At 70.5% G+C, this 56577-nt stretch carries 50 protein-coding genes and 2 tRNA genes (2 of these 52 only partly in view); 33 read left to right on the forward strand and 19 right to left on the reverse strand.

The features are described from left to right. The 3 genes from OHT76_RS28445 to moeZ all read left to right on the forward strand — a co-directional run. Nucleotides 1-777, forward strand: the 3' portion of a protein-coding gene (locus tag OHT76_RS28445; RefSeq protein WP_328873706.1) for an NAD-dependent epimerase/dehydratase family protein. 183 nt of this gene lie to the left of the window's left edge; only the last 777 of its 960 coding nucleotides appear in the window; its start codon lies off the left edge, out of view; the stop codon is at nucleotides 775-777. Continuing rightward, nucleotides 765-1514, forward strand: coding sequence for a spherulation-specific family 4 protein (locus tag OHT76_RS28450; RefSeq protein ID WP_328873707.1), 750 nt, complete (start codon nucleotides 765-767; stop codon nucleotides 1512-1514). Before OHT76_RS28445 ends, OHT76_RS28450 begins: the two co-directional genes overlap by 13 nt. 63 nt (nucleotides 1515-1577) lie before the next feature. After that, on the forward strand, nucleotides 1578-2756 hold the full coding sequence (moeZ, locus tag OHT76_RS28455) for an adenylyltransferase/sulfurtransferase MoeZ (protein ID WP_328873708.1): 1179 nt from the start codon (nucleotides 1578-1580) through the stop codon (nucleotides 2754-2756). Between the two features lie 62 nt (nucleotides 2757-2818). On the opposite strand, the gene OHT76_RS28460 is transcribed toward moeZ, so the two are convergent. The 3 genes from OHT76_RS28460 to OHT76_RS28470 form a co-directional block, all read right to left on the reverse strand. Then, nucleotides 2819-4369 (reverse strand): alpha/beta hydrolase, encoded by a 1551-nt coding sequence (locus OHT76_RS28460; protein ID WP_328873709.1) that lies wholly within the window; start codon nucleotides 4367-4369, stop codon nucleotides 2819-2821. A 135-nt stretch (nucleotides 4370-4504) separates the two neighbouring features. After that, complete coding sequence (locus tag OHT76_RS28465; protein ID WP_328873710.1) at nucleotides 4505-6049, reverse strand: alpha/beta hydrolase; 1545 nt, start codon at nucleotides 6047-6049, stop codon at nucleotides 4505-4507. Nucleotides 6050-6122: 73 nt separating this feature from the next. After that, nucleotides 6123-8852 (reverse strand): lysylphosphatidylglycerol synthase transmembrane domain-containing protein, encoded by a 2730-nt coding sequence (locus OHT76_RS28470; RefSeq protein WP_328873711.1) that lies wholly within the window; start codon nucleotides 8850-8852, stop codon nucleotides 6123-6125. 186 nt (nucleotides 8853-9038) lie between these two features. On the opposite strand from OHT76_RS28470, the gene OHT76_RS28475 reads away from it, so the two are divergent. The 5 genes from OHT76_RS28475 to nudC all read left to right on the forward strand — a co-directional run bounded on the left by OHT76_RS28475 (nucleotide 9039) and on the right by nudC (nucleotide 19062). After that, nucleotides 9039-9425 (forward strand): MGMT family protein, encoded by a 387-nt coding sequence (locus OHT76_RS28475; protein WP_328873712.1) that lies wholly within the window; start codon nucleotides 9039-9041, stop codon nucleotides 9423-9425. A gap of 257 nt (nucleotides 9426-9682) precedes the next feature. Then, on the forward strand, nucleotides 9683-13006 hold the full coding sequence (locus OHT76_RS28480; protein ID WP_328873713.1) for an ATP-dependent helicase: 3324 nt from the start codon (nucleotides 9683-9685) through the stop codon (nucleotides 13004-13006). A gap of 91 nt (nucleotides 13007-13097) precedes the next feature. Then, nucleotides 13098-16547, forward strand: coding sequence for an ATP-dependent DNA helicase (locus OHT76_RS28485; RefSeq protein WP_328873714.1), 3450 nt, complete (start codon nucleotides 13098-13100; stop codon nucleotides 16545-16547). Between the two features lie 10 nt (nucleotides 16548-16557). Then, complete coding sequence (locus OHT76_RS28490) at nucleotides 16558-17961, forward strand: dipeptidase (RefSeq protein WP_328873715.1); 1404 nt, start codon at nucleotides 16558-16560, stop codon at nucleotides 17959-17961. A gap of 156 nt (nucleotides 17962-18117) precedes the next feature. Next, nucleotides 18118-19062 (forward strand): NAD(+) diphosphatase, encoded by a 945-nt coding sequence (gene nudC / locus OHT76_RS28495; protein WP_328873716.1) that lies wholly within the window; start codon nucleotides 18118-18120, stop codon nucleotides 19060-19062. Nucleotides 19063-19155: 93 nt separating this feature from the next. Here nudC and OHT76_RS28500 read toward each other — a convergent pair whose 3' ends face one another. Beyond that, a complete protein-coding gene (locus tag OHT76_RS28500) occupies nucleotides 19156-19398 on the reverse strand; it encodes a mycoredoxin (RefSeq protein ID WP_315883463.1) in 243 nt (80 codons plus the stop codon). Nucleotides 19399-19582: 184 nt separating this feature from the next. Between OHT76_RS28500 and OHT76_RS28505 the strand changes: the two genes are divergently transcribed. From OHT76_RS28505 to OHT76_RS28525, 5 genes are all read left to right on the forward strand, one after another. Then, entirely contained in the window at nucleotides 19583-21778 is a 2196-nt protein-coding gene (locus OHT76_RS28505; protein WP_443049845.1) for an ATP-dependent DNA helicase UvrD2, read from the forward strand. Between the two features lie 165 nt (nucleotides 21779-21943). Further along, on the forward strand, nucleotides 21944-22273 hold the full coding sequence (locus tag OHT76_RS28510; RefSeq protein WP_328873718.1) for a hypothetical protein: 330 nt from the start codon (nucleotides 21944-21946) through the stop codon (nucleotides 22271-22273). Between the two features lie 172 nt (nucleotides 22274-22445). After that, nucleotides 22446-22814 (forward strand): WhiB family transcriptional regulator, encoded by a 369-nt coding sequence (locus OHT76_RS28515; protein WP_005480495.1) that lies wholly within the window; start codon nucleotides 22446-22448, stop codon nucleotides 22812-22814. After that, nucleotides 22811-23134: a hypothetical protein gene (locus tag OHT76_RS28520; RefSeq protein WP_328873719.1), complete on the forward strand. Its 324-nt coding sequence runs from the start codon at nucleotides 22811-22813 to the stop codon at nucleotides 23132-23134. Before OHT76_RS28515 ends, OHT76_RS28520 begins: the two co-directional genes overlap by 4 nt. 134 nt (nucleotides 23135-23268) lie before the next feature. Continuing rightward, complete coding sequence (locus OHT76_RS28525; RefSeq protein WP_328876773.1) at nucleotides 23269-23478, forward strand: hypothetical protein; 210 nt, start codon at nucleotides 23269-23271, stop codon at nucleotides 23476-23478. 3 nt (nucleotides 23479-23481) lie between these two features. Here the strand turns inward: OHT76_RS28525 and OHT76_RS28530 are convergent, their stop codons facing one another. Next, complete coding sequence (locus tag OHT76_RS28530) at nucleotides 23482-24849, reverse strand: ABC1 kinase family protein (protein WP_328873720.1); 1368 nt, start codon at nucleotides 24847-24849, stop codon at nucleotides 23482-23484. Then, a complete protein-coding gene (locus OHT76_RS28535) occupies nucleotides 24842-26059 on the reverse strand; it encodes a TOMM precursor leader peptide-binding protein (protein WP_328873721.1) in 1218 nt (405 codons plus the stop codon). Before OHT76_RS28535 ends, OHT76_RS28530 begins: the two co-directional genes overlap by 8 nt. 234 nt (nucleotides 26060-26293) lie before the next feature. On the opposite strand from OHT76_RS28535, the gene OHT76_RS28540 reads away from it, so the two are divergent. From OHT76_RS28540 to OHT76_RS28555, 4 genes are all read left to right on the forward strand, one after another. Beyond that, nucleotides 26294-26890: a M48 metallopeptidase family protein gene (locus OHT76_RS28540; RefSeq protein WP_315883470.1), complete on the forward strand. Its 597-nt coding sequence runs from the start codon at nucleotides 26294-26296 to the stop codon at nucleotides 26888-26890. Nucleotides 26891-27022: 132 nt separating this feature from the next. Next, nucleotides 27023-28708: a TerD family protein gene (locus OHT76_RS28545; RefSeq protein ID WP_328873722.1), complete on the forward strand. Its 1686-nt coding sequence runs from the start codon at nucleotides 27023-27025 to the stop codon at nucleotides 28706-28708. An 11-nt stretch (nucleotides 28709-28719) separates the two neighbouring features. Further along, the gene (locus tag OHT76_RS28550) at nucleotides 28720-29400 is read left to right on the forward strand and encodes an AIM24 family protein (RefSeq protein ID WP_015657951.1); all 681 of its coding nucleotides are present in this window, start codon (nucleotides 28720-28722) and stop codon (nucleotides 29398-29400) included. A 16-nt stretch (nucleotides 29401-29416) separates the two neighbouring features. Then, complete coding sequence (locus OHT76_RS28555; protein ID WP_328873723.1) at nucleotides 29417-30172, forward strand: AIM24 family protein; 756 nt, start codon at nucleotides 29417-29419, stop codon at nucleotides 30170-30172. A gap of 44 nt (nucleotides 30173-30216) precedes the next feature. On the opposite strand, the gene OHT76_RS28560 is transcribed toward OHT76_RS28555, so the two are convergent. Together OHT76_RS28560 and OHT76_RS28565 are read right to left on the reverse strand one after the other, a co-directional pair. Continuing rightward, nucleotides 30217-30732, reverse strand: coding sequence for an NUDIX hydrolase (locus OHT76_RS28560; protein ID WP_328873724.1), 516 nt, complete (start codon nucleotides 30730-30732; stop codon nucleotides 30217-30219). Continuing rightward, nucleotides 30729-32147, reverse strand: coding sequence for a zinc-dependent metalloprotease (locus OHT76_RS28565; protein WP_328873725.1), 1419 nt, complete (start codon nucleotides 32145-32147; stop codon nucleotides 30729-30731). Before OHT76_RS28565 ends, OHT76_RS28560 begins: the two co-directional genes overlap by 4 nt. Nucleotides 32148-32340: 193 nt before the next feature. On the opposite strand from OHT76_RS28565, the gene OHT76_RS28570 reads away from it, so the two are divergent. The 4 genes from OHT76_RS28570 to OHT76_RS28585 all read left to right on the forward strand — a co-directional run bounded on the left by OHT76_RS28570 (nucleotide 32341) and on the right by OHT76_RS28585 (nucleotide 35457). Further along, nucleotides 32341-33453: an SDR family oxidoreductase gene (locus tag OHT76_RS28570; RefSeq protein WP_328873726.1), complete on the forward strand. Its 1113-nt coding sequence runs from the start codon at nucleotides 32341-32343 to the stop codon at nucleotides 33451-33453. Between the two features lie 123 nt (nucleotides 33454-33576). Further along, nucleotides 33577-34038 carry a molybdenum cofactor biosynthesis protein MoaE gene (locus OHT76_RS28575; RefSeq protein ID WP_328873727.1) on the forward strand — a complete coding sequence of 154 codons (462 nt, stop codon included), beginning with the start codon at nucleotides 33577-33579 and terminating at the stop codon, nucleotides 34036-34038. A gap of 129 nt (nucleotides 34039-34167) precedes the next feature. Continuing rightward, nucleotides 34168-34326: a hypothetical protein gene (locus OHT76_RS28580; protein WP_188292446.1), complete on the forward strand. Its 159-nt coding sequence runs from the start codon at nucleotides 34168-34170 to the stop codon at nucleotides 34324-34326. Nucleotides 34327-34362: 36 nt separating this feature from the next. After that, nucleotides 34363-35457: a YlbL family protein gene (locus OHT76_RS28585; protein WP_328873728.1), complete on the forward strand. Its 1095-nt coding sequence runs from the start codon at nucleotides 34363-34365 to the stop codon at nucleotides 35455-35457. 3 nt (nucleotides 35458-35460) lie between these two features. Here the strand turns inward: OHT76_RS28585 and OHT76_RS28590 are convergent, their stop codons facing one another. Beyond that, nucleotides 35461-36003, reverse strand: a complete 543-nt coding sequence (locus OHT76_RS28590) for a PPA1309 family protein (protein WP_328873729.1) — start codon at nucleotides 36001-36003, stop codon at nucleotides 35461-35463. A 143-nt stretch (nucleotides 36004-36146) separates the two neighbouring features. On the opposite strand from OHT76_RS28590, the gene OHT76_RS28595 reads away from it, so the two are divergent. The 4 genes from OHT76_RS28595 (at nucleotide 36147) to OHT76_RS28610 (ending at nucleotide 41366) form a co-directional block, all read left to right on the forward strand. Beyond that, nucleotides 36147-39095, forward strand: coding sequence for a UPF0182 family membrane protein (locus OHT76_RS28595; protein ID WP_443049846.1), 2949 nt, complete (start codon nucleotides 36147-36149; stop codon nucleotides 39093-39095). 44 nt (nucleotides 39096-39139) lie between these two features. Continuing rightward, nucleotides 39140-39213 (forward strand) — tRNA-Met (locus tag OHT76_RS28600). 205 nt (nucleotides 39214-39418) lie between these two features. Continuing rightward, nucleotides 39419-41236, forward strand: coding sequence for a tetratricopeptide repeat protein (locus tag OHT76_RS28605; protein WP_328873730.1), 1818 nt, complete (start codon nucleotides 39419-39421; stop codon nucleotides 41234-41236). A 56-nt stretch (nucleotides 41237-41292) separates the two neighbouring features. Further along, nucleotides 41293-41366 (forward strand) — tRNA-Met (locus OHT76_RS28610). A gap of 48 nt (nucleotides 41367-41414) precedes the next feature. On the opposite strand, the gene OHT76_RS28615 is transcribed toward OHT76_RS28610, so the two are convergent. The 4 genes from OHT76_RS28615 to OHT76_RS28630 all read right to left on the reverse strand — a co-directional run bounded on the left by OHT76_RS28615 (nucleotide 41415) and on the right by OHT76_RS28630 (nucleotide 44727). Further along, nucleotides 41415-42545, reverse strand: coding sequence for an ABC transporter substrate-binding protein (locus OHT76_RS28615; protein WP_328873731.1), 1131 nt, complete (start codon nucleotides 42543-42545; stop codon nucleotides 41415-41417). After that, a complete protein-coding gene (locus OHT76_RS28620; RefSeq protein ID WP_328873732.1) occupies nucleotides 42542-43288 on the reverse strand; it encodes an ABC transporter permease in 747 nt (248 codons plus the stop codon). The genes OHT76_RS28615 and OHT76_RS28620 overlap by 4 nt, the downstream gene beginning before the upstream one ends. Nucleotides 43289-43394: 106 nt before the next feature. Then, on the reverse strand, nucleotides 43395-44162 hold the full coding sequence (locus OHT76_RS28625) for an ABC transporter ATP-binding protein (protein ID WP_328873733.1): 768 nt from the start codon (nucleotides 44160-44162) through the stop codon (nucleotides 43395-43397). A gap of 145 nt (nucleotides 44163-44307) precedes the next feature. Then, nucleotides 44308-44727 carry a Fur family transcriptional regulator gene (locus tag OHT76_RS28630; RefSeq protein ID WP_328873734.1) on the reverse strand — a complete coding sequence of 140 codons (420 nt, stop codon included), beginning with the start codon at nucleotides 44725-44727 and terminating at the stop codon, nucleotides 44308-44310. Nucleotides 44728-44854: 127 nt separating this feature from the next. Here OHT76_RS28630 and OHT76_RS28635 point away from each other — a divergent pair, with 127 nt between their 5' ends. Continuing rightward, nucleotides 44855-46327: a catalase gene (locus tag OHT76_RS28635; RefSeq protein WP_328873735.1), complete on the forward strand. Its 1473-nt coding sequence runs from the start codon at nucleotides 44855-44857 to the stop codon at nucleotides 46325-46327. Between the two features lie 78 nt (nucleotides 46328-46405). Here the strand turns inward: OHT76_RS28635 and OHT76_RS28640 are convergent, their stop codons facing one another. Further along, nucleotides 46406-46798, reverse strand: a complete 393-nt coding sequence (locus OHT76_RS28640) for a CBS domain-containing protein (protein WP_328873736.1) — start codon at nucleotides 46796-46798, stop codon at nucleotides 46406-46408. A 117-nt stretch (nucleotides 46799-46915) separates the two neighbouring features. After that, nucleotides 46916-47716 (reverse strand): histidinol-phosphatase, encoded by an 801-nt coding sequence (gene hisN / locus OHT76_RS28645; protein WP_328873737.1) that lies wholly within the window; start codon nucleotides 47714-47716, stop codon nucleotides 46916-46918. Nucleotides 47717-47894: 178 nt separating this feature from the next. Here hisN and OHT76_RS28650 point away from each other — a divergent pair, with 178 nt between their 5' ends. After that, entirely contained in the window at nucleotides 47895-48503 is a 609-nt protein-coding gene (locus tag OHT76_RS28650) for a TetR/AcrR family transcriptional regulator (RefSeq protein WP_328873738.1), read from the forward strand. Nucleotides 48504-48509: 6 nt separating this feature from the next. Here the strand turns inward: OHT76_RS28650 and OHT76_RS28655 are convergent, their stop codons facing one another. The 4 genes from OHT76_RS28655 to OHT76_RS28670 all read right to left on the reverse strand — a co-directional run bounded on the left by OHT76_RS28655 (nucleotide 48510) and on the right by OHT76_RS28670 (nucleotide 52133). Continuing rightward, entirely contained in the window at nucleotides 48510-48833 is a 324-nt protein-coding gene (locus tag OHT76_RS28655) for a DMT family transporter (protein WP_328873739.1), read from the reverse strand. Nucleotides 48834-48953: 120 nt separating this feature from the next. After that, nucleotides 48954-49964, reverse strand: coding sequence for a ribosome small subunit-dependent GTPase A (gene rsgA / locus OHT76_RS28660; RefSeq protein WP_328873740.1), 1011 nt, complete (start codon nucleotides 49962-49964; stop codon nucleotides 48954-48956). Between the two features lie 16 nt (nucleotides 49965-49980). After that, a complete protein-coding gene (gene aroA / locus OHT76_RS28665; protein WP_328873741.1) occupies nucleotides 49981-51297 on the reverse strand; it encodes a 3-phosphoshikimate 1-carboxyvinyltransferase in 1317 nt (438 codons plus the stop codon). Between the two features lie 122 nt (nucleotides 51298-51419). Next, a complete protein-coding gene (locus tag OHT76_RS28670) occupies nucleotides 51420-52133 on the reverse strand; it encodes a M50 family metallopeptidase (RefSeq protein WP_328873742.1) in 714 nt (237 codons plus the stop codon). Nucleotides 52134-52183: 50 nt separating this feature from the next. Between OHT76_RS28670 and OHT76_RS28675 the strand changes: the two genes are divergently transcribed. The 6 genes from OHT76_RS28675 to OHT76_RS28700 form a co-directional block, all read left to right on the forward strand. Continuing rightward, nucleotides 52184-52999 (forward strand): SOS response-associated peptidase, encoded by an 816-nt coding sequence (locus OHT76_RS28675; RefSeq protein WP_328873743.1) that lies wholly within the window; start codon nucleotides 52184-52186, stop codon nucleotides 52997-52999. 10 nt (nucleotides 53000-53009) lie between these two features. Continuing rightward, on the forward strand, nucleotides 53010-53639 hold the full coding sequence (locus tag OHT76_RS28680) for an alpha/beta hydrolase family protein (protein ID WP_328876642.1): 630 nt from the start codon (nucleotides 53010-53012) through the stop codon (nucleotides 53637-53639). A gap of 256 nt (nucleotides 53640-53895) precedes the next feature. Continuing rightward, nucleotides 53896-54591, forward strand: coding sequence for a sigma-70 family RNA polymerase sigma factor (locus tag OHT76_RS28685; RefSeq protein WP_315883568.1), 696 nt, complete (start codon nucleotides 53896-53898; stop codon nucleotides 54589-54591). Further along, nucleotides 54588-54890 carry a mycothiol system anti-sigma-R factor gene (gene rsrA, locus OHT76_RS28690; RefSeq protein ID WP_328873744.1) on the forward strand — a complete coding sequence of 101 codons (303 nt, stop codon included), beginning with the start codon at nucleotides 54588-54590 and terminating at the stop codon, nucleotides 54888-54890. Before OHT76_RS28685 ends, rsrA begins: the two co-directional genes overlap by 4 nt. 125 nt (nucleotides 54891-55015) lie before the next feature. Beyond that, nucleotides 55016-56308, forward strand: a complete 1293-nt coding sequence (locus OHT76_RS28695) for an HD-GYP domain-containing protein (RefSeq protein ID WP_328873745.1) — start codon at nucleotides 55016-55018, stop codon at nucleotides 56306-56308. After that, nucleotides 56305-56577, forward strand: the beginning of a protein-coding gene (locus OHT76_RS28700; RefSeq protein WP_328873746.1) for an HD-GYP domain-containing protein. Its footprint extends 975 nt past the window's final position; 273 of the gene's 1248 nt are visible here — the first part of the coding sequence; it begins with the start codon at nucleotides 56305-56307; the stop codon falls past the right edge of the window. Before OHT76_RS28695 ends, OHT76_RS28700 begins: the two co-directional genes overlap by 4 nt.

Below are 56577 nucleotides of genomic sequence, written 5' to 3' on the forward strand. Positions count from 1 at the left end.
GTCGTCATCAACTGCGCCGGCGCCACCCGCGGCGGCGCCCGCGAACTCACCCGCCACAACACCGTCGCCGTCGCCACCGTCTGCGAGGCCCTGCGCCGCAGCGGCTGCGGCGCGCGTCTGGTGCAGATCGGCTGCGGTGCCGAATACGGCCCCAGCCAACCCGGCTCCTCCACCGCGGAGGACGCCGTGCCGCGCCCCGGCGGCCCGTACGGCGTGAGCAAACTCGCCGCCACCGAACTCGTCCTCGGCTCCGGCCTGGACGCCGTGGTGCTGCGCGTCTTCTCACCGGCGGGCCCCGGCACGCCCGCCGGATCGCCGCTCGGCCGGCTCGCCGAGGCCATGCGCCGCGCGATGCAGTCCGGCGACGGCGAGCTCAAGCTCGGCGGACTCGGCGCCCAGCGCGACTTCATCGACGTCCGCGATGTCGCCCGCGCCGTGCACGCGGCGTCCCTCTCCGCCGCGCAGGGCGTCATCAACATCGGCTCGGGCCGCGCCGTCCGCCTCCGCGACGCCGCCGCGATCCTCGCCCGCGTGGCCGGATACGGCGGCGCCCTCCACGAACTCGACGGCCCGCCAGGACCGCTGCGGGCCGCCATCGGCCACCCCCGCTCCGACCCGGACCACGCGGCCCCCGTCGCGTACCCGTACCCGGACGGCTGCGGCAGCTGGCAGCAGGCCGATGTGCGCACCGCACGCGACCGGCTCGGCTGGCGGCCCCGGATCAATCTCGAAGAGTCCCTCGCCGACATCTGGATGGAGGCGGCATGCCGCATCTGACCAGCACCAAACCGGGCACCGCGAGCACCGATCTGCGCACGGGGCTCGGCGTCCCCGGCTTCGCCCACCCCCTCGTCGCGCCCGCCGAGTGGGCCGAGCTCGTCCGCCCCGGCACGCCCCTCCACTGGGCCGCCCTCGATGTCGCCGACGGCCCCGGCAGCCGCCCCGACCCGCACTGCCTCGCCACGGCGAGCCGACTGCGGAGCGCCGGCGTCCGGGTCCTCGGGCGGCTGGACAGCACCTACGGCGCCCGCTCCTTCGGGGAGTTGATCTCCGAGGCCCACCGTTATCTCGACTGGTACCAGGTCGACGGCTTCCTGCTGGACCGCTGTCCCACAGAGCGGACAGCGCTCCCGGAGATCCGGCGCACGGTCACCACGCTGCGCGCGCTGCGTGACGACGCCCACATCGTCCTCGGCCACGGCACCCACCCGTACCCCGGCTACGCCGAGCACGCCGACCAACTGGTCACCTTCTCCGGGCCCTGGAGCGACTACCGCTGGTCGCAGGTGGCGGAGTGGACGGCGGACTATCCCCCCGACCACTTCTGCCACTTCGTCCACGGAGTGCCCCGCGGTCACCTGGGGGAGGCGCTGCGCATCGCCCGCTGGCAGGGCGCCGCCACGATCTGGTTCACCGACCGCACGGACGGCGGCGGGAGCATCGATCCCTGGGCGACCATGCCCGGCTACTGGGACGAAATCGTCTCGCGGATCGGAACAGGTGTCTCGGAATGAAAAAGGCCATGGCACTGTTACGGAGAGAACAACCGTAGTGATGAACCGACCAACGGAGCCCCCGTGTCGCTGCCACCCCTGGTCGAGCCAGCTCCTGAGCTCACCGTAGACGAGGTCCGCAGGTACTCCCGCCACCTGATCATCCCCGATGTGGGGATGGACGGGCAGAAGCGGCTGAAGAACGCCAAGGTGCTCTGTGTGGGCGCCGGCGGCCTCGGTTCGCCGGCGCTGATGTACCTGGCCGCCGCGGGCGTCGGCACCCTCGGCATCGTGGAGTTCGACGAGGTCGACGAGTCGAACCTGCAGCGCCAGATCATCCACAGCCAGGCGGACATCGGCCGCTCGAAGGCCGAGTCCGCGCGCGATTCCGTGCTGGGCATCAACCCGTACGTGAACGTGATCCTTCACGAGGAGCGGCTGGAAGCCGACAACGTGATGGACATCTTCAGCCAGTACGACCTGATCGTCGACGGCACGGACAACTTCGCGACCCGCTACCTGGTCAACGACGCGGCCGTGCTGCTGAACAAGCCGTACGTCTGGGGCTCGATCTACCGCTTCGACGGCCAGGCCTCCGTCTTCTGGGCCGAGCACGGCCCCTGCTACCGCTGCCTCTACCCGGAGCCCCCGCCCCCCGGCATGGTCCCCTCCTGCGCCGAGGGCGGCGTCCTGGGCGTGCTGTGCGCGTCCATCGGCTCCATCCAGGTCAACGAGGCCATCAAGCTCCTCGCGGGCATCGGCGAGCCGCTGGTCGGCCGACTGATGATCTACGACGCCCTGGAGATGCAGTACCGCCAGGTCAAGGTTCGCAAGGACCCGAACTGCGCCGTCTGCGGCGAGAACCCGACCGTCACCGAGCTCATCGACTACGAGGCCTTCTGCGGCGTCGTCTCCGAGGAGGCCCAGGAGGCGGCCGCCGGCTCGACGATCACTCCCAAGCAGCTCAAGGAGTGGATCGACGACGGCGAGAACCTCGAGATCATTGACGTCCGCGAGATCAACGAGTACGAGATCGTCTCCATCCCGGGCGCCAAGCTGATCCCGAAGAACGAGTTCCTCATGGGCACCGCCCTGGAGGGCCTCCCGCAGGACAAGAAGATCGTCCTGCACTGCAAGACGGGTGTCCGCAGTGCGGAAGTCCTCGCGGTCCTGAAGTCCGCGGGCTTCTCCGACGCCGTCCACGTCGGCGGCGGCGTGATCGGCTGGGTCAACCAGATCGAGCCGCACAAGCCGGTCTACTGACCTCAGGTCTCCCGTACGGCGGGGGCTCCGGACGCCAAGGGCGCCCGGAGCCCCCGCCGTCGTCATGAGCAGACCTTGCCGTCCTTTGGAACCGTGCCGGAGAGCAGGTAGTCGTCCACCGTGGAGTCGACGCAGTCGCTCCCGCTGCCGTAGGCACCGTGGCCCTCGCCCTTCCAGGTGAGCACCACACCGACGTCCTTCCCCAGCTCGTCCGCCATCTTCCGGGCGCCCTCGTACGGCGTCGCCGGGTCGCCGGTGTTGCCGACCACCAGGACGGGCTCCGCACCCGGCGCACTCACCTCGGGGGAGTCGTGCTGTCCCGGCACCGGCCAGTCGTGGCACCAGCCGGCCGTGTCCCAGCCCAGGAAGGTTCCGAACACCGGCGAGATCTTCTCGAACTCGGGCAGCAGCTTCTTCGTCTCCTCCACGGTGGGCCGCTGCTTGGCGTCCAAGCACGATATGACCCGTTGCGAGTGGGTCGTCGTGCCGTAGCTCCCCGTCGTGTCGCGCTCGTTGTAGCCGTCGGCGAGCGTCAGCAGCTCTGAGCCGTCCCCCGCCTCCGCGGCCTCCAGCGCGCTGGTGAGCGTGGGCCAGCTGGACTCGCTGTACAGCGGCAGCACGATGCCGGTGACGGCCAGCGTCTGCGTCAGCTTCCGCTCCGACGGCGTCGGCAGCGGGTTCGCGTCGATCCGCTCCAGCAGGTCCGCGATCTTCCGCGTACCCTCTTCCGGATCCTGCCCGGTGGACTTCAGGTAGTTGTTCAGCGCCCGCTGGAAGCCCCGGGCCTGGTTCTTGGCGTGGTCCACGGTGTCGGCGCTCGGGTCGACCACCGCGTCGAGGACCAGCCGCCCCACGTTCTCGGGGAACAAGTGGGCGTACACACCGCCCAGTTCCGTGCCGTACGAGATGCCGAAGTAGTGCATCTTCTTGTCGCCGAGGACCTGGCGCATCAGGTCCATGTCGCGGGCGGTGTCGGTGGTCGACACATGGGCCATCAGCTTCCCGGCCGACTTCGCACAGCCCTTGCCGAAGTCGCCGGCGTCCTTGAAGAACGCCGTCTCCTCGGCCGCGGTGTCCGGAGTGGCGTCCACCGTCTCGGCCGCCTGGATCTCCTTGTCGCCGCGGCAGCGCACACCCTCACTGGCGGCGACCCCGCGCGGGTCGAAGCTCACCAGGTCGTAGCGCTCGTGCAGCTTGGACGCGGTGGTGCTGTAGTACGGCATCATCGAGACGCCCGAGCCGCCGGGCCCGCCGAAGTTGAACAGCAGCGAGCCGATGCGGTCGTCCCCGGTCGCCTTGGCGCGGATCAGCGCGATCCCGATCGTCTCGCCCTCCGGCTCGGCCCAGTCCAGCGGCACCTTGAGCGTCGCGCACTGCCAGTCGCCCCCGGGCGCCGCCGAGTCCTCGGTGGCCTCGCAGCCGTCCCAGTCGAGCTTCTGGGAGGTCAGGGAAGCGGGCAGCGGCGCCCCGGAGTCGGTGGAACCGGCCGACGGTGTCCCGCTGCCGGTCTCCTCGCCCTTGCTGTCACTGCCTCCGTCGCTCCCCGAACTGCACCCCGTGACCAGGAGCGCGGTGGCGGCTGTCAGAGCCGCCCACCGTACGAAACGCGCCATGTGCACTACCCCCTCGCAGGCCGTCCGCACCGTGCAGCGGATGGCGGTCAGGCCATAGTAGGCGGAGCACGCGAGACCTGCTCCGGCCTGTGGATAACCTTCTGACCTGCGCCTTTATCGAGCCTGGGGGTGGTGTCAGGAGCAGACGGTGCCCGCCGCGGGCACCTTCCCGTCCAGCAGGTAGCCGTCCACCGCGTTCTGCACGCACTTGTTCTTGGAGTCGTAGGCGCCGTGCCCCTGACCCTTGTACGTCAGCTCGACACCCACGCCTTCGCCCAGCGCCTGCACCATCTTCCGTGCCCCCTCGTACGGCGTGGCCGGGTCGCCGGTGTTGCCCACCACGAGGATCGGCGCCGAGCCGGGCGCGCTCACGTCGGGGTGGTCGGCTGCGCCGGCCACCTCCCAGTCGGTGCAGGAGACCATGCCCCAGGCCAGGAAGTCACCGAACAGCTCGGAGGCCGCCCGGAACTCCGGCAGCTTCGACTGCACGTACTCGGCGGTGTAGCGCGGCTTGTCGTCGGCGCAGTTGATGGACACGTTGGCCGCGGTGATGTTGCTGTACTCGCCGTTCTCGCTGCGGCCGTTCATCGAGTCGGACAGCAGCATCAGGATCCGGCCGTCACCGTCGTACGCCTGCTGCAGGCCCTCGGTGAGGTACTCCCAGAAGTCCTGTGAGTACAGCGCCTGCGCGATGCCGTTGGTCGCGGCGGTCTGGGTCAGATCGCGCGGGAAGATGCCCGGCAGCGGCTTCTTGTCGAGGTCCGTCAGCAGCTCGGCGATGCGGTCCTTCACATCCTGTGCGCTGTCCCCGATCGGACAGTCCTCGACCTTCGAGGTGCAGTCCTCGGCGAAGTTGTCGAGCGCCAGCTGGAACCCCTCGGCCTGTCCGAGCGAGCCCTGTTCGGGGTTCTGTGTCGGGTCGACGACCGCGTCGAAGACGGCACGGCCGACGCGCTCGGGGAACAGGTGCGCGTACACACCGCCGAGTTCGGTGCCGTAGGAGATGCCGAAGTAGTGCAGCTTGTCGTCGCCGAGGACCTGGCGCATCAGGTCCATGTCGCGGGCCGCGTCCGTGGTGCGCACCTGCGGCAGCATCTTCTTGGAGTTCTTCTCGCAGGCCGCGTTGAACTCCTTGGTGTTGTCCACCAGCTCGGTGCGCTCGGTGGCGTCGTCCGGCGTCCCGTCCTGCTGGAAGTAGGCGTCGAGTTGCTGGTCGTTCTGGCACTCCACCGGGGCGCTGCGGCCGACCCCGCGCGGGTCGAAGCTGACCAGGTCGTATCGGGTGCGCAGTTTCGCGTAGTCCTCGCCGAAGGCGGGCAGCGTGGTGATGCCCGAGCCGCCGGGCCCGCCGAAGTTGAACAGCAGCGAGCCGATGCGCCGGCTCTCGTCGCCGCTGGTCTCGGCGCGAATCAACGCGAGGCCGATCGTGTCCCCCTTGGGCTCGTCCCAGTCCAGGGGCGCCTTCATCGTGGCGCACTGCCACTCGTCGCCGTTGGGCAGCGGCGAGGGGGCGGCACCTCCGCCCTCCGCCTGGGAGGGGGCCGGGCAGTCCTTCCAGCTCAGCTTCTGGGCCGTCAGATCCTCGTCCTGGGAGTCGTCACCGCACCCCGCCAGCAGCGAGGACAGCAGCACGGCGGAGGCGGTCAGGACGGCGGCGCGCAGGCGGGAGGGGTTCGGCATGATCCCATCCTGCGGTCGCGCACGACGGGACGCTCGGGGCACGGTCCGTACGAGGTACGGGGCTGTGCACGCCCTAGAGTGCGCCCTTGCGTGTGAGGTGGTTGAAGGCCAGCCAGCCCGGCAGCACGGGCAGCCACAGGGTGAGCAGTCGGAACAGCAGGACCGACGGAGCGGCGACCTCACTGGGCAGGCCGACGGCGATCAGACCGACCGTCAGGGTCGCCTCGACCGCGCCCACACCGCCCGGTGTCGGGGCGGCGGAGCCGAGCGCGTTGCCCGCGAGGAAGACCACGGCGACGCTGGCGAGGCTGATCGACGTCTGCTCGTCGCCGAACGCGCGGATCGACGCGTCCAGGCACATCACGAAGCACGCCGTCAGCAGCAGCATGCCGCCGATGCCCGTGATCAGCTTCTGGGGCCGCTGGAGCACATCGAGCATGCGCGGCACGACGCCCGCGAAGAGCGACCGCACGCGCGTGACGACGAATTTCCGCAGGAACGGCACCGAGGTCACCACGAGCACCAGCACCGCGACCGTCAGCAGACCCGCGATGACCGTCCGGGACGGCGACAGCGACGGTGTCTTCTCCGTACCGGTCAGATAGCCGAAGGACAGCAGCATCAGGATGTGGCAGCCGAGCCCGAACAACTGGGACGCGCCCACACTTGCCACCGCGAGCCCCGGTCGCACGCCCGAGCGTTGCAGGAACCGGGTGTTGAGGGCGACCCCGCCCACCGCGGCCGGCGCGACGATCTTCACAAAGGATCCGGCGACCTGCGCCCCCACCGTCCGCATGAACGGCACCCGCTCCGGCACGAATCCGAGCAGCGCCATCGCCGCCGCGAAGTAGCTGGCCGCGGAGAACAGCACGGCCGCGGCGACCCAGCCCCATTCGGCGTTGGAGACCAGCGGGCCGAACTCGATGTGGGTGAGCTGTGTCAGCAGGAAGTACGCGCCGATGGCACCGGCGATGAAGCTGATCAGCGTGCGCGGCCGCACCCGCTCCAGACGGGCCGGTTCGACCGGCGCCTGCGGCCTGATCCGCAGCACCTCGTGCCGGATCTGGGTGAGCAGATCCTCCTCGCGCGCTTCTTCGATGGCTTCGTCGATGGCCCGCTTCTCGGCCCGCTCCTGGGCCCGTACGGCTTTCTTGACGGCCTTTTCCAGGACGACGGGCCCGGTGTTGTCGGCGGCGGCCTCCACGCGCGCGTGCTTGGCCTGCCGGGACGCCTCCAGGACCGCCTCGCGCTCGCGCTCCGCCCGCTCCCGGGCGAGCCTGCGCAGCGTCGCGCGCGTGGAGCGCGTCAGCGCGATGGGCTGGAGCATCGGCAGACAGTCGGCCACGGCGTCGGGGCCGAGTACGCCGACCGCCGAGGCGACGGCGCGTTCGGCGCCCACCCGGAGCCCGAGCGTCGTCACCAGCTGGGCGATGTCCATGCGCAGCAGCAGCTCGCCGGCCGCGATCTCGCCACCGCGCAGATCGGTGAGGATCACCGTGCCGGAACGATCCACCAAAATCGCGTCACCGGCGAGCCTGCGGTGCGCGATGCGCCGGGACTGCAAAGCCCGCACCTGATGCCAGGTGTTGCGCAGCAGCTCGTCGGTGATCTCCTCGTCGGCGAGTGAGTCCAGCGTGCGTCCACCGCTGTGCTCGTAGATCAGCATGACCGCGTCGGGGCCGAGCTCGGAGGTCGCGATGAGTTTGGGCGCGTTCGCCCCGGCCGCGATGGCCGCGTAGGCGAGCAGCGCCTCCTGCTCCAGCGCCTGGCGCAGCGACTGGAGGCTGCGGCGGGTGGCGATGCCGCGCAGCGTCAGATTGCGCCATACCCGGTAGAAGAAGCCCTGTGCCTGCTGCTCACGGTCGACCACCGTGACGTCCAGTGGTGGGCCGTCCTCCAGGGTGACGAAATAGCGTCGGCCGCGGTCGCCGCTGTCGCCGTGGTCCGGGGTCTCGTCCCGGGCCGCGCTCACCGGGCGGAAGCCGACGGTCCGCAGGCCCGCCATCAGCGTCCGGCCGGTGGGACGGACATTGGGGGAGCCGACCGCGTACAGCGTGCCGTAGGCCACGGTCCAGCCGATCAGCACCGTGAGGATGATCGAGAACGGAGTGGTGTACCCGGTGACGAGCATCGAGAAGGCGTCGAGCAGCAGCACGATCCACAGCACGGCGCGCCATCTCGGCCGGCGGGACATGCCGACGGCGGTCATGTACGCGATGACCGGGGCCAGATAGCCGTGCACCGGGTCGGTGAGGGCGTTGATGTCGCCCGGGGAGGGCTGGGTGAGCGCCTCCTGGATCGAGTCGGGGGCGGCCTTGGCGACCCAGAGATCGGTGGCGAGTGTCACACCGTGTGCGAGGACGGCGGCGAGCACACCGTCGGCGATACGCAGCCCGTCACGTTTGATCAGCCGTTCGATCGCGAACGCGACCGGCACCAGCAGGATCGCGATGCTGGAGGCCAGTCCCGCGATCTTGATGAGCAGGTCGGGCGCCTGTCCGGTGCCCTTGTTGATGTCCTGTTCGAGGCCCGAGGTGGTGCCGTGCGCGAAGGCGGCGATGGCGATCAGCACGGCCACCGCGAGGACGCCCACCAGCAGCCGCATGAGGTCGGAGGGACGGTGCACGCGCGCGGGGAGCAGCGGTTCGTCGCCCTCCACCTCGTCGGTGCGCGGCTCGTCGTACTCCGCGGGCTTGTCGGCGTCGTTCGTGGCCGCGCCCTTCCTGTCGTCAGCGGCGTCCGGGCGCGACGAAGCCTCAGAGGTGCTCTCCGCATCCTCGGGGTGCACACCCTGCTGCTTCATCTGCTCTTCTTGATCTCGTATCAACGGTCACCGCCCGCACGATGGTGGCATGCCCCACCGACACACGGGGGCGTCAGGGTGCAGATGCGGGGGCGCACAGTCTGCCGGAAGCGCCGCCCGGGGGCGAGGGCCACGCACCGTCGCGGGCCCGTCACATTGTCGGTGGGGTGGTGCAGGATGGGGCGGATGAGCGAGGAGAGCCTTCCGGAGGACGCCCACCCGGAGTACGCGGACGCGCTGCCCGAGTACGCCGAGCGGGTCCTCGAGGTCGCCGAACTGATCCCGCCGGGGCGTGTCATGACGTACGGGGACGTCGCCGAGTGGCTCCAGGAGGGCGGCCCGAGACAGGTCGGCCGGGTGATGGCCCTGTACGGCGGAGCCGTTCCGTGGTGGCGTGTCGTCCGCGCGGACGGCGTCCTGCTCCCGGGGCACGAGCTGCGGGCGCTCGGCCACTATCGCACCGAGGGCACGCCCCTGAAGCAGGCCGGCCGAACCACCGAGGGGCACCTGCCGCGCCTCGACATGAAGCGGGCGCGATGGGACGGCGGCGAACGCGCGGAAGGTCACACCTGACAGCTTCCGCCATTCGACGGGCCGCGGTGTGACCCGTGATCCGTATGGGGGAACAGGGGCACGTCCGTGGCATGACGTACGTTCGTGAGTCGAGGGACGCATGTGACGCGAGCGCCCCGAGGGATGAATCGGAAGCCCTGCTTCCGCCGGATCCGTCGGCGTAGCGTCGGCTGCACGCGTCCCCCTCATCCCGCCGCCACCGCTCTCCACGCGCGGTGGCCGGCCAACCAGCAAACCCACCAGGACCGGCGAACCACGTGAGCTCCTCTTCCTCCACCAGGCGCCTGCCGCACCCCCAGGTGCGGCAGGGGAGTCGTGGCGCTTACCGACTGGTGCGTACCCCGCCGGCCAGGGTGGACCCCCCTCGTCTGGACGCCGCCCAGCGCTCCGTGGTTGACCACGGCACCGGCCCACTGCTGGTTCTCGCAGGTCCGGGCACCGGGAAGACCACGACGCTGGTCGAGTCCGTGGCGCAGCGGATCGCCCGGGGCGGCGATCCCGCGCGCATGCTCGTGCTGACGTTCAGCCGCAAGGCGGCCGTGGAGCTGCGTGACCGTATGGCGCTGCGCACCGGTGCCGCGCGAGCGCCCCAGGCGACCACCTTCCACTCGTTCTGCTACGCCCTGGTCCGCGCCCACCAGGACAGCGAGCTGTTCGTGGAGCCGCTGCGGCTGCTGTCGGGCCCCGAGCAGGACGTGGCCGTACGCGAACTGCTCGCGGGTCAGCCGGACCTGGAGCGGCTTGGCCTCGCCCATGTGCGCTGGCCGGACGAACTGCGCGCGTGTCTGACCACCCGGGGCTTCGCCGACGAGGTCCGGGCCGTCCTCGCCCGCAGCCGCGAACTGGGCCTCGGCCCCGACGCCCTGGACGCCTTCGCCCGCCGTATAGGCCGCCCCGACTGGCGAGCCGCGGCCGCCTTCCTCGCCGAGTACCTCGACGTCCTCGACCTCCAGGGCGTGCTCGACTACGCCGAACTGGTCCACCGCGCGGTGCTCCTCGCCCAGCGCCCCGAGGTCGGCCGACAGCTCGCCGACCGGTACGACGCCGTCTTCGTCGACGAGTACCAGGACACCGACCCGGCCCAGGTACGGCTGCTGCACGCACTCGCCGGCGGGGGCCGCACCCTGGTCGCCTTCGGCGATCCGGACCAGTCGATCTACGCGTTCCGCGGCGCCGATGTGAACGGCATCCTGGAGTTCCCGCACGCCTTCCCGCGCGCGGACGGCCGCCCGGCGCCCGTCGCGGTCCTGCGCACCTCCCGCCGCTCCGGGGGCGCGCTGCTGGCGGCGACCCGGCTGCTGACCCAGCGAATGCCGCTGACCCGCCTTCCCGCCGAGAAGGTCCGCGCCCACCGTGAGCTCGCGCCCGTGCGAGACGGGGGGCGGGTCGAGGTGTACACGTACCCGACGCCCGGCACGGAACTGGACAACATCGCCGACATCCTGCGCAGGGCGCATCTGGAGGACGGCGTCCCGTGGCGCGAGATGGCCGTCCTGGTGCGTGCCGGCTCCCGCACGATCCCGACGGTCCGCCGCGCCCTCACCTCCGCGGGCGTCCCCCTGGACATCGACGGCGACGACCTCGCCCTTCGCCACGAACCGGCGGTGGCGCCCCTGTTGACGGCGTTGCGGGCGGTGGCGGAGGCGGAGGCTCGGGGGAGTGACGGGGAGGCGGACGAGGATTCCGCCGAGGAGGACTCGGGCCCCTGCTGGCTCGACACCGAGACCGCTCTGACCCTCCTCGCCTCACCGCTCGCCGGCATGGACGCGGCCGACCTGCGCCGCCTCGGCCGTGCCCTGCGGGACGAGGAGCGCGCCGCCGGGGTCGCCCTGCCGCCGCCCTCGGACGAACTGCTGGCGCGGGCGCTGGCCGAGCCGGAGCGGCTGGTCGCGCACGACCCCGTGTACGCGCGTGGCGCGCAGCGGCTCGGCGCGCTGCTGCGCAAGGCCCGTGAACGCCTCGCGGGCGGCGGTACGGCCGAGGAGGCGCTCTGGGACCTGTGGGAGGGCACCCCATGGCCCGGGCGCCTGGAGCGGGCGGCCCGGCGCGGGGGAGCCGCGGGGCGCAACGCCGACCGTGACCTGGACGCCGTATGCGCGCTGTTCGCGACCGCGGCCCGCTCCGAGGAGCGCACCGGAGGCCGCGGCGCGCTGAACTTCCTGGAGGAGATCGAGGCCGAGGACATCGCCGCCGACACCCTCACCCGGCGCGCCCTGCGCCCCGACGCCGTCCGCCTGATGACCGCCCACCGCTCCAAGGGCCTGGAATGGCGGCTGGTTGTCGTCGCCGGTGTCCAGGAGGGCCTGTGGCCCGACCTGCGCCGCCGTGGCTCCCTGTTGGAGGCCGACCGGATCGGCCGCGACGGACTCGCCGAACCGCTCACCCCGGGAGCGCTGCTCGCCGAGGAGCGCCGCCTGTTCTACGTGGCTGCCACGCGCGCGCGTGAGCGCCTCGTCGTCACCGCGGTGAAGGCACCCGCGGACGACGGCGACCAGCCCTCCCGCTTTCTGACCGAACTCGGCGTCGAACCCAAGGACGTCACCGGACGCCCGCGACGCCCCCTGTCGGTCGCGGCGCTGGTCGCCGAACTGCGGGCCACAACCGTGGACCCGCGCGTGTCCGACGCTCTCCGGGAAGCCGCCGCCCGCCGACTTGCCCGGCTCGCCGCGCTCGCCGACGAGGACGGCCGCCCGCTGGTCCCCTCGGCGCACCCGTACCGCTGGTGGGGCATGTTCGAGCCGACCGAGAGCAAGGTGCCGCTGCGCGACCGCGACCAGCCCGTGGTGCTCTCCGGCAGCGCCCTCGACCAACTCGCCAACACCTGCTCCCTGCAGTGGTTCCTGGGCCGCGAGGTGAAGGCCGACGCGCCCGCCACGGTCGCCCAGGGCTTCGGCAACGTCGTACACGTCCTCGCCGACGAGGTCGCCTCCGGGCACACCCCGGCCGATCTCGCCGTCCTCATGGAGCGCCTGGACTCCGTGTGGAACGCGCTCGCCTTCGACGCGCCGTGGAAGTCGGCGCAGGAGAAGGAGAACGCGCGCGTGGCGCTCGAACGCTTCCTGAAGTGGCACGTCACGGACCGCACCGGCCGTACTCCGGTCACCAGCGAGCACGACTTCGACGTCACCCTCGAAGCGGGCGACTACGAGGTCCGTATCCGCGGCCAGATGGACCGCGTCGAGGCCGACGGCGAAGGCCGCGCCTATGTCGTCGACTTCAAGACCGGTAAGCAGGCGCCGAGCTCGGCCGAGGTGGCCCGGCACCCGCAGCTCGCGGTCTATCAGCTCGCCGTCCGCGAGGGCGCCGTGGACGAGGCATTCGACGGGACGCGCCCCGAGCCGGGCGGCGCCGAACTCGTCCACCTGCGTCAGGGCGCCGCCCAGCGGGACGGCGGCGAGACGTTGCCCAAGGTGCAGGCCCAGGAACCCCTCAAAGGAGAGTGGGTGGGCGAGCTGCTGGCCACCGCCGCCGGCAAGGTCCTCGACGAGCGGTTCACGCCGACGGCAGGACAGCACTGCACGCACTGCGCGTTCCGGGCGTCGTGCAGCGCGCGCCCCGAGGGGCGGCACGTGGTCGAGTGACGGACCGCACCCCACGTGCTGACCTGCGCTTCTTCCCTCTCGGTAGCCGATTCGGCATCGACTGTCAGTGAGCGCCGCTAGCCTCTCTGAGGTGCCGCCACGTATCACCGATCCCGATCAGCTCAAGGAGCTCCTCGGCATCCCGTTCACCCCGGAGCAGATGGCCTGCATCACCGCGCCGCCCGCCCCGCAGGTGATCGTGGCCGGAGCCGGGTCGGGCAAGACCACGGTGATGGCCGCGCGTGTGGTGTGGCTCGTCGGCACCGGCCAGGTCGCCCCCGAGCAGGTCCTCGGCCTGACCTTCACCAACAAGGCCGCCGGTGAACTCGCCGAGCGTGTCCGCAAGGCCCTGATCAAGGCGGGCGTCACCGACCCGGACGTCATCGACCCCGACAACCCGCCGGGCGAGCCGGTGATCTCGACGTACCACGCCTTCGCCGGGCGCCTCCTGACCGACCACGGCCTGCGCATCGGACTCGAACCGACGTCCCGCCTGCTCGCCGACGCCACCCGCTTCCAGCTGGCCGCGCGGGTGCTGCGCGAGGCGCCGGGCCCGTATCCGGCGCTGACCCGCTCCTTCGCGGATCTCGTCAGCGACCTCCTCGCGCTCGACGCCGAACTCGCCGAGCACCTCGTACGCCCCGAGTCCCTGCGCGCCCATGACGCACAGCTGCTGCTCACCCTGCACGGCGTCAAGCTCACCAACGCCGATCTGCGCAAGGTTCCCGAGACGGCCGCCGCCCGCCGCGAACTGGCCGACCTGGTGGTCCGTTACCGGGCCGCCAAGCGCGAACGTGATCTGCTCGACTTCGGCGACCAGATCGCCCTGTCCGCGCAGCTCGCGCAGATCCCCGAAGTGGGCCGGATCCTGCGCGACGAGTTCCGCGTGGTCCTCCTCGACGAGTACCAGGACACCTCCGTCGCCCAACGCATCCTGCTGGCAGGCCTGTTCGGCGGCGGCACCGGCCACCCGGTGACCGCCGTGGGCGACCCCTGCCAGGCGATCTACGGCTGGCGCGGTGCCTCCGTCGCCAACCTGGACGACTTCCCCGAGCACTTCGCGCTCGCCGACGGCCGCCCTGCCGCCCGCCAGGCACTCAGCGAGAACCGCCGCAGCGGCGGCCGCCTCCTGGACCTCGCCAACGGGCTTGCCGAGCCCCTGCGCGCCATGCACGCGGGCGTGGAGGCCCTCCGCCCGGCCCCGGGCGCCGAACGCGACGGCACGGTCCGCTGCGCCCTGTTGCGCACCCACGCCGAGGAGATCGACTGGATCGCCGACTCCGTCGCCCACCTCGTGAACACCGGCAAGGCGCCCGGCGAGATCGCCGTCCTGTGCCGTACGGCCACCGACTTCGCCGAGATCCAGGGCGCACTGGTGGGCCGGGACGTCCCGGTCGAGGTGGTCGGCCTGTCCGGGCTGCTGCATCTGCCCGAGATCGCCGACCTGGTCGCCGTCTGCGAGGTGCTTCAGGACCCTGGCGCCAACGCCTCCCTGGTGCGCGTGCTGACCGGCCCCCGCTGGCGCATCGGCCCCCGCGACCTCGCCCTCCTGGGGCGCCGCGCCCGACGTCTGGTGTCCCACGCACGCGTGGACGGCGACGACGACCCGGACCGCCGGCTCGCCGAGGCCGTCGAGGGGGTCGACCCCGCCGAGGTGATATCGCTCGCGGACGCCCTCGACACGTTCCTGGAGACACCCCTCGACGGCGCCGGGGACGACGACGGGCTGCCCTTCTCGCCGGACGCGCGCGTGCGCTTCGCGCGCCTGGCCACCGAACTGCGCGACCTGCGCCGCTCGCTGTCCGACCCGCTGATGGACGTCCTGCACCGGGTCCTCGCCGTCACCGGCCTGGAGGTCGAGCTGTCGGCGTCCCCGCACGCCCTGGCCGCCCGCCGCCGCGAGACCCTGTCGAACTTCCTGGACATCGCCGCCTCCTTCGCCGCGGGCGACGGCGAGGCCTCCCTGCTCGCCTTCCTCGGCTTCCTGCGCACGGCCGCCCAGTACGAGAAGGGCCTCGACAATGCCCTCCCGGGCGGCGAGAACACCGTCAAGGTGCTCACCGCGCACAAGTCCAAGGGCCTCGAATGGGACGTCGTCGCCGTCCCGGGTCTGGTCACCGGCACCTTCCCGAGCACCCAGGGCCGCGAGAAATGGACTTCCCAGGGCAAGGTGCTGCCCCACGCCCTGCGCGGCGACGCCGACACCCTGCCCGACGTCGATTCCTGGGACTCACGCGGCCTGAAGGCCTTCCACGAGGCCATGAAGGAGCACCAGCACACCGAGGAACTCCGCCTCGGCTACGTCACCTTCACCCGCCCCCGCTCCCTGCTGCTCGGCTCCGGCCACTGGTGGGGCCCCAGCCAGAAGAAGCCCCGCGGACCCTCCGACTTCCTCCGGGACCTCCACGACCACTGCGCGGCCGGGTACGGCGAGATCGAGGCCTGGGCGGACGAGCCCGCCGAGGACGAGGAGAACCCGGCGCTCCACGCGCGGGACGTCGATCAGGTGTGGCCCCTTCCCCTGGACGACACGGCGCTGGCCCGGCGCAGGGCGGCCGCCGAGACGGTCCTCGCCCACCTGGAGGACCTCGCCTCCCACGAGGACGGCCACCCCGCCGCCGCGCACGACCCGGACACCTACGACGACCCGGACTGGCCCCCGCCGCCGGACGACGAAGCCCTCGACACCGCCCCCGACGAGGACCCGCTCTTCGACGACGACCCGGCCGACTGGGACTCCTGGACCGCCGACCGCCCGACCGTCCCCCACCAGGCGGCGCCCCCCGAGCCGGAGCCGACCCACACCCGCCTCACCCCGGAAGAGGCCCGCACCATCGCCTCCTGGGACCGGGACCTCGACGCCCTCACCGGAGAGCTCCTCCGCGCGCGGGACAGCGTCACCGACGTACCCCTGCCGGCCTCCCTGACCGCCTCCCAGGTGCTGCGCCTGGCCGCGGACCCGGACGGACTGGCTCAGGAGCTGGCCCGCCCCGTGCCCCGCCCTCCGCAGCCCGCGGCACGGCGCGGCACCCGCTTCCACGCGTGGGTCGAGGCCCGCTTCGAAGAGCTGACCCTGCCCATGCTGGAGCCGGAGGAGCTGCCCGGCGGCGAGGCCGAGATCGCCGACGAGCGGGACCTGGAGGCGCTCAAGGAGGCCTTCGAGCGCACCCCCTACGCACACCGCACCCCTTACCGAGTCGAGGCTCCCTTCCAGCTCGCCCTCGCCGGCCGCGTCGTCCGGGGCCGTATCGACGCCGTCTACAAGGAGGGCGACGGCGAGCGGGCGACGTACGAGATCGTCGACTGGAAGACCAACCGCGCGCGTGACGCCGACCCGCTCCAGCTCGCCGTGTACCGGGTCGCGTGGGCGGAGCAGCAGGGGGTGCCGCTGGAGTCGGTCACCGCCGCGTTCCTGTACGTGCGCGGCGGCGAGGTCGTCCGTCCGGAGGACCTTCCGGACCGGGCCGCGCTGGAGCGGCTGCTGACCGGGGAGCCGTCGTGTGACGAACCGCCCAGCAAGGATGTCGGTGCGGGCCGATAGGCTCGTGACCATGAGCCAGACCCCGGACAAAGCCGTCCGTACGTACATCGAGCAGCACCGCGCCGCCTTCCTCGACGACCTCGCCGCATGGCTGCGCATCCCCTCCGTGTCGGCCCAGCCCGACCACGCGCCCGATGTACGGCGCAGCGCCGACTGGCTCGCCGCCAAGCTCACCGAGACCGGCTTCCCGACCGTCGAGATCTGGCAGACGCCCGGCGCCCCGGCCGTCTTCGCCGAGTGGCCCTCCGAGGACCCCCAGGCCCCGACGGTCCTCGTCTACGGCCATCACGACGTACAGCCCGCAGCCCGCGAGGACGGCTGGGACAGCGACCCCTTCGAGCCCGTCGTCCGGGGAAACCGCCTCTACGCGCGCGGGGCGGCCGACGACAAGGGCCAGGTGTTCTTCCACACCCTCGGCGTCCGCGCCCACCTAGCCGCGACCGGCCGCACCACCCCGGCCGTCAGCCTGAAGCTGCTGATCGAGGGTGAGGAGGAGTCCGGCTCGCCGCACTTCGAGGCCCTCGTCGAGGAGCACGCGGACCGGCTAGCCGCCGACGCGGTGATCGTCTCCGACACCGGTATGTGGTCCGAGGACACCCCCACCGTGTGCACCGGTATGCGCGGTCTCACCGAGTGCGAGATCCGGCTGTACGGACCCGACCAGGACATCCACTCCGGCTCCTTCGGCGGCGCCGTGCCCAACCCGGCCACCGCCGCCGCCCGCCTGGTCGCCGCCCTGCACGACGAGCACGGGCGCGTGGCGATCCCCGGTTTCTACGACGGCGTCATCGAGCTCACCGACCGCGAGCGGGAGCTCTTCGCCGCGCTGCCCTTCGACGAGCAGCGGTGGCTGCGCACCGCCAAGTCCTACGCCACCCACGGCGAGGCCGGGTACACCACGCTGGAGCGCATCTGGGCCCGCCCCACCGCCGAGGTCAACGGCATCGGCGGCGGCTACCAAGGCCCCGGCAGCAAAACCATCGTCCCGTCCGGCGCGATGATGAAGCTCTCCTTCCGGATGGTGGCGGGCCAGGAGCCCGAGCACATCGAGAAGGTCGTCCGCGCGTGGGCCGCCGAGCAGGTGCCCGCCGGAATCCGCTGCGAGGTCGTCTTCGGCCCGGCCACGCGCCCGTGTCTGACGCCGCTGGACCACCCCGCCCTGCAGTCCGTGGCCCGCGCCATGGGCCGCGCCTTCGAGAAGCCCGTGGGCTACACCCGCGAGGGTGGCTCGGGACCGGCCGCCGCCCTCCAGGAAGTGCTCGGCGCCCCCGTGCTCTTCCTCGGCATCTCCGTTCCCTCCGACGGCTGGCACGCGCCGAACGAGAAGGTCGAGCTGGACCTGCTGCTCAAGGGTGTCGAGACCACCGCGTACCTGTGGGGCGACCTCGCGGAGAACTGGCGCCATGCGCCCTGAGCGCCCGGCACCGTCCGGAGCGACACCGCGCGCGGGGCACACTGGTAGAACCGCCCCGTACCGCACCGGCTTGCCGGACCCGGTCCCCTCCCGTCCCACGTCCCGCTGAACCGCCCGCCGTAATCAACCGTTCCACCGGGGGAGTTGGAAGCACCCGTGACCACCTGGACCGACCACACCGCCGACCGCCCCATCTCGCTCACCGCCCCGAGCGGCATCGACCGCGCCGCCCACCACCGCCTCGACGAGGCCTGGCTGGCGGCGGCATGGAGCCACCCCACGACCCGCTGCTTCGTGGTCTCCGGCGGCCAGGTCCTGATCGACGAGACGGCCGACGGCCGTACCGAGCTCGTCATGACCCCCTCCTTCGAGGCCCCCCTCACCGAGGCGCACCGCTACTTCCTCGGCATCGACGAGGAAGGCGTCAGCTACTTCGCGCTCCAGAAGGACGCACTGCCCGGCCGTATCGACCAGTCCGCGCGCCCTGCCGGACTGCGCGAGGCGGGCCTGCTGCTGTCCGCGCGCGACATCGGCCTGATGGTGCACGCGGTCGGCCTGGAGAACTGGCAGCGCACCCACCGCTTCTGCTCCCGCTGCGGTGAGCGCACGGTGATCGCCGCCGCCGGTCACATCCGCCGCTGCCAGGCCTGCGGCGCCGAGCACTACCCCCGCACCGACCCGGCCGTGATCATGGCCGTCACCGACGAGGACGACCGCATCCTGCTGGGCCGCCAGGTCCACTGGCCCGAGGGCCGCTTCTCCACGCTGGCCGGCTTCGTCGAGCCCGGCGAGTCCATCGAGCAGACGGTGCGCCGCGAGGTCTTCGAGGAGGCCGGCATCACCGTCGGGCAGGTCGAGTACGTCGCCAGCCAGCCCTGGCCCTTCCCGTCCAGCCTGATGCTGGGCTTCATGGCCCGCGCCACCTCCACCGAGGTCGACGTCGACGGCGACGAGATCCACGAGGCCCGCTGGTTCTCCCGCGACGAACTGGGCGCCGCCTTCGAATCGGGCGAGGTGCTGCCGCCCTACGGCATCTCGATCGCGGCCCGCCTGATCGAGCTCTGGTACGGCAAGCCGCTGCCGACGCGCAGTTTCATCTGACACTGCTTCATCCGGCACAGCTTCATCACAGCCGAAAGGCGGTTCCCAGATCTCCTGGGAACCGCCTTTCGGGTAGCGCCGGACAGCGAGCCGTCAGACCCCGACCTTCTGCTTGACCTGAGCCAGCGACGGGTTGGTGAGCGTCGAGCCGTCCGCGAAGAGAACGGTCGGGACCGTCTGGTTTCCGCCATTGGCCTTCTCGACGAATGCCGCGGAATCCGGGTCCTGCTCGATGTTGATCTCGGTGTACGCGATGCCCTCGCGGTCCAGCTGCTTCTTCAGCCGCTGGCAGTAGCCGCACCAGGTGGTGCTGTACATCGTCACAGTGCCCTGCATGTCTCGCGCGCTCCTTCGATGGCTCGGGGACCAGGTCGTCCGATGAGGGAACGTACGCGACCGGGCCGCCATTCCCGCCGGGGGTATGCCCCGCGACGTGACGCCTGCCGCATTAGTACGACTGCGAGGCCCTGCCTGTGGACAACCTGCTCACCCGTCTCCGGCGACCTGGCAGCATGGCGGTGTGACAGCAGCAACGCACTCCCCGCTCTTCCCGCAGGTACCGGACTCGGCCGACGCGGTGCTCCAGGGGCTCGACCCCGAGCAGCGCGACGTGGCCACCGCCCTGCACGGACCGGTGTGCGTGCTGGCCGGGGCCGGGACGGGCAAGACACGGGCGATCACCCACCGCATCGCCTACGGAGTGCGCGCCGGGATCCTCCAGCCGTCCAGTGTGCTGGCGGTCACCTTCACCAACCGCGCCGCCGGAGAGATGCGCGGCCGGCTGCGGCAGCTCGGCGCCGGGGGCGTTCAGGCCCGGACGTTCCACTCGGCCGCCCTGCGACAGCTCCAGTACTTCTGGCCGAAAGCGATCGGTGGCTCCATGCCCCGGCTCGTCGACCGCAAGATCCAGCTCGTCGCGGACGCGGCCGCCGCCTGTCGTATCCGCCTGGACCGGGGCGAGCTGCGGGACACCACCGGCGAGATCGAATGGTCCAAGGTCACCCAGACCGTCCCCGCCGACTACGCCCTCGCCGCCGCCAAGGCCGGCCGCGAGACCCCCCGCGACCCGGCCGAGATCGCCCAGCTCTACTCCGCCTACGAGGACCTCAAGCGCGAGCGCGGCGTCATCGACTTCGAGGACGTGCTGCTGCTGACCGTGGCGATCCTCCAGGACCGCCATGACATCGCCGAACAGGTCCGCTCCCAGTACCAGCACTTCGTGGTCGACGAGTACCAGGACGTCAGCCCCCTCCAGCAGCGCCTGCTCGAACTGTGGCTCGGCGACCGCGACAACCTGTGCGTGGTCGGCGACGCCAGCCAGACGATCTACTCGTTCACGGGAGCAACCCCCGACCATCTGCTCGACTTCCGCACCCGCCACCCCGGTGCCACCGTCGTCAAGCTGGTCCGCGACTACCGCTCCACCCCCCAGGTCGTGCACCTCGCCAACGGCCTGCTCGCCCAGGCCCGGGGCCGCGCCGCCGACCACCGCCTGGAGCTGATCTCCCAGCGCGAGGCGGGCCCCGAGCCCGGCTACGCCGAGTACACCGACGAGCCCGCCGAGGCCGAGGGCGCCGCCCGACGCATCCGCGAGCTCCTCGACTCCGGAGTCCCGGCCAGCGAGATCGCCGTCCTGTTCCGTACGAACTCCCAGTCCGAGACCTACGAACAGGCCCTCGCCGACGCCGGCATCCCCTACCAGCTGCGCGGCGCGGAGCGCTTCTTCGACCGCCCCGAGGTGCGCAAGGCCGGTATCGCCCTGCGCGGAGCGGCCCGCTTCGGCGGCAACGACTCCCTTCTCGATGACGCCGTCGACCTGCCCTCCCAGGTGCGCGCCGTGCTCTCCGGGGAGGGCTGGACCTCCCAGCCGCCCGCCGGATCCGGCGCGGTCAGAGAGCGTTGGGAGTCCCTGGCGGCCCTGGTCAACCTTGCCCAGGACTTCGCCGCCGCCAGACCCGGCGCCACCCTCGGTGACCTCGTCGGCGAACTCGACGAACGGGCGAACGCCCAACACGCCCCCACCGTCCAGGGCGTCACCCTCGCCTCCCTGCACTCGGCCAAGGGCCTGGAGTGGGACGTCGTGTTCCTCGTCGGTGTCGCCGAGGGCATGATGCCGATCACCTACGCAAAGACCGACGAGCAGATCGAAGAGGAACGCCGTCTCCTCTATGTCGGTGTCACCCGTGCCCGGGAGCACCTCCATGTCTCCTGGTCCCTCGCCCGCTCACCCGGCGGCCGCGCCAACCGTCGCCCCAGCCGCTTCCTAGACGGGCTGCGCCCGGGTTCCACCGCCACCGCGGGCCGCACCGGCGCGGGGCGCTCCGGGGGTGTGGAGCGCGGCTTCACCAGCAGACCGGACGCCGCCCCGCGCCGCACCCAGCGCACCGTCGCCCGCTGCCGGGTCTGCGGACGCACCCTCACCGACGCGGGCGAGATGAAACTGATGCGCTGCGAGGACTGCCCCTCGGACATGGACGAGGGACTGTACGAGCGGCTCCGGGAGTGGCGCGCGGACCAGGCGCAGCGCAGCGGGCAGCCCGCCTTCTGCGTCTTCACCGACAAGACGCTGATGGCGATCGCCGAGTCCAGCCCCGACGAGGAGGGCGACCTCGCGCAGATCCCCGGCGTCGGCGTGCGCAAGCTCAACCGCTACGGAGCCGATGTTCTGGCCATCTGCGCAGGCCGGCAGCCCGGGGGAGAGGAAGACGGGGACTGATACGAACTCGTCGAAAAAATAGTTTGCGCATGCCCCAGCAATCCCCATAGGTTCTTAGGCATTGGAACGGAGGCCTTCCTGGAGGCCCCAATTCCGTGTTGTACTTGCATACCCGTCGGACTGGCTCACCCCAGTCCCCCTAGACGCCGAGAGGAGGCGAGTCCAGTGATCAGCATCTACGCCAGCTCCACCATCAGCACCGTGAAAATGACCGATCGCTCGGTCGTCGCCTCCCTGTGCATGCTCGGCGCCTCGAACCCGGGCACCGGTCTGTCCGGCATCCGTGCCGTGCGTCCGGCCGCCTCCCTGTCCCTCGCGGGTCTTCCCATCCGTGAGCGCAATGAGCGACCGACCAAGGCACTGGAAGCGGCAGTAGTGGCACAGGCGCAGGCCTATGCCTTTACGGCAACCGGTGCCGGATTCCGGAAGCAGACGACGCAGCACCACCAGATGTGGGCCTTCCGTGGGCCAGAACCCTGGAGTGATCCAGCCTGATCGACTCAGGCCGGCGCCTTCAGGGCCGCGGAACCCCATCCGGGATCCGCGGCCCTTCTGTTTGTCCCGAACGGGATGACAGAGCGAAGGGGCCTCGGGACAAGAAAAGAACCCGGTACCAGCCGCCACCCGGTCCAACCCGACCGGAACGACCAGACGAGGAATACCAACCGTGCAACTCGAAGCGCACGCCCCGTCCGTACCGCCTTCCGAAACGATCCCCCCGCCCGGCCTCACGGAGGACTCCACCTTGACCCCGCTGACTGCGCTCACCGCGCTCGACGACGCCATCGAGAACCTCGGCGTACCCGTCCCCTGCCGTTCCTACGACCCGGAGGTCTTCTTCGCCGAGTCGCCGGCGGACGTCGAGTACGCCAAGTCCCTGTGCCGCACCTGCCCGCTGATGGAGGCCTGCCTCGCCGGCGCCAAGGAGCGGCGTGAGCCCTGGGGCGTCTGGGGTGGCGAGCTGTTCGTCCAGGGTGTCGTTGTTGCCCGGAAGCGGCCGCGTGGTCGCCCGCGCAAGAACCCGGTCACGGCATGAACACCGCAGGAACGATCGACCGCCCCCTCACGCACGACCCCAAGAAGCAGGCCCCGATGAAGCCGTCCACTGCCGAGCTCGCAGGCACCAAGCCTGAAGACTTCACCACCACCGGCGCGATCGACTCGCGTCAGAACAGGACCCGCGAAATGCAACTCATCCCAGAAGCCCTGGCCCGTGCGCATATGCACGAGCGCCTGTATGAGGCGGAGCGGGAACGCCGGGCGTTGCGCCTGGTGACCGCGCGCCGTATGCAGCGCCGCGCCGAGCGTGCCTCGCTGCGCGCCCGCCGCGCGATCGCCATGGCGGTCATGCAGTAATCGACCCGACTGAAGCAGTCGCCTCCCGGCGTGGGAGGAAGTCGCTCCCCGCGGGGGCCGGTCCGTCCGAACGGACCGGCCCCCGCGGTGCGTTGTGCGCGGCGGGGCGACGACGGCGGCGATATCGTCGCGGGGTGACGAGTCTTCCCGGAGGCAGTGACGACGCCGACTCCGCCACGGTGCGGCAAGCACTGGTGTGTGCTGGCTGTGGCGTCAAGGCCGAGAGCCCCCAGCCCACCTGGACCTTCTCCGTGGAGAACGGCGAACGTCGCTACTTCTGCGACGCCTGCTCCCGGGAGAACCTCAGGGCGATCGAGGGACGGCTGGACTCGGCCTGGTGGTAGGACTCAGGCCTCCGCGACCGATTCCTCCGGAGCCTCCTCCTCCAGTACGAAGCCGGGCAGCCATTCCTCCAGCTCCTCGCGCAGCCGGACCGTGGCTCCCAGCTGGCACAGGACGCCGATCGTGCTCAGTGTCACCCGGTGTATCAGCAGGTAGGAGGGCGGCAGATTGAGCTGCTTGCCCAACTGGTAGGCGGGTGAGCGGGGGTCGGCGACGCGGCCTGCCTGGCTGCGCATCCAGCCCCGGGTGAAGGTGAACGCGTCGACCTGGGCCGGTTCGATGATCGGCAGAAGGTAGTCCAGGACGGCGTCCGGGTCCAGCTCTATCGACTCCTTGACGAAGCCCTCCCGGCACAGCAGTTCGTAGACGGCCTCCGCATCGCTGTCCAGGGTCATACGCAACGAATCGCCGATCGGGGTCGGCAGACCTCCGGGGAGACGGTCGACCGTGCCGAAGTCCAGCACGCCGAGGCGCCATTCCTCCTCGTCGTCCGGGCCGCCGGGCAGGAGCCGGAAGTTGCCGGGGTGCGGGTCGGCGTGCAGCAGACCGGTGCGGGCCGGGCCGGAGAAGAGGAAGCGGGCCAGCAGTTGGCCGGCGCGGTCGCGCTGCTCCTCGGTGCCGTCGGAGATGATCTCCGACAGCGGGATGCCGTCGATCCACTCGGTGATCAGAACCTGGTCGCACTGATGGACCACGTCGGGCACCAGGACGTCCGGGTCGTGCGCGAACTCCTCCGCGTGGACCCGCTGCGCCTGGGCCTCAAGACCGTAGTCCAGTTCCTCGGAGACCCGGTCCTTGAGTTCCGTGATGAGCGGCTTGATGTCCATGCCGGGGACCAGCGGGCCCAACAGACGGGCGAACCGGCTCAGTTGGGTGAGGTCGGAGAGCAGGGCCTCCCCCGCGCCCGGGTACTGGACCTTGACCGCCACCGCACGGCCGTCCTGCCACACCGCCCGGTGCACCTGGCCGATGGAGGCCGCCGCGGAGGGCTTGTCGTCGAACTCGACGAACAGCTCGCGCCAGTCCTCACCGAGCCGCTCGGCGAGCACCGCGTGCACCGTACGCGTCGGCATCGGCGGCGCCGCCTCCTGGAGCTTCGTCAGCGCCGCACGGTAGGGACCGGCGACCTCCTCGGGCAGCGCCGACTCGAAGACCGACAGGGCCTGTCCGAACTTCATCGCACCGCCCTTGAGCTCACCGAGCACCTTGAACATCTGCTCGGCGGTGCGCTGCTGCAGCTCTCTGCCGACGAGCTCCGCGGACTCGCCCACGATTCGCTTGCCCAGTCCCCAGGTCGCCCGTCCGGCGAAGCCGAGCGGGAGCGCGGCGAGCTTGGCGGTCCGGGTGACCGCCTTCCGGGGAAGATCAGACATGCGCCCTCCAGGTCCCAGCCGACCGTGCGTCCGCCTGACGGCGTGACGTTCTCGACGGCCGTTGCTCCGCCATTGTCTCGTGCGCCTCCCCATCCTTGGGGGTGTGTCCTTGCTTACCTTTCTCCGCGGCCCCGCACGGGCATGCCGGATGTGCCCAGACCGGTCGCGCATGCCAGGTCAGCCCCGGCAGCGAAACCTCCCAGCGGGCGCCCGCGCTGGACGGGACTCCGCCGTCGAGGAACGCAAGGGCGTGTGCCGCCGCCAGTCCCGCGACCGTCGTCGCCAGCGTCAGATCGCAGGCCGGCACCGGGCGGGCCTTCCCCGCACCCGAACGCCACTGGGCGACCAGCCGGGGCCAGACCGGGTCCCGGTCGGTGCGCCCCTCGTGCAGACAGCCCGCGCAGCTTGTCTCGCCCGGCAGGACGAGCGGACCGACGACGCCGGTTCCCTCGACCACTCCGGCGTAGAGGTGCGGCGTACCGGAGGTGATCAGCGGATCGGCGGTGGACGGGACGGGCGCGTGCACCGCGACCTCGTCCCGTGGGGCGAGGATCACCAGGGAGAGGCCCGGATCGGCGTCATCGGGCGGTGACTGAGGGCCACGGCGGGGCGGGCGGGCCGGGGCCGCTCGGCGTACCGCCCGACGGGCGGCCTCTTCCCTGCGCTCGCCGATCGTCTCGGCGGGCAGTCCGCCCGGTGCCACGTCCCACGGTTCGACCCGGCCGCCGTCGCGCACATCGACCTCGCCGATACCCGCCCCCGACAACAGCGAGGCCAGCACAGCGCCCACCCGCCCGGCGCCGCGCACCTGCACGCGCAGGGAGCGGCGGGCGGTCAGCCGGTGCATGGCCTCACCCGGCTCGGACGCGGTCAGGGAGAGCGAGGCCAGATCGGGGCGGAGACGGTCCAGGACCTCCTTCTTCCCCCGTAGTTCGGCACCGCGCGTACCGCCCCCGCGCGCGTCGTCGAGCAGCCCGGCCCGCGTCAGCCGCTTCACAAGACCGTCGACATGGCCGTCGGGCAGGTGCATCCGGCGCCCCTCCGCGCGCAGCAGCTCCAGCCCTCGGGTGCCGTTGAGCAGGTCGAGGAAGCTGCCCGTGGCCGTGTCCATCGGGCCGAGCGTCATCGCGTGCGCCGGAGTCATCCCGAACTGCACGGTGTTGAGGTCGCGCCAGCCGCGCCTGAGCGCCGGCTTCACCATCGGATGCATGACAGGCCCCCGTAAGTCCTGGTTCGTCCCGTATGCCGGAGTCATCGGTCGCCCGCAAACGGAGTCGCTCGCGGCTGCCCCGGCAGAGCCAGCATGCCCGGATGCGCGGTCGGGCGCCGAAAGTTGTCCACAGGCCCAGGGATTCTTCGTACAAATCAAACGCATGGTGGGGTCTCGGCGCCGAACCGTACCGGAGTCGGGACTTCCCCCGTGTGCAGCGGGTAACGTCGGGGCGTGTCCGTCGACCCACTGCACCGCGCCGGAACGCCACAGCGCCGCACGACGAGCCCGCCGCCGAACGGTTCGGGGGCGAGCGCGATCGAGGTGCGCAGAAGTCCTCGGCGACGCAGGACGGTCTCCGCGTATCGCGAGGGTGACCGCACCGTGGTGCTCATCCCCGCCCGGATGTCCGAGGCGGAGGAACAGCGCTGGGTGAGCGTCATGCTCGACAAGCTCGCCGCCCAGGAGAGCAAGCGGGTCCTCGGCGACACCGAGCTCGCCGAGCGCGCGGAGCGGCTCTCTGCCCAGTACTTCGACGGCCGCGCCCGGCCCAGCTCGGTCCGCTGGGTCACCAACCAGAACACGCGCTGGGGCTCGTGCACCCCGTCCGAGGGCAGCATCCGTCTGTCGCACCGGCTGCAGGGCATGCCCGAGTACGTCGTCGACTACGTCCTGCTGCACGAGCTCGCACATCTGCTCGTGCCCGGACACGGGCCCCGGTTCTGGCGGCTGCTGGAGGCATACCCGCGGACCGAGCGGGCCCGGGGTTACCTCGAAGGAGTGGTGGCCGCCGATCGGCTGCCGCATCTGCCCGGCGCACGCGGAGAGTGACCGCCCCCGGACCTTCAGGTACCGCGGGGCGCTGGTTCTGTACCGGCTCTGTACCGACTTCGTCCGGTGTCCGAGTTTGCCGTTAGCCTGACGCGACGCACTCATATTCGGGATGGGGGACGGTCGTTACGCATGGCCAGGGAATTCCAACGCGGCCACAAGGCCAGGATCAGTGACCTCACCGCGGGCACGGATCTGTACGTAGGTGTGCAGATCTCCGGTCCCGGTCTGACCTTCGACATCAGCTGCTTCGGCCTCGACGCCGATGAACGGCTTTCGGACGACCGTTACTTCGTCTTCTTCAACCAGCCGAAGTCCCCCGAGGAGTCCGTTCAGCTCCTGGGTGCCCAGGCCGGCGACACTGAGTCCTTCCGGGTCACGCTGGACCGGATCCCGCCGCAGATCCACAAGCTGGCGTTCACCGCGACGATCGACGGCGCCGGGCAGATGTCGCAGATCAGCCCCGGATACATCCGCATCGTGGCCGGTGGCGAGGAAGTCGCCCGGTACGCGTTCAACGGCTCGGAGTTCAGCACCGAACGCGCCGTCATGCTGGGCGACTTCTACCTGAAGGACGTCTGGCGGTTCGCCGCGGTCGGACAGGGCTTCGACGGCGGTCTGGACGCCCTGTTGAAGAACTTCGGCGGCGAGGTCATGGAGGAGGAGACTCCCGCCCCGGCCCCGCAGCAGCCGCAGTCCGGCGCGACCCCCGGCTTCGCGCCCCCGGCATTCGGCGCCCCGGCAGCCCCAACGCCCGCTCCGGCACCGGCTCCGGCACCGGCTCCGGCACCGGCTCCGGCCCCCGCGCCGCAGCCCGCCGCCCAGGGCTTCGCGCCTCCGCCGCCCCCGGCACCGGCCCCCGCACCGTCGGTGCACGCCCAGCCGACGATCATCGCCCCCATGACGCCGCCCGGCGGAACTCAGGTACCGCCGCCGGCGCCCGCCCCCTACGGCCAGCCCGCCCAGCCGCAGCAGCCGTACGGCCAGCCCCCGAGCGCACCGCTGCCCCCGGGCTACGGCCAGCCCCAGGCCCCGCAGGCACCGCAGGGTTACGGCCAGCCGACGCCGCCCCCCGGCTACGGTCAGCAGCCGGCCTACGGACAGGTTCCGGGCCAGCAGGCCGCCCCTTATGGCGCGCCGCAGGGTTCCGGCCAGGCGCCCGGTGTGGCCGCCGCGCTGGAGCAGTTCAGGGAGACGCCCACCGGGCAGCGCTGGACGCAGCAGAACAAGAAAATGGTCCGCGTCGACCTCGGCATCGGCGGTCAGCCGGTGCTGGCCCGGCAGGGCAGCATGGTGCTCTACCAGGGCAAGGTCGACTTCAGCTACAAGGGCGCCGGGTTCGCGGGCCGTATCGCGGGCAACGCGACCGGCCAGGAGATGCAGCTGATGCGCTGCACCGGCCAGGGCCAGGTGTTCCTCGCCGAGAACTCCACGATGCTGCACCCCATCGAGCTCCAGGGCGACGGGGTCTGCGTCTCCGCCGAGAACGTCCTCGCCTTCGACGAGAGCCTCCAGTACGAGGTCCGCCGTATCGAGGGCCATGGCATCCCCGGCGGTGCGCTGTTCACGATGCAGTTCACCGGCACCGGCACGATCGTCGTCAAGACGCACGGCACGCCCGTCGTCCTGCCGGTCACGCCGACCACGTTCGCCGACTGCAACGCCGTGGTCGCCTGGTCGTCGGCCGCCCAGGTGGTCGTCTCCAGCCAGGTCCGCATGCGTCGCAACGCCTACCCCGGCGACACCGGAGAGAGCGTCAACCTCCAGTTCCGGGCCGCTCCCGGCAACTTCATCGTCGTCCAGCCGTACGAGATCTGAGGGAGCCCGTCATGAACCAGCCACTCGCGGGCTACGCCCCCGCACCGGTCACCGCCCGCATGGAGAACCACGGCAACCACATGCTGAAGGTCGCCATGCAGACCGGGAACGACCTCCTCGCGCGCGTGGGGTCGATGGTCGCCTATGAAGGCTTCGTCCAGTACGAGCCCAACCCGCCGGCCGTGCGCCAGATCGCCAAGGACTGGATGACCGGCGAGGGCGCACCCCTGATGAAGTGCTCCGGCGACGGACTGCTCTACCTCGCCGACTACGGCGCGAACGTCGTCGTGATCAACCTCAACGGCGACGGCATCTCCGTCAACGCCACCAACCTGCTCGCCTTCGACGCGCATCTGACATGGGGCGTCGAGCGGGTGAAGGGCCTGGCGAAGTTCGCCGGACAGGGTCTGTGGAACACCAAGATCTCCGGGCAGGGCTGGGTCGCGCTGACCTCCCGGGGCAAGCCGATCGTCGTCGACTGCGGCGGCGGCGAGAACGAGACGTACGTCGACCCGGACGCGCTTGTCGCCTGGTCCCCGAACCTCAAGGTGAAGGGCAAGCGCAGCTTCAAGGCACAGTCGCTGATCGGCCGGGGCAGCGGCGAGGCCTACCAGATGGCCTTCTCCGGCCAGGGCATCGTCGTCGTCCAGCCCAGCGAGGACAGCACCGACCGCCTCCGAGTCCGGGGCTGAGGGGGAGCACCACACCATGCAGAGCCCGCTTTTCGCCTACAACGACCAGCAGTCCCAGGAGCGTTGGAGCCTGCAGAGCAAGCAGATGCTCCGGCTCACCCTGGAGGGCCACGACGACATCCTCGCCCGCAAGGGCACGATGGTCGCCTACCAGGGGCTCGTCGAGTTCGACGCCGAGTACCAGGGCAGCGGACAGTCACGCGCGCGTGCCCACACCGGGGAGGGCCTGGACCTCATGCGCTGCCACGGGCAGGGCACGGTCTACCTCGCCAACCTCAAGCAGCACATCCACATGGTGGATGTGGAGCAGGACGGGCTGACCGTCGACAGCAGCTATGTGCTGGCCATGGACTCCTCGCTGCACCACGAGGTCATCGCCGTGGACAGCCTGTACGGCATCTCCGGCTCCGGTAAGTACCAGCTCAACATCACCGGCCGCGGCAAGGTCGCCCTGATGACCTCCGGCATGCCGCTGATGATGCAGGTCACCCCGGACAAGTACGTCAACTGCGACGCCGACGCGATCGTCGCCTGGTCCACCAGCCTGCGCGTCCAGATGCAGGCCCAGACGCACTCCTCCGGGGTGTGGCGGCGCCGCGGCAACACCGGTGAGGGCTGGGAGCTCAGCTTCATGGGCAGCGGCTACGCGCTCGTGCAGCCCAGCGAACTGCTGCCACCGCAGAACGCCCAGGTCGGCTCGGGCCTCGCCGCGCAGTACGGCATGGGCCAGCAGGGCGCCCGCGGCCAGAACCAGGGCAACGTCTGGAGCTGAGTTCAGGTAAGGGGTGACGGCACGGGCGGTCACCCCTTACCGCTTCAGAGCCTGGCGCGGGTTGCTTCAAGCAGCCGTACGACAGAGTCGTCCGCTACGTCCGCCACCTCGTCGTAGGCGAACCACCGTAGGTCGAGCGACTCGTCGCTGATTGCCTCCACCGCTCCACGCGGGGCTATGGCGGCATACTGCACGTCCAGGTGCCAAGCGCAGGGCGTCCGGTGCCGGTCCAGGCGGACCGGGGTGCTCCGCAACAGGCGCAGCGAGGGGATCCCCGACTCTTCCGTTGCTTCGCGGAGCGCGGCGCCCGCGAGCGTGGTGTCGCTGCGTTCGCAGTGCCCGCCCATCTGGAGCCACATACGCAGCTTCTTGTGGAGCGTGAGCAGGACACGATCACGCTCCGGGTCGATCACCAGCGCGCTTGCCGTGATGTGCCCGTCCGTGCAGTCCTTCCACATTCCGTCGGGATGACCGTCCAGATGGTCCAGGTAGACCTGACGGAGGTCCTGCTGGTCCTCGTAGGTCTTCAGCACCTGGACCGCGTCGCCGTACAGAGTCACTCGGAGTCGTCGTCCTTTTCCCGCTTCTCGGCGGAGCCATCCGCCGCCTCGCCGAGCATCTTGTCCAGCTCGGAGAAGTCCAGCTGCTCACGGTGCACGAAGCCGTCGGGGTCGTCCAGGTCGGTCGCCGTCGGCAGCATGTCCGGGTGGGCCCACAGCGCGTCACGGCCGTCGACTCCGCGCGCGTCCGTCAGCGACGCCCACAGACGCGAGGCGTCACGCAGCCGACGCGGGCGCAGCTCCAGACCGATCAGCGTGGCGAACGTCTGCTCGGCCGGGCCGCCCGAGGCGCGGCGGCGGCGCAGGGTCTCGCGCAGCGCGTCCGCGGACGACAGACGCGGCTTCGCGGCCGCGTGCACGACTGCGTCCACCCAGCCCTCGACCAGCGCCAGAGCCGTCTCCAGACGGGCCAGGGCGGCCTTCTGCTCGGGCGTGTCCTCCGGCTGGAACATGCCCTGCTGAAGGGCGTCCTGCAGCTGCTCGGGGTTCTGCGGGTCGAACTGGCCGACCACGTCCTCGAGCTTGGCGGTGTCGACCTTGATCCCGCGCGCGTAGCCGTCGACCGCGCCGAACAGATGCGAGCGCAGCCACGGGACGTGCGCGAACAGGCGCTGGTGGGCGGCCTCGCGCAGGGCGAGATACAGCCGCACCTCCTCCTTGGGCACGCCCAGGTCCTTGCCGAACGACTCGATGTTCACCGGCAGCAGGGCGGCCTTGCCGGCCGGGCCGAGCGGTAGGCCGATGTCGGTCGAGCCGACGACCTCGCCCGCGAGCACGCCGACGGCCTGCCCGATCTGGGTGCCGAACATGGCGCCGCCCATGGAGCGCATCATGCCGATCAGCGGGCCGGCCATGGCCTGCATCTCCTCCGGCAGGACATCGCCCATGGCGGTGCCGACGCGCTCGGCGACCGGGTCCACGAGCTCCTTCCAGGCCGGCAGCGTCGCCTCGACCCACTCCGCGCGCGACCAGGCCACCGCGGAGCCGGCCCCGGACGGCAGCGACGTCGCATCGTCGAGCCACAGGTCGGCCAGGCGGACGGCCTCCTCGACGGCGGTGCGCTCGGCGGGGCCGACGCTCGCGTCCTTGGTGCCGTCCGACGTGCCCTGGGAGACCGTCTGGCGGGCGATCTGCTTGGCCATGTCCCAGTTCACCGGGCCGCCCTCGTACGAGAGCATCTGGCCGAGCTGCTGGAATGCGGCGCCCAGGTCGGTGGGGTTCAGCGAACCGAACATGGCAGCGAACGGATTGTCCGCACCGGGGCCGCCAAAGCCCCCGGCGCCGGGCAGGCCGCCGTAACCGAACGGGTTGGCAGGTCCCTGACCACCACCGCTCTCCTGGTCCTTCTTCTTGCCCTCGTCGCCGTCGTCCGGCTCCTCCGGCGGAAGGCCGAATCCGAATGGGGTGTCACTCACGGGATTCCTCGGCTGGTAAGGCCGCCGGTTCTGCCCCGACGGCGCGACTGCCCGATAACACCACCCAGCGTAGACACCACAGGCCGTTAGGGCCTCGGTGCTTCGCCGACTCTCGGCCTGCGGCAGGATGGATGCCACCTGGTACGTACGCGTCACTCGCGTATCTACTGAAGACAACCGCTGGAGACGCCCGGTGAGTTCCCCTGATCCGCAGGTTCGCGCAGCGCGAAACCAGTCAACCAGTCCCGCCGCGCGCGGGCCCGTCGTGGCGGTCACCGGTGCCGCGTCCGGCGTCGGAGCGCTGCTCACCGAGCGGCTGGCCGCGTCCGAGGAGATCAAGCAGGTCATCGCCATCGACGAGCGGCGTGGCGAGTGCGCGGGTGCGCAGTGGCACATCCTGGATGTGCGGGATCCGGCGATCGCGGACAAGCTCCGGGGCGCCGATGTGGTCGTGCATCTCGCGCTCGATCTGGATCTGGAGACCGACGCTGCCGCCCGGACGGCGTACAACGTCCGGGGGACACAGACCGTGCTGACCGCTGCCGCGGCGGCCGGGGTGCACCGGGCCGTCCTGTGTACGTCCTCGATGGTCTACGGCGCGCTTCCCGACAACGAGCTGCCGCTGTCGGAGGACGCGGAGCTGCGGGCGACCGCTGAGGCGACCGGGGTCGGGGATCTGCTGGAGATCGAGCGGCTCGCCCGGCGGGCGCCTCGGGCGCATCCCGGGCTGAATGTGACCGTGGTGCGGCCCGCGGTCCTCGTGGGAGGTACCGACACCGCGCTGACCAGGTATTTCGAGTCGCCGCGGCTGTTGGTCGTCGCCGGGTCGCGGCCTGCCTGGCAGTTCTGTCACGTCGAGGACCTGTGCAGTGCTCTGGAGTACGCCGTCCTGGAGAAGGTCGAGGGGGAGCTTGCCGTCGGGTGTGACGGGTGGCTGGAGCAGGAGGAGGCCGAGGAGCTCAGTGGGATCCGGCGGATGGAGTTGCCGTCCGCGGTCGCCCTGGGGGCGGCGGCTCGGCTGCACCGGATCGGGCTGACGCCATCGCCGGCCGGGGATCTTGCTTACACGATGTATCCCTGGGTGGTGAGCGGGAGCCGGCTGCATGACGCGGGGTGGCGGCCGCAGTGGACGAACGAGGAGGTGCTGGCCGAGCTGCTGGAGGAGGTGGCCGGGCGGCATACGGTTGCGGGGCGGCGGCTGGGGCGCAAGGACGCTACGGCTGCGGGGGCCGCGGGCGCGACGGTGGCGCTGTTGGGTGCGGCCGCGGTGGTGCGGCGGGCGCGGAAGGCTCGACGGCGGATCTGAGGCGCACGGCTGCCCGCAGCCACGTCGGCACTGCTCCCCTGTAGGAGGCTCCAAAACGGCACGCGTGTGTGCCGGGTGATTTCGGTATTCCGTGGGTTCCTTCGGGTGGGGCACGATGGGGGCATGGCACCCATGAACGACCATCCCGGTGAGCAGGCCGGGCAGGATCCCATCAAGTTGATCTCTGTTCGGGAGACCGCGCTCTCGCTCGACGAGGTTTTCCGGGCTGTCGGGGACGACGCCGCCGGGGGGACCGCGCTGTTCGTCGGGACCGTGCGGAATCATGACGGGGGTGCCGATGTCGATGAGCTCGGGTACTCCTGCCATCCCAGTGCCGAGAGCGAGATGCGGCGGATCGCCGAGAAGGTGGTCGGTGAGTATCCGGTGCGGGCTCTCGCCGCCGTGCATCGGATCGGGGATCTCCAGGTCGGGGATCTCGCCGTCGTCGTCGCCGTCTCCTGTCCGCATCGCGGTGAGGCCTTCGAGGCCTGCCGGAAGCTGATCGACGATCTCAAGCACGAAGTGCCCATCTGGAAGCACCAGAAGTTCTCCGACGGCACCGAGGAGTGGGTCGGCGCCTGTTGAGCCACCGCCAACCGGCCCCACCCAGCCCTCCGGTTGCGTAACCGCACCCCTGCCCCGAGCGTTGTCAGTGCGGATGGTTAATCTGCTGATCAGTCAGTTGCGGTCGCTCATTGGGGTTGGGAGGACGGGATGGCGGCGCTCGCCTGGTTGCTGATTCCGCTTGTCGCTGCGATCGGCGCCGGTCTGTGGGGCAGTTGGGCCAACCGGACCCGCAAGGTCCGTAGCGACGGTCCTGAGCTGGACGGATATGCCCGGTTCCGCGCGGCCATGGAGAAGACGCGGCCCTGACGGGACGCTGACAGGGCCGTCCCGTACTGTCGAGGCATGCCACGCCGCACCGCGACGATGCTCGCCTCCACCCTGATGCTGATCGCGCTTCTGTGCGCGGGAGTGTTCATCCCCGTGCCGTATTCGGAGATGTCCCCGGGGCCGACGGTGAACACGCTCGGGGACCACGGCGGCGAGCCGGTGCTGCAGATCTCGGGGCGCAAGACGTACGCCGCCGAGGGGCATCTGAACATGACCACGGTCCGGGTCACCAGCGCCGACTACAAGATGAACCTCGTCGAAGCCGTCTACGGCTGGCTCGCGCACGACAACAAGGTCGTACCGCACGAGACCCTCTACCCGGACGGCAAGACGGAGGAGGAGTCCACCCAGGAGAACGCCGAGGAGTTCAGCCAGTCCCAGGAGAGCGCGAAGGTCGCCGCCCTGGAGGCGCTGGACATCCCGGTGCAGTCCTGGGTGATCGTCTCCACGGTCGTCAAGGACTCCCCGGCCGAGGGCAAGCTGCACGCCGGCGATGTGATCAAGGCGGTCGACGGCAAGGCCGTGAAGGAGCCGGCCGACGTCGCCGAACTGGTGACCGAGCACAAGCCCGGCGAGGACGTCGACTTCACGATCGTGCCCGCCAAGGAGCAGGCCGCGGCCGAGAAGGAGCAGCGGCCCGCGACCAAGACGCAGAACGTCACGATCACCACGGCCACGTCCGAGGACGACGGTGAGAAGCGCGCCATCGTCGGGATCTCCGCCGGGACGGACCACACCTTCCCGTTCACCATCGACATCAAGCTCGCCGACGTGGGCGGGCCGAGCGCGGGTCTGATGTTCGCGCTCGGCATCTACGACAAGCTCACCCCGGGCAGCCTGACCGGCGGCGCCTTCGTCGCGGGCACCGGCACCATCGACGACGACGGCAAGGTCGGCCCCATCGGCGGCATCGAGATGAAGACGGTCGGCGCCCGCGACCGGGGCGCCCAGTACTTCCTCACGCCGGCCGACAACTGCGCGACCGCCGCCAGGGACACCCCCGACGGCCTCACCCTCGTCAAGGTCGGCACCATGGACGACGCGCTCGGCGCCCTGAAGGACATCCGCGCCGGCGACACCGCCGACCTGCCGAAGTGCAGCGCCGGCTAAGTCCTACTCCTCGAACGTCGCCGCCAGCGCCTCAGCCAGACCCGGCACCAGATCCTTGCCCGTCAGGACGTCCGTCGGGCTGTCCTTCTCGCGCAGGCGCAGGGCAGACTCGCGAGTTCCGTCGCGCAGCACCGCGACCGTCATCCGGACCTCCTGACGCTCCGGGTGCTGTGCCACCCACTTCGTCAGCGCGGCCTCGCTCAGGTCCTGCGGAACCTGCGCCTCCGCGGACGGCGGCAGCATCAGCCGCTCCACGGTGAGCGCGCAGCCGGTCACCGCGTCGGGCCAGGCGATGGTGCCGAGGAACTCATCCAGCGGCTTGCCCGTTGGAACTTCATCCTGCTCGATGGGGGTCAGGCCGGAGGTCTCCGGCTCGTTCTCCAGGCCGAGCTGGCGGGCGAGGCCGGGTTCCTGGGCCCGCAGTCGTGCGGTGTCTACGAGGGCGAACAGACGGGCGGGCTGATCCCAGCCGAGGCCGGAGGCGTACTCGTCGATCTCGAGTACGGCCCGGGTGAGCGGGCTCGCCGCCATGGGAGTGTTGGACATGGTCACAATCCTGCCTCGTTCCCACCCGGAATCGGGAACCGAGTAAAGCGTGAGTAAGTTGCATAGGTGTGGGCCTACGATCACGAGGCCCCCCGGAGGGCCCGAAAAGTCGAGGGCCTGACGGATCGACAGCGAACTTCGAGGTGCGCACCTTGGCTTTCCAGATGCCGGACCGCGGCGGAGGCCCCACGGGGCCGCGGATCAGAGTGGGCCGCCCGTCCCGGCGTGTCCGGACCCTGCTCATGACGCTGGGCGTCCTTGCCGTACTCGGCATGGCGTTCACCATGTTCGCCGGCTTCTGGACGGACTGGCTGTGGTACCGGTCGGTGAACTATTCGTCCGTCTTCACCACCACCCTGTGGACGAAGATCGGTCTCTTCTCCGTCTTCGGCTTGCTGATGGCCCTGTCGGTCGGCTTCAACATCTGGCTGGCCCACCGGCTGCGCCCGCCGCTGAGTGCCATGTCGATGGAGCAGCAGAGCCTCGACCGCTACCGGATGGGCATCGCGCCGTACAAGAAGTGGCTGCTGCTCGGGATCACCGCGCTGGTGGGTCTGATCGCGGGCGCCTCCGCGTCCGGTCAGTGGCGGACCTGGCTGATGTGGGTCAATGGCGTGTCGTTCGGCCAGAAGGACCCGCAGTTCCATCTGGACGTCAAGTTCTACGCCTTCGACCTGCCCTGGTACCGGTTCCTGCTCGGCTTCGGCTTCGCCGCCGCGATCCTGTCCCTGATCGCCGCCGCGCTCACCCATTACCTCTACGGCGGGCTGCGCATCACCAGTCCCGGCGCGCGTGCCACCGCGGCGGCCACCGGACATCTGTCGGTGCTGCTCGGCATCTTCGTCGCGCTGAAGGCGGTCGCCTACTGGCTCGACCGGTACGGCCTGGCCGTGAAGTCCAGCGACTTCAAGGCGACCGACAACTGGACCGGCCTGAGGTACGTCGACGCCAACGCCTATCTGCCGGCCAAGACGATCCTCTTCTGCATCGCGGTCATCTGCGCCCTGTTGTTCTTCGCCACCCTGTGGCGGCGCACCTGGCAGCTGCCCGTCATCGGCTTCGGCCTGATGGTGCTCTCGGCGATCCTCATCGGCGGTCTGTACCCGGCGATCGTCCAGAAGTTCCAGGTCCAGCCGAACGAGCAGGCCAAGGAAGCGCCGTACGTCAACAAGAACCTCAAGGCGACGCGCGAGGCGTACGGCATCGACGACGCGGAGGTCACCGAGTACTCGGGGCAGGGTACGGCCGAGGACAAGACCAAGCTGCGCGACGAGGCGGACGCCGCGGCGAGCATCCGCATCATGGACCCGAACGTCGTCTCGCCGACCTTCCAGCAGCTCCAGCAGATCAGGAACTACTACGGGTTCCCGACCAACCTGGACGTGGACCGGTACAGCAAGGACGGCAAGGACCAGGACACGGTCATCGGTCTGCGTGAGCTGAACCTCAACGGCATTCCGAAGAACAACTGGATCAACGACCACTTCCGCTACACCCATGGCTACGGCGCGGTCGCCGCCGAGGGCACCAGTGCCGACTCCCAGGGCCGCCCGGTCTTCACGGAGTCCGACCTGCCGTCCAAGGGCGACCTCGGCAAGTACCAGCAGCGCATCTACTACGGCGAGAAGACCTCGACGTACTCGATCGTCGGCGGTCCCCAGAAGGAGATCGACTACTCCGACGACACCGGCGAGAAGACCTACAGCTACGAGGGCAACAGCGGGGTCAATCTCTCCAACCCGATAAACCGCGCCGCCTACGCGGTGGCGTTCAGCGAGCCGCAGATCATGTACTCCGGGGCGATCGGCGAGGGTTCGCGGATCCTCTACAACCGCACGCCCAAGGAGCGCGTCGAGGCGGTCGCGCCCTGGCTGACCATCGACGGTGACGCCTACCCGGCGGTCGTGGACGGCAAGATCCAGTGGATCGTCGACGCCTACACGACCACCAACGGCTATCCGTACGCGTCCCGTACGACCCTCGGTGACACGACGGCCGACTCGCTGACCGCGACCAACAACTCCCGCGCGGTGGTGGCCCAGCAGAACCAGGTCAACTACATCCGCAACTCGGTGAAGGCGACCGTCGACGCGTACAGCGGTCAGGTCAAGCTCTTCCAGTGGGACACCCAGGACCCGGTCCTGAAGACCTGGATGAAGGCCTTCCCCGGCACGGTGAAGTCCAAGAGCGACATCTCGCCCTCGCTCATGGCCCATCTGCGGTACCCGCAGGACCTGTTCAAGGTCCAGCGCGAGCTGCTCAGCCGCTACCACGTGAACGACGCGACGACGTTCCTCAGCGGCAGCGAGGTGTGGCAGGTGCCGGACGACCCGACCAACAAGTCGGGCAACGCCGTGCCGCCGTACTACCTGAGCATGAAGATGCCCGACCAGAAGGCCCAGGCGTTCTCGCTGACGACGACGTTCACACCGAACGGCCGTGACAACCTCAGTGCGTTCATGGCGGTCGACGCGGAAGCGGGCACCAGCGACTACGGCAAGATCAGAATCCTGAAACTGCCGACGAACACCACCGTCAACGGACCTAAACAGGTCCAGAGCCAGTTCAACTCCGAACAGGACATCGCCGAGACGATCAGCCTCCTCAGCAGAGGCGACTCGAACGTCGAGTACGGCAACCTGCTCGCGGTGCCACTTGACGGCGGACTGCTCTACGTCGAACCCGTCTACGTCCGCGGTGGCGGGCTCAAGTACCCGCTGCTGCGCAAGGTGTTGGTGACCTACGGAGGCAGTACGGCCTTCGAGGACACCCTCGACCAGGCCCTCAACAAGGTCTTCGGAGCGGAGGGCACGACTCCACCGCCACCGGACGACGACGGTGACGGCCCCACCGAGCCCACACCACCACCGACAACCGAGGACCCGACGGTCCAGGAGGCGCTGAACGACGCCCAGAAGGCCTTCGAGGACGGACAGCAGGCGCTGAAGGACGGCGACTGGGAGGCGTACGGCAAGGCGCAGGAGGCCCTGGAGGAGGCGCTGCGGCGGGCCGAGGAGGCCCAGTCCGGCGAGTCCGGTGACGGCGACGGCGGGGCGAGTCCCAGCCCGAGCCCCAGTCCTGACAGCAGCTGATCAAGAGCCCACTCCACGCCGTGATAGTGTTCCAAACACAACGGCGCGGGGTGGAGCAGCTCGGTAGCTCGCTGGGCTCATAACCCAGAGGTCGCAGGTTCAAATCCTGTCCCCGCTACTGAAAGCGAAGGCCCGGATCCTCACAGGATCCGGGCCTTCGTGATGTGCGAACGCATGTGCCGAGGGGTGGTATGGCCGTGCCGCTGTGGGGAGTTGGCAGAACTGTGTTTGACTTGTCTCTCTGTGGGCATGTCGACAAAACGCTGAAGTGACCTCACTGGCTGCGGTATACCAGGTGTACCCAGGTTGCAGGTGGTGCGACGATGGACGTTATGGGGGACAAGGCAACTCTGTTGGAGACAGGGCGTTTTGTGCAGTCTTCCGACCGGGACGAAGCCGGTGAGGCTGCCGAGGAGCTGCGCCTGCGGCTCGCCGCCGAGGCCGGCGATGTCGAGGCGATGAGCGTCCTCGGCTCTCTGCTGCTGCGCCGTGGTGATCTCGACGGAGCCGAGCCCCAGTTGCGTGCCGCCACCGCCGCGGGAGACCGTGCCGCCGCGAACAATCTGGGAGTTCTTCTTCATCAGCGCGGGTACGCCGACGAGGCCGCGGGCTGGTGGCGGATCGCCGCCGTCGCCGGATCGGCCGCGGCCGCGCACGCGCTCGGCCGTCATCACCGCGAACGCGGGGACGAGCCGGCCGCCGAGTACTGGCTGCGGCAGTCCGCCGAGCAGGGGCATGCGCTGGGTGCGTACGCGCTCGCCGATCTGCTGGAGCACCGCGGAGACGCCGGGGCCGAGCAGTGGATGCGGGCCGCGGCCGAGCGGGGGCACCGGGAGGCCGCGTACCGGCTGGCGCGAGCGCTGGACCGGAGGGCCGCGGGGGACGCCGACGGTGACAACGGTGTCGGGGGCGACTCCGGCGCTGCTCCAGAAGCCGTGGAGGAAGCCGAGCAGTGGTACCGGCAGGCCGCCGCGCGTGGGCATCGGCGGGCCGCGCTGCACCTCGGCGCGATCCTGGAGCGCCGCGGTGAGCTCAAGGAGGCCGGGCGCTGGTATCTGACGTCCGCCAAGGACGGCGAGGCGCGGGCCGCCTGTGCGCTCGGGTTCCTGCTGCGCGACGCCGGGGACACCGAGAGCGCCGCCGTGTGGTGGCTGCGGGCTGCCCAGGAGGGGGACGGGAACGCCGCGAACGCGCTGGGCGCGCTGCATGCCGAGCGGGGCGAGACCCAGACCGCCGAGCGCTGGTACCGGGCCGCGATGGACGCCGGTGATGTGAACGGCGCGTACAACCTCGGACTGCTCTGCGCCGAGCAGGGGCGGACCGCGCAGGCGGAGCAGTGGTACCGGCGTGCGGCCTATGCCGGGCACCGGGAGGCGGCCAACGCGCTCGCGATTCTGCTGCTCCAGGGTGGAGACACCGCCGGCGCGGAGCCGTGGTTCTCCAAGGCGGCGGAGGCGGGAAGTGTGGACGCCGCCTTCAACCTGGGGATCCTCTTCGCCGGGCGGGGTGACGACGGCGTCGCGCTGCGCTGGTACGAGCGGGCCGCTGCAGCCGGGCACACCGAGGCCGCGCTCCAGGTCGGCATGTCCCGGCTGCGGGACGGGGACGAGGCCGGGGCCGAGCGGCATCTGCGCTGTGCGGCGGGGGGCGGCAGCGCGGAGGCCGCGTACCGGCTGGCCACCGTGCTCGACGCCCGTCGGCCGCCTGCCCCCGCGCATGAGCTCGGGGAGTCCGTGCACGAGAAGAGCGAGTGCGAGGAGTGGTACGAGCGGGCGGCCGGGCAGGGGCATCGGCGGGCGCAGGTGCGAGTGGGGATGCTCGCCGCCGCGCGAGGCGATGTCGTGGAGGCGGCCCGGTGGTACCGGGAGGCCGCGGAGGCCGGGTCCCGGAACGGCGCGTTCAATCTGGGGCTGCTGCTCGCTCGGGAGGGGAGTGAGCCGGAGGCTGCCGTGTGGTGGACTCGGGCAGCTGACGCCGGGCACGGGCGGGCGGCGTTGCGGCTTGCCCTGGTCTACGCGCGTCGCGGGGAGCTGGCGGAGGGGCAGCGCTGGGCCGACCGCGCGGTGGCTCTGGGGCCGGGGGAGGTTGCGGAGCGTGCGGCGCGGTTGCGGGATGCGCTGCGCGAGGAGCTGTCGGCGTGACGCCGTTAAGCGATTTGCTTCTGTCTGCGTCCTTGACGTAATGTTCCATTCATCGACGCGGGGTGGAGCAGCTCGGTAGCTCGCTGGGCTCATAACCCAGAGGTCGCAGGTTCAAATCCTGTCCCCGCTACTGAAGGCCAAGGGCCGGAATCCGAAAGGGTTCCGGCCCTTGGTGTTGCTAGCCGCCGTGGCCCACGGCTTCCTCGTACAGGGCTCGTGTCACTGTTCTGGATTCCGGCAGCGGCGAGCCCGTCGTGGCGCCCTGCGCCTTGTATGCCGCCTGCAGGCGCGTTGTTGTGCCCGCACGGATCTCCCAGTCCATGCGCAGGGGCGGAGTTGAACTCAGGACTTCCTTGTCCGTCTTCAGGAGTTTCGCCAGGTATGTGACGAAGCTCTCGTCCGCCTTGTAGTCCGACGCGAAGTACGTGTTCAGCGTCCGGATGTACGCCCTCAGCAGCGCCACCCCGGCATCCACGTCCTCCTGCAGCAGCGCCCGGCCGTACAGCATGCCCCCCAGCGGCTCGCCTCTCGGCTGCCCGCCCAGGAACGCGTACCCGGGTTTCCCGTCCACCCTGCGCCACACCGGGTCCAGCAGCCAGGCCGAGTCCACGCCGCCGTTCTGGAGGGCCGTCAGTACGTCCGCCGAGCCCAGTTGCTGGTACTGGATCCGGTCCAGGCCGCCGCCGTGTTTCCGCAGCGCCTTCTCCATGGGGTACGCGATCACCGAACCCTTCCCGATCATCGTGCCCAGCCTGCGGCCGGCCATCGGGACGTGCTCGGCGTCCTCGCCGTCCCTCAGCCGCACCCACAGGCCGCTCTTCGACCCGGGGCCGGGGGAGAAGTTCCCCGCCACCCACCTGATGTCGAAGCCGCCCCGGATGCCGTTCATCACCGCCGCCTCCGGAGCGGCCCACAGCGCGTCGATCTCACCCTTGGCCAACAGGGGCAGCGCGTCCGGCGTGGGCAGCACCTTCAGCGTGACGTCCAGGCCCTCCTTCGCGAACTCGCCCTTGTCCAGGGCGACTTGGAGCGGTGCCACGTACTCCGCGCTCAGGGTTCCCGTCGCGATCGTCAGGCTCCGGCGTTCCGCGAGCGGTCGGGCCGGCGGGGCGCCCGGCTGGCAGCGGGCCGGCACGCGGTTCGGTGAGCGGTCCTTCGGGTCCGTCCAGGACGTGGACCCGCAGCCCTCCACCGGGCTGATCGTCCGGCCTTCCACGTCCGCCCCGGACGCCGAATCCCCTTCGTACGGCGAGGAACAGGCCGCCACCGCGAGCAGCGCGAGTACGGCGCCGTAGATCCGTATGTTCATGACTGGCCCCTTCCGCGGTCCCTCGGTGCCCAGGGGGTGAGCAGGCGGCCCGCGAGGCGGACCAGCTCGGAGAAGGCCACCCCCATGGCGGCCACGCACACGATGCCCACGAACATCACGTCGTTCTGGAACAGTGCGCGGGAATCGAAGATCAGGTGGCCCAGGCCGTTCGTCGCGGCGATCTGTTCCGAGGCGACGATCACCAGGACCGCCACGCCCGCCGCGATCCTCGCGCCCACCAGGACCGAGGGGAGGGAGGCGGGGAGCAGGACATGGCGGAACATCTGCCAGGGGGAGGCGCCGAAGACGCGGCCGGCGTCGCGGTGGCCCTCGGGCACCGACATCACCGCCGACATTGTCGAGATCCACACGAAGAAGAACACCGTCGCCGCCACCAGTGCCACCTGCGGGCCTTCGCCCAGGCCGAACATGTTCAGGAAGACGGGCAGCAGAGCCAGCTTCGGTACGACGTACAGCGCGTCCAGCAGCGGTTCCAGGGCCGCTCGGACCAGCGGGAGCGACCCCATCAGCAGGCCGAGCGCATAGCCCGCGGCCGTCCCGATCGCGTAGCCCGCCAGGACTCGCTTCAGCGTCGCCCAGACGTCGGGCCACAGATCGCCCGCCGCCGCTCGGTCCCAGCCGTCCGCCAGGATCGTCGACGGGGCCGGGTACACGCGGTCGTCCATCCAACCCTGGACGGCGGCCAGTTGCCACAGCAGGATCAGCGCCGCGGGGACCGCCAACGCCAGGAAGAGCTCCAGTGCTCGCCTGCGCCGGTGCGTGCGCGCCGGGTGGAGTTCCTGTGGGCCCGGGGCGCGGACCAGGACCGATTCCCGTTCCGGGCGAGTGTCATACCGGGACCGCCTCCTTCCTCAGCAGGTCCCACAGTTCGCTCTTCAAGGCCGTGAACTCGGGGGCCGAGCGGATCTCGCCGGTGCGTGGGCGGGGGAACGGCGGGCGGTGCTCGGCGATGATCCGGCCCGGGCGGGCCGACAGCACCAGGACCCGGTCGCCCAGCACGATCGCCTCTTCCAAGCTGTGGGTGATGAAGAGGGTGGTGGTGCGGGTGGTTTGGGTGAGGTCCAGTAGCTCCTCCTGGAGGATCATGCGCAGTTGGGCGTCCAGGGCCGCGAACGGCTCGTCCATGAGAAGGAGTTCCGGCTCCACCGCCAGCGCCCGCGCGATGGCCACGCGTTGGCGCATTCCGCCGGACAGCGCTGCGGGGTACGCGTGCGCGAAGTCCGACAGGCCCATGCGGGACAGCCACTCGTCCGCCCGCTTGTCGGCCTCGCGGCGTGGGACGCCCTGGATGTCCAGGCCGAAGCGGACGTTCGCACGGACCGACTTCCAGTCGTAGATGCCGTAGTCCTGGAAGATCATGGCCGCCGGGCGGGGCGCTGACGTGCGGATCTCCAGGCGGCCTGTGCTGGGGCGGAGCAGGCCCGCGGCGATGCGCAGGAGCGTCGACTTACCGCAGCCAGAGGGGCCGACGATGCAGACGAACTCGCCCGGCGTGATGGTGAGATCGAGGGGGCCCAGGGCTGCCACCGCGCCCGGACCCCTGCCGAAGGTGCGGGTCAGGTCTTGTGCTCGGACTTTCGGATACGGCTCTCCCACTGCTGTCTCCTCGCGGAGTGCGGAACGGACTGGTGGGTGCCGCCGACGATATGACGGTCAGTCAGATACTGGAAGGTCGCGTACGCGAGCGGCAAAAAGCCCCGGCACCGATCACTCGGTGCCGGGGCTCCTCGCGGGCGTCTGGTTACGCGGCTGCCGCGCAGTTCGGGCAGATGCCGCGGTAGGTGACCTCGACGTCGGAGACCGTGAAGCCGAAGCGCTCCGAGGAGGGGAGGTCGGCGAGCGGGTTGCCGGTCGGGTGGACGTCCCTGATCGCGCCGCACTGGGCGCAGACCAGGTGGTGGTGCGGACGGTGCGCGTTCGGGTCGTACCGCTTGGCGCGCTTGTCGGTGGCGACCTCCAGCACCTCGCCGAGGGTGACCAGCTCGCCCAGCGTGTTGTAGACGGTCGCGCGGGAGATCTCGGGCAGCTTGGCGACAGCCCTGGAGTGGACCTCGTCGGCCGTCAGATGGACGTGTTCGCCGTCGAGGACCTCGGCCACGACGCGCCGCTGCGCGGTCATCCGCCATCCACGTCCGCGCAGCCGTTCCAGAAGGTCACTCATGCGCTACAGCCTAACAGCAAGGGGGACCAGGTCCCGAATGGGTGTGACTTTGGAACCTTATTTGACTTAGACATTGTCCATTGTAGGATCGGGAACGGCTTTAGCCAAGGGACAGGTACAGCAAGGCATGGCGCAGGAGGCACACGTGACACAGGGACCGCTCACCACGGAGGCCGGCGCACCGGTGGCCGACAACCAGAACAGCGAGACCGCGGGCGTCGGCGGCCCCGTGCTCGTGCAGGACCAGCTCCTCCTGGAGAAGCTGGCCCACTTCAACCGTGAGCGCATCCCGGAGCGGGTGGTGCACGCCCGCGGCGCGGGTGCCTACGGCACCTTCACGGTGACCGCCGACGTCACGAAGTACACCCGCGCGAAGTTCCTCTCCGAGGTCGGCAAGCAGACCGAGACCTTCCTGCGGTTCTCCACGGTCGCGGGCAACCTCGGTGCGGCCGACGCGGTGCGTGACCCCCGCGGCTGGGCGCTGAAGTTCTACACCGAGGAGGGCAACTACGACCTCGTCGGCAACAACACCCCGGTGTTCTTCATCAAGGACGCCATCAAGTTCCCGGACTTCATCCACACCCAGAAGCGCGACCCGTACACCGGCTCCACCGAGGCGGACAACGTCTGGGACTTCTGGAGCCTGAGCCCGGAGTCCACGCACCAGGTGACCTGGCTCTTCGGCGACCGCGGTATCCCCGCCTCGTACCGCCACATGAACGGCTACGGCTCGCACACCTACCAGTGGAACAACGAGGCCGGCGAGGTCTTCTGGGTCAAGTACCACTTCAAGACCGACCAGGGCATCAAGAACCTCACCCAGGCCGAGGCCGACGAGCTCGCGGGCAAGGACCCCGACTCGCACCAGCGTGATCTGCGGACCGCCATCGAGCGCGGGGAGTTCCCGACCTGGACCGTGCAGGTGCAGATCATGCCCGCGGCGGACGCGGCGACGTACCGCTTCAACCCGTTCGACCTCACCAAGGTGTGGCCGCACGAGGACTACCCGCCGATCGAGATCGGCAAGCTGGAGCTCAACCGCAACCCGGAGAACATCTTCGCCGAGGTGGAGCAGTCGATCTTCAGCCCGGCCCACTTCGTGCCCGGCATCGGCCCGTCCCCGGACAAGATGCTCCAGGGCCGCCTCTTCGCGTACGGCGACGCCCACCGCTACCGCGTCGGCATCAACGCCGACCACCTCCCGGTCAACCGCCCGCACGCCACCGAGGCGCGCACCAACTCCCGCGACGGCTTCCTCTACGACGGCCGCCACGGCGGTGCGAAGAACTACGAGCCGAACAGCTTCGGCGGCCCGGCGCAGACCGACCGTCCGCTGTGGCAGCCGTACGACGGTTTCGGCGGCGGCACGGGCAACCACCCGGCGCCCGTGCACGCCGAGGACGACGACTTCGTGCAGGCGGGCAACCTCTACCGGCTGATGTCGGAGGACGAGAAGTCCCGTCTGATCGAGAACCTCTCCGGCTTCATCGCCAAGGTCTCGCGCGAGGACATCGTCGAGCGGGCGATCGACAACTTCCGCAACGCGGACGACGACTTCGGCAAGCGGCTGGAGGCCGCGGTCCAGGCCCTGCGCGGCTGAGAATCCCACCAGCACTGGATTGCTTGTCGAAGCGGGCCGGATCTCCTGAGGAAGGGGATCCGGCCCGTTCGTGTGTTCTCAGGCGGGAACCTTCTGCCGTAGCGGCGCCCAGCAGCGGATGATGTCGCGGACCGAGACGATGCCGACGGGTTCGTCGTGGTCGAGGACGATCAGATGGCGGAAGCCGCCGTGTGCCATCGCGTGGGCCGCCTCCTCCAGGGTCCAGGACGGAGCCGCGAAGACGACGTCGGTGGTGGTGTGGGCGTGGGCCTGCTCCGCGTCCGGGTCCTGACCCAGGCCTACGGAGTTGAGGATGTCGCGTTCGGTGAGGATGCCGATACCGCCGGCGTCGGGGTCGAGGACGACGGCCGCGCCCACCTTGCGGGCGGACATCAGCGCGGCGGCCTGGCGAAGGGTGTGGGTGGGGCCGATGGTGAGGACCACGGTGCTCATGGCGTCGCGGACGAGCATGGATGCAGCCACCTCCTGGGGACTCTCCGCCGCTTGTTCACCGTTTCACAAATTCACAAGGGGCGGGACTTTCAGAGTGGCAGGCAAAGGGAGGGTCAACAAGAGGGCGCGTGGAGCTCAGTAGCGCTCGTTCAGGTAGCCCAGGAGCTCGTCGTGGAGCAGACCGTTGGACGCGGCGGCGTTGCCGCTGTGCGGGCCGGGGCGGCCGTCGAGGCCGGTGAAGGTGCCGCCGGCCTCCGTGACGACGATGGCGGTGGCGGCCATGTCCCACAGCGACAGCTCGGGCTCCGCACAGATGTCCACCGCGCCCTCGGCGACCATCATGTACGGCCAGAAGTCGCCGTACGCGCGCGTGCGCCACACTTCGCGGGTGAGGTCGAGGAAGCCGCCCAGCCTGCCCTGGTCCTCCCAGCCGGTGAGCGAGGAGTACGCGAAGGAGGCGTCGCTCATCTTCGAGACACGGGAGACCTTCAGACGGCTGGCGGAGGAGAGGCTACGGCCGGTGAAGGCGCCGTGGCCCTTCGCGGCCCACCAGCGGCGGCCGAGGGCGGGGGCGGAGACGACGCCGACGACGGGCTGGTAGCCGCCCTCGCCCGCCTCCATCAGGGAGATGAGGGTGGCCCAGACGGGGACGCCCCGGACGTAGTTCTTGGTGCCGTCGATGGGGTCGATGACCCAGCGACGGGGTCCGGTGCCCTCGATGCCGTACTCCTCGCCGAGGATGGCGTCCCTCGGGCGGGCGCGCTGGAGCTGGCCGCGGATGAGCTCTTCCGCCGCCTTGTCCGCTTCGCTGACCGGGGTCATGTCCGGCTTCGTCTCGACCTTGAGGTCGAGGGCCTTGAACCGGTCCATGGTGGCCGCGTCGGCGGCGTCCGCGAGGACGTGGGCGAGGCGGAGGTCGTCCAGGTAGTCGGGCATGTGGTGAACGGTATCTGCCGCTGGTCTTACGGGGCCAGCGGGGCCGAAGTGCGGACGGGGCGGGGGGTAGGGGGCGCTCATCGGGGTGGAGGGCGCCGGGCTGTGCGCTCGCGGACCCTTGACAGTGCCCGCGTGCGCGTCAAATCTGGGCGCAGAGCCGGGCCCCTGGGAGGCGACGATGCCTGCAGCGCGGGAATCTCTGCTGGATGCCGCATATACGGCGCTTGCGCGTCGGTCGTGGTCGGCGGTGCGAATGGTGGATGTGGCCGCTGCGGCCGGGGTTTCGCGGCAGACCCTCTACAACGAGTTCGGGAGCAAGGAGGGGCTCGCCCGGGCGCTCGTTCGGCGGGAGGCCGATTCCTATCTCGCCGGTGTGGAGCGGGCGTTGAGCACGCAGTCCGACGCCCGGGACCGGCTCACCGCCACCGCCGAGTGGACCACCTCCGCGGCCCGCGACAACGCCCTCGTCCGCGCCATGCTCACCGGCTGCTGGAGCGAGCGCCTGCCCTCGCCGACCCTCTCGGCCGTCCCGTCCTCCTCCGCCGTACCGGCGCAACGCCGCGCCGACGGCGCGCTGCCTTCACCCGGCGACTTCGTGACCATCGTCCGCGACCGTGCTGTGGCCGCCCTGTCCGGACCCGGCGCCAACAAGTCGGACAGCCACGAACTCGCACGATCCTGCGAACTCGTCGTCCGGATCGCGCTGTCGTGTGTGGCGGCTCCACCGGGAGAAGGCGGTGTGGCCGATCTCGTACGGGGCGCCCTGCACAGGCAGTTACAGGCCTGAACTCCCCTAGTGCGCAGAGCCCGACAGCTGAAGCCCGATGACCCCCACGATCACCAGGCTGATCGAGACGATCTTCAGCGTCGACACGATGTCGCCCAGGAAGATCATTCCGTAGATCGCGGTGCCCGCCGCGCCGATGCCGGTCCACACCGCGTACGCCGGGCCGACGTCGAGTTTTCTCAGGGACAGTGTCAGCAGACCGAAGCTGCCGAGCGCGAAGATGCAGAACGCGACCGTCGGCCAGAGTCTGGTGAAGCCGTGGGAGAGTTTCAGACAGACCGCGAACCCGGTTTCGAGCAGTCCCGCCACAACGACCAGCAGCCACGCCATGTGCTGTCCTCCCGTATCCCCACGTACTGTGACCGCTTCGTCTGGCTTTGGTCAGGCTTGGTTCCGGCTCGGTGCGATTATGCCCTTACCGGACTCGGGTGGAGACAAACAACGCGGAGGTCAGTCGCCTTCCTTGCGCTCCCTCGTGGACAGCAGCCTGCGCAGTGAGTACAGCCGCGCCGGGTCCGCGTGACCCTCGGCCACCCACTGGTCGAGAGCGCAGTCCGGCTCATCATGACTGCACGCGCGCGGGCAGCCCTCGGTTCCCGATTCCAGGTCCGGGAAGGCGTGGATCACGCGGGACGGATCGACGTGCGCGAGCCCGAAGGACCGTACGCCCGGGGTGTCGACGACCCAACCGTCCGTACCGGCCAGCGGAAGCGCCAGCGCCGACGTCGTCGTATGCCTGCCCCGTCCCGTCACCGCGTTCACCACGCCCGTCAGCCGCCGCCGCTCCTGCGGCACCAGCGCGTTCACCAGGGTCGTCTTGCCGACGCCCGAGTGGCCCACGAACGCCGTGATCTTGCCGTCCAGTTCCGCGTGCACCCGTTCCGCCGCTTCACCGTTCTCCAGCTCCGCGCGGCTGGTGACGACGTACGGGATGTCCAGGTCGCCGTAGAGCTCCAGGATCTTGTCGGGCGGGGCGAGGTCCGACTTGGTCAGGACCAGGAGGGGGCTCAGGCCGCCGTCGAACGCGGCCACCAGGCAGCGGTCGATCAGACGCGGGCGGGGTTCCGGGTCGGCGAGGGCGGTGACGATCGCCAGTTGGTCGGCGTTGGCGACGACCACGCGCTCGAACGGGTCGTCGTCGTCCGCCGTGCGGCGCAGCACCGAGGAGCGCGGCTCGATGCGGACGATACGGGCCAGGGTGTCCTTCTCGCCCGAGAGGTCGCCGACGATGGCAACCCGGTCCCCGACCACCGCCGCCTTGCGGCCCAGTTCGCGGGCCTTCATCGCCATCACCACCCGGTCCTCGACCAGGCAGGTCAGCCGGCCCCGGTCGACGGTGAGGACCATGCCCTCGACCGCTTCCTCGTGCTTGGGGCGGATGTTGGTACGCGGCCGGTTGCCCTTGCGGTTCGGGCGGCTGCGGATGTCGTCCTCGTCGGTGTGCTTGCTGTAGCGGCGCATGATCCCGGTCCGCCCGTCAGTTCCCGAGCATTCGGGCCCACATATCGGGGAAGTCCGGCAGGGTCTTGGCCGTCGTCGCCACGTTCTCGATCTGCACGCCCTCGACCGCGAGGCCGATGATCGCGCCGGCGGTCGCCATGCGGTGGTCCTCGTATGTGTGGAAGTTGCCGCCGTGCAGCATGCGCGGGCGGATGTGGAGACCGTCGGCGGTCTCGGTGACGTCGCCGCCGAGTTCGTTGATCTCCTTGGTGAGCGCGGCCAGCCGGTCCGTCTCGTGCAGCCGCAGATGCGCGACACCGCGCAGGGTCGAGGGGGAGTCCGCGAGGGCGGCGACGGCCGCGATGCCCGGGGTCAGCTCGCCGACGTCGCTCAGGTCCACGTCGATGCCGTGCACGGCGCCCGAGCCGGTGAACTCCAAGCCGTACTCGGTCAGTTCGCAGGAACCGCCCATCTCGGTGAAGATCTCGCGCAGCCGGTCCCCGGGCTGGGTGGTGCGGGACGGCCAGTCCGGGATCAGCACCTTGCCGCCGGTGACCAGGGCGGCCGCCAGGAACGGCTGGGCGTTGGACAGGTCCGGCTCGACGGTGAGGTCACGGCCGAGCAGCGCGCCCGGCGTGACCCGCCAGACGTTCGGCTCGCCGCCCGACTCGGGGGTGTCCACCTGGGCGCCGACCGCGCGCAGCATGTCCACCGTCATCCGGATGTGCGGCATGGAGGGCAGCGTGGAGCCGGTGTGCCGGACCTCGACGCCCTGGTTGAAGCGGGGGCCCGACAGCAGCAGGGCCGACACGAACTGCGAGGAGGACGAGGCGTCGATCTCCACCGGGCCGCCGTCCAGGGCGCCGCCGCCGTGCACGGTCAGGGGCAGCGCGCCTCGGCCGTCGTCGTCGATCCGGGCACCGAGGACGCGCAGCGCGTCGATCACGCCGTTCAGGGGGCGCTCGTAGGACCTCGGGTCGCCGTTGAACCGGATGTCGCCGTCGGCGAGGGCCGCGACGGGGGGCAGGAAGCGCATGACGGTGCCGGCGTTGCCGACGTCCACCGTGGCGGGGCCCCGCAGGCCCGTGGGCAGGACGCGCCAGGCCTCGCCGGAGCCGTCGGGGCCCACGCCCTCCTCGATCTCCACGCCCATCGCGCGGAGGGCGGCGGCCATCAGGAGGGTGTCGCGGGAGCGGAGGGGGCGGCGGAGCCAGCCGGGTTCGCTGGCGAGGGCTGCGAGCACGAGGGCTCGGTTCGTGACCGACTTGGACCCGGGCACGTGGACGGTCGCTTCGACGGCACCGCGCGCGTGGGGGGCGGGCCAGAGGGCGGTTTGTGCGTTGTTCGGGGCCATGGCCCCACTCTATAAGTAGGCGGTTGTTCGGGTGCGGCGCCGTTGTGGCTGGTCGCGCCCACGCGGCGGAGCCGCATATCGATACAGCCCCGCGCCCCTGGTGACTTGCCCCTTCGGGCTCGTCACGTATCCAACAGCCACCTTCCTCCGCCTATCAGCGAGCACAGCGATACCGCGTGGAAAAGGAACAGCCACAGGCCCGCGGGTACATGCGTCAACCTTGACAACTGGTCCGCGTCTGAATCCCCCGCCCCGCCCCTCGTCCTCTTCGCCTGTAGCTCGAACGCGGGACGCACTCCACCGATCAACAGGAACCACACCACCGCGTACGCGAACGCCGCCTGCACCTGTGGTCCCGCCAGCCACGACACCACCACGAAGGTTCCGCCGGTCAGGACGACCGTCAGCGCGCCGTACGCGTTGCGGATCATCACCAGCATCGCCAGGAGCAGGGCCGTCGCCAGCCACAGCAGCAGCGTGATCCGGCCCGCGCCCAGCAGGGCCGCGCCGCCCAGTCCCAGCAGTGGCGGTGCTGTGTAGCCCGCCGCCGCCGTGAGGATCATGCCGAGGCCGTACGGCTTGCCCCGGCTGACGGTGAGGCCGCTGGTGTCGGAGTGCAGGCGTATGCCGGTGAGCTGGCGGCCGGTGAGCAGGGCGACCAGGCCGTGTCCGCCCTCGTGGGCGATGGTGATCGTGTTGCGGGCGAGACGCCACACGCCCTGCGGGACGACCACCGCGACGGCGGCGACGAGGGTCGCGATCACGACCCATACATCCGGGTCGCTCTGGGTGCCGACGAGCTCGTCCCAGAGAGAGGTCGCTGTGCTGCTGTCCATGTGTCCGGGGTGCTCCCTCTGTTCCTACGGAGTCTGGCAGTGTGGCACGTATGTGCGGACGGTATGCATCGAGTCGTAGGCCCGAGGATCTCGCAGGAATCTTTGAGATCGAGAAGTGGGAGCCCGAGGAGACTCTTGAGCCCGACTACAACGTGGCCCCGACCAAAGAGGTCTACGCGGTCCTGGACCGTCCTCTGAAAGACGCCGACGAGAAGCGACCGGTTCGGCAGCTGCGCAAGCTCAAGTGGGGGCTCGTTCCCTCCTGGTCGAAGACTCCCGAGGGCGGCGCGCGGATGATCAACGCGCGTGCCGAGACGGTGCACGAGAAGCCGTCGTACCGCCGTGCCTTTGCCGCCCGGCGCTGCATCCTGCCCGCCGACGGCTACTACGAGTGGGTCACCGGCACCCAGGAGCGGGATCTGGAGGTCGAGGGGAAGAAGAAGCGGCCGCGCAAGCAGCCGTACTTCGTGCTCCCCGCCGACGGGTCGGTGTTCGCGATGGCCGGGCTGTATGAGTTCTGGCGGGACAAGACCCTGCCCGACGATCACCCCCAGGCCTGGTGGGTCACCTGCTCCGTGATCACCACCGACGCGGAGACGAGCCCCCTTGCCGTCGCCCCGGCCGAGGGCCCGCACGCGCTGGCCGAGATCCACCCCCGGATGCCGCTGATGCTCACCCCGGACCGCTGGGACGCCTGGCTCGACCCGTCCCGCACCGATGTCGACGACCTCCGCGAGCTGCTCGCCCCGCCGCCCGCCGGACTGATGCGCGCCTACCCGGTGACCACCGCCGTCAGCAACGTCCGCAACAACGGCCCGGAGCTGCTGAAGGAGCTGGAGGGGCCCGAAGAGGGCACACTCTTCTGATGTGAGCACAGTGACCACCGAGATCATCAGCACCGAGGCCGGGGACGCCCGTATCACCTGGCACCCGGCGAAGAAGGCACGGCTCGTGCTCGCCGTCAGTCATGGCGCGGGCGGGGGCATCGAGGCGCGGGACCTGAAGGCGCTCGCCCAGGTCCTGCCCGCGCACGGTGTGACCGTCGCCCTCGTCGAGCAGCCCTGGCGGGTGGCCGGCAAGAAGGTCGCCCCCGCCCCGAAGACCCTGGATGTCGGCTGGCGGGGTGTCTGGCCCGCGCTGACGAAGCCCGGTCTGCCGGTGATCTCCGGCGGCCGCAGCGCCGGCGCCCGCGTCGCCTGCCGTACCGCCACGGAACTCGGCGCGCACGCTGTCCTCGCGCTCAGCTTCCCGCTGCATCCGCCGGGCAAGCCCGAGAAGTCCCGCGCCGAGGAGCTGCTCGGCTCCGGGGTGCCCACCCTCGTCGTCCAGGGCGGCAACGATCCCTTCGGGAGGCCCGAGGAGTTCCCGGACGGCTCCTACGAGCTGGTCGAGGTGGCGTACGGCGACCATGGCTTCGCCGTGCCGAAGCGGGCGGACATCACCCAGGAGCAGGCCGTGGCGCTCGTCACCGAAGCCGTGACCAAGTGGACCGGGTCACTCGGGTAAAGCTTCGGGAATGTTGTGCCCCGGACCACTGTTGAGGCGGACAGAAGTGCTGGCGACCAGCACCGACGTCGTTGGAGAGGAAGTCCGCCGCATGGGTTCGACCTTCTGCCCGGCCCGCAGCAGTCGCAGCGACCTGGACTGGACGGTGCTGCACGCGGGCAAGACCGCTCCTATTCGAGGGGCGGCGGGAACGGGTAGTCGTCTATCCTCCGATTCTGGTGACACCGGCTTCGGTGCTGCCCGGAATCTTGAGGAGGTGGGTCCGGTCACCGGTACCGACGCAGGGACCGACAACGGCCAGGCGGAGCTGCCCGAGGGCCAGGGCGCGAGCACGGACACGTCCGCGGAGACCACCGCCGAGCGCAATGTGCGCTTCGAACGCGACGCGCTCGAATTCCTCGACCAGATGTACTCGGCCGCCCTGCGCATGACGCGCAACCCGGCCGACGCCGAGGACCTGGTGCAGGAGACGTACGCCAAGGCGTACGCGTCCTTCCACCAGTTCCGCGAGGGCACCAACCTGAAGGCCTGGCTCTACCGGATTCTCACCAACACCTTCATCAACTCGTACCGCAAGAAGCAGCGTGAACCCCAGCGCTCCGCGGCCGAGGAGATCGAGGACTGGCAGCTCGCCCGCGCCGAGTCGCACATGTCGACCGGTCTGCGCTCCGCGGAGTCGCAGGCGCTCGACCATCTGCCCGACTCGGACGTGAAGGAAGCACTTCAGGCGATCCCCGAGGAATTCCGCATCGCCGTCTATCTCGCGGACGTAGAGGGCTTTGCGTACAAGGAGATCGCGGACATCATGGGGACACCCATCGGAACGGTGATGTCCCGGCTGCACCGGGGCCGCCGTCAACTGCGCGGCATGCTCGAGGACTACGCCCGTGAGCGCGGGCTGGTTCCGGCGGGCGCCGGAGAGTCGAACGAAGCGAAAGGCTCGGGCTCATGAGCTGCGGAGAGCATCACGAGACGGACTGCAGCGAGGTTCTCGACCACCTTTACGAGTTCCTCGACAGCGAGATGCCGGACGTGGACCGCGACAAGTTCAAGCAGCACTTCCAGGAGTGCTCGCCGTGCCTGGAGAAGTACGGGCTCGAAGAGGCCGTGAAGAAGCTGGTCAAGCGCTGCTGCGGACATGACGACGTACCGTCCGACCTGCGGTCCAAGGTCCTGGGGCGGCTCGATCTGATCCGCTCCGGACAGGCCGTCCCCGACCATGACGTCACCGTCACCCCGCAGGAGTCCTGAACTCCCGCCCCGGGACGGCCGATCGTCACTCGAACGTGCTAATCGGCGGGTGATACGCCCGCACTCTCCCCCCTGGCCGCCCTAGGCTCCGGAGCCTGGAACAGGCATGGTCAGGGGAGGGGCACATGGAGGGTATTCCCGCGCGGGCACGTGTGTACGTGGCCTGCGCCGCCCTCGGCGCCCTGCTCTGTCTGCTGCCGCTGCCGGCCACCCGTACGCCCTGGTGGGCCCTGGCCCTCCTGGCCGCGCTGTACGCCGGCTGCGAGCAGATCGCCCGTAGGCGCTTCGCCGGCACCTTCTACCCGGTCCTGCTCGCCGGCGCCTTCCTGCTGCCCCCGCCCGCCGCCGCACTCGTGGCGGTACCCGGAGCACTGCTCTCCCAAGGCGCGGTCGTACGACGGGTATGGCGGGCCGCCCAGTTGGCGCTCGCCGTCTGGGCCGCCGCCCGGGTGCACTGGGCGCTGGACGGGCGGGACGCGGTCGTCGCGTCCGACTTCCCCTACGCCCTTCTGCCCGCCGGGGCCGCGGTCCTGGGCTTCTGCCTGGTGCTCACCCTGCTGGACGGCGGCATCCTCGCCCTCGCCGAGCGGGTGCCGGTGCGCCGGGCCTGGCGCGGGCTGTTCCTGCGCTCGCTCGCGCCGGTCGCCGTGCACGGTCTCGCCGGGCTGATGATGGCCGTCCTGTGGCGCAGCCCCTACGGCCCGGTCGCCGCGCTGCTCGTGCTGCTGCCGATGTGCGTGTCCTGGTGGGTGTTCGCGCAGTACCACCGGGAGCGGGCCGCCCACCAGGCGACCATCCGGGCGCTGGTGCAGGCCGTCGACATCAAGGACGGCTACACCCGCGGACACAGCGAGCGGGTCGGACAGGCCTCGATGATGATCGCCCGCGAGCTGGGCATGGACGCCGAGCGCATCGAGGTGCTGCGGTTCGCCGGGATCCTGCACGACGTGGGGAAACTCGGGGTGCCCACCAGGCTGCTGCGCAAGGACGGGCCGCTCACGCCCCAGGAGCGGCGCGTCATCGAACTGCACCCGGAGTACGGGCACGAGATGGTGCGGGGCATCTCCTTCCTCGGCGAGGCCCGGGCCGCCGTACTGCATCACCATGAGCGGCTGGACGGGAGCGGGTATCCGTACGGGCTCGTGGGCGGGCAGATTCCCGAGTCCGCGCGGGTGGTCGCCGTCGCCGACGCCTTCGACGCGATGACGTCCACGCGGTCCTACCGGCCGGCGCGGCCCGTCCCGGCGGCTCTGGGGGAGCTGGAGCGGTGTGCGGGGACGCAGTTCGATCCGCGGATGGTGTCGGCGCTGGTGAGCGTGATCGAGCGGCACGGATGGCGTCCGGAGGTCACCGCGGGCGAGGGGCGGGTTCCGGCCCCCGGCGCGCCTGTCGCCGGCCGTCCGGGAGCGCATCGATGAGCTCGTCCCGGCCCAGGTGGATCCTCGTCCTCATCCATGCCTCGGCCGCCCTGCTGGCCGCCGTCTCGCTCATCGGCACGCTCTGGAACGGTCTGGAGGAACGTCCCGTCGCGCTGGCGTTCGGGCTCCTCATCACCGTCGGTGAGTTCACCCGGTGGACCGGCGCCCACATCCGGGAGGCCGCGCCGCTCGGTGCCGCGGGCGCCCTGTCGTACGCGCTGCTCGGCGAGGACGCGGGGCAGCCCACGCACCACGGTGTGTTCCAGGTC

This window comes from Streptomyces sp. NBC_00287, from assembly GCF_036173105.1.
Classification (GTDB): domain Bacteria; phylum Actinomycetota; class Actinomycetes; order Streptomycetales; family Streptomycetaceae; genus Streptomyces.

What these genes read in the sequence shown, in the direction of transcription:
- OHT76_RS28450 (WP_328873707.1), top strand. Translation starts at nt 765, where the DNA reads ATGCCGCATCTGACCAGCACCAAACCGGGCACCGCGAGCACCGATCTG.
- OHT76_RS28460 (WP_328873709.1), bottom strand. Translation starts at nt 4,369, where the DNA reads ATGGCGCGTTTCGTACGGTGGGCGGCTCTGACAGCCGCCACCGCGCTC.
- OHT76_RS28465 (WP_328873710.1), bottom strand. Translation starts at nt 6,049, where the DNA reads ATGCCGAACCCCTCCCGCCTGCGCGCCGCCGTCCTGACCGCCTCCGCC.
- OHT76_RS28470 (WP_328873711.1), bottom strand. Translation starts at nt 8,852, where the DNA reads ATGAAGCAGCAGGGTGTGCACCCCGAGGATGCGGAGAGCACCTCTGAG.
- OHT76_RS28475 (WP_328873712.1), top strand. Translation starts at nt 9,039, where the DNA reads ATGAGCGAGGAGAGCCTTCCGGAGGACGCCCACCCGGAGTACGCGGAC.
- OHT76_RS28490 (WP_328873715.1), top strand. Translation starts at nt 16,558, where the DNA reads ATGAGCCAGACCCCGGACAAAGCCGTCCGTACGTACATCGAGCAGCAC.
- OHT76_RS28500 (WP_315883463.1), bottom strand. Translation starts at nt 19,398, where the DNA reads ATGCAGGGCACTGTGACGATGTACAGCACCACCTGGTGCGGCTACTGC.
- OHT76_RS28520 (WP_328873719.1), top strand. Translation starts at nt 22,811, where the DNA reads ATGAACACCGCAGGAACGATCGACCGCCCCCTCACGCACGACCCCAAG.
- OHT76_RS28530 (WP_328873720.1), bottom strand. Translation starts at nt 24,849, where the DNA reads ATGTCTGATCTTCCCCGGAAGGCGGTCACCCGGACCGCCAAGCTCGCC.
- OHT76_RS28535 (WP_328873721.1), bottom strand. Translation starts at nt 26,059, where the DNA reads ATGCATCCGATGGTGAAGCCGGCGCTCAGGCGCGGCTGGCGCGACCTC.
- OHT76_RS28545 (WP_328873722.1), top strand. Translation starts at nt 27,023, where the DNA reads ATGGCCAGGGAATTCCAACGCGGCCACAAGGCCAGGATCAGTGACCTC.
- OHT76_RS28550 (WP_015657951.1), top strand. Translation starts at nt 28,720, where the DNA reads ATGAACCAGCCACTCGCGGGCTACGCCCCCGCACCGGTCACCGCCCGC.
- OHT76_RS28555 (WP_328873723.1), top strand. Translation starts at nt 29,417, where the DNA reads ATGCAGAGCCCGCTTTTCGCCTACAACGACCAGCAGTCCCAGGAGCGT.
- OHT76_RS28575 (WP_328873727.1), top strand. Translation starts at nt 33,577, where the DNA reads ATGGCACCCATGAACGACCATCCCGGTGAGCAGGCCGGGCAGGATCCC.
- OHT76_RS28580 (WP_188292446.1), top strand. Translation starts at nt 34,168, where the DNA reads ATGGCGGCGCTCGCCTGGTTGCTGATTCCGCTTGTCGCTGCGATCGGC.
- OHT76_RS28585 (WP_328873728.1), top strand. Translation starts at nt 34,363, where the DNA reads ATGCCACGCCGCACCGCGACGATGCTCGCCTCCACCCTGATGCTGATC.
- OHT76_RS28590 (WP_328873729.1), bottom strand. Translation starts at nt 36,003, where the DNA reads ATGTCCAACACTCCCATGGCGGCGAGCCCGCTCACCCGGGCCGTACTC.
- OHT76_RS28605 (WP_328873730.1), top strand. Translation starts at nt 39,419, where the DNA reads ATGGACGTTATGGGGGACAAGGCAACTCTGTTGGAGACAGGGCGTTTT.
- OHT76_RS28615 (WP_328873731.1), bottom strand. Translation starts at nt 42,545, where the DNA reads ATGAACATACGGATCTACGGCGCCGTACTCGCGCTGCTCGCGGTGGCG.
- OHT76_RS28630 (WP_328873734.1), bottom strand. Translation starts at nt 44,727, where the DNA reads ATGAGTGACCTTCTGGAACGGCTGCGCGGACGTGGATGGCGGATGACC.
- OHT76_RS28635 (WP_328873735.1), top strand. Translation starts at nt 44,855, where the DNA reads ATGGCGCAGGAGGCACACGTGACACAGGGACCGCTCACCACGGAGGCC.
- OHT76_RS28640 (WP_328873736.1), bottom strand. Translation starts at nt 46,798, where the DNA reads ATGCTCGTCCGCGACGCCATGAGCACCGTGGTCCTCACCATCGGCCCC.
- hisN (WP_328873737.1), bottom strand. Translation starts at nt 47,716, where the DNA reads ATGCCCGACTACCTGGACGACCTCCGCCTCGCCCACGTCCTCGCGGAC.
- OHT76_RS28650 (WP_328873738.1), top strand. Translation starts at nt 47,895, where the DNA reads ATGCCTGCAGCGCGGGAATCTCTGCTGGATGCCGCATATACGGCGCTT.
- OHT76_RS28655 (WP_328873739.1), bottom strand. Translation starts at nt 48,833, where the DNA reads ATGGCGTGGCTGCTGGTCGTTGTGGCGGGACTGCTCGAAACCGGGTTC.
- rsgA (WP_328873740.1), bottom strand. Translation starts at nt 49,964, where the DNA reads ATGCGCCGCTACAGCAAGCACACCGACGAGGACGACATCCGCAGCCGC.
- aroA (WP_328873741.1), bottom strand. Translation starts at nt 51,297, where the DNA reads ATGGCCCCGAACAACGCACAAACCGCCCTCTGGCCCGCCCCCCACGCG.
- OHT76_RS28670 (WP_328873742.1), bottom strand. Translation starts at nt 52,133, where the DNA reads ATGGACAGCAGCACAGCGACCTCTCTCTGGGACGAGCTCGTCGGCACC.
- OHT76_RS28675 (WP_328873743.1), top strand. Translation starts at nt 52,184, where the DNA reads ATGTGCGGACGGTATGCATCGAGTCGTAGGCCCGAGGATCTCGCAGGA.
- rsrA (WP_328873744.1), top strand. Translation starts at nt 54,588, where the DNA reads ATGAGCTGCGGAGAGCATCACGAGACGGACTGCAGCGAGGTTCTCGAC.
- OHT76_RS28695 (WP_328873745.1), top strand. Translation starts at nt 55,016, where the DNA reads ATGGAGGGTATTCCCGCGCGGGCACGTGTGTACGTGGCCTGCGCCGCC.